General features: G+C 65.9%; 47 protein-coding genes (1 of these 47 cut by a window edge). 22 read left to right on the plus strand and 25 right to left on the minus strand.

Features of this window, described 5'->3' with window-relative positions; genetic code table 11:
• The first annotated feature begins 14 nt into the window (after positions 1-14).
• Together phnE and ACT89O_RS02930 are read left to right on the plus strand one after the other, a co-directional pair.
• Positions 15-821: a phosphonate ABC transporter, permease protein PhnE gene (gene phnE, locus ACT89O_RS02925; RefSeq protein WP_146870132.1), complete on the plus strand. Its 807-nt coding sequence runs from the start codon at positions 15-17 to the stop codon at positions 819-821.
• Between the two features lie 12 nt (positions 822-833).
• The gene (locus ACT89O_RS02930) at positions 834-1,418 is read left to right on the plus strand and encodes a phosphonate degradation HD-domain oxygenase (RefSeq protein WP_487261765.1); all 585 of its coding nucleotides are present in this window, start codon (positions 834-836) and stop codon (positions 1,416-1,418) included.
• Between the two features lie 36 nt (positions 1,419-1,454).
• Here the strand turns inward: ACT89O_RS02930 and ACT89O_RS02935 are convergent, their stop codons facing one another.
• Positions 1,455-1,916, minus strand: a complete 462-nt coding sequence (locus ACT89O_RS02935) for an Lrp/AsnC family transcriptional regulator (protein WP_056059735.1) — start codon at positions 1,914-1,916, stop codon at positions 1,455-1,457.
• Between the two features lie 97 nt (positions 1,917-2,013).
• On the opposite strand from ACT89O_RS02935, the gene ACT89O_RS02940 reads away from it, so the two are divergent.
• Positions 2,014-2,982, plus strand: coding sequence for an EamA family transporter (locus tag ACT89O_RS02940; protein WP_487261766.1), 969 nt, complete (start codon positions 2,014-2,016; stop codon positions 2,980-2,982).
• Here ACT89O_RS02940 and ACT89O_RS02945 read toward each other — a convergent pair.
• From ACT89O_RS02945 to ACT89O_RS02970, 6 genes are read right to left on the minus strand one after another with little or no spacing between them, the layout of a single operon-like run.
• Entirely contained in the window at positions 2,927-3,325 is a 399-nt protein-coding gene (locus ACT89O_RS02945; protein WP_055400021.1) for a RidA family protein, read from the minus strand. The genes ACT89O_RS02940 and ACT89O_RS02945 overlap by 56 nt on opposite strands.
• On the minus strand, positions 3,325-4,980 hold the full coding sequence (locus tag ACT89O_RS02950; RefSeq protein ID WP_487261767.1) for an AMP-binding protein: 1,656 nt from the start codon (positions 4,978-4,980) through the stop codon (positions 3,325-3,327). Before ACT89O_RS02950 ends, ACT89O_RS02945 begins: the two co-directional genes overlap by 1 nt.
• Positions 4,981-4,984: 4 nt before the next feature.
• Positions 4,985-6,202 (minus strand): acyl-CoA dehydrogenase family protein, encoded by a 1,218-nt coding sequence (locus ACT89O_RS02955; RefSeq protein ID WP_487261768.1) that lies wholly within the window; start codon positions 6,200-6,202, stop codon positions 4,985-4,987.
• Between the two features lie 4 nt (positions 6,203-6,206).
• A complete protein-coding gene (locus tag ACT89O_RS02960; RefSeq protein ID WP_192420975.1) occupies positions 6,207-7,061 on the minus strand; it encodes an enoyl-CoA hydratase family protein in 855 nt (284 codons plus the stop codon).
• Positions 7,058-7,549, minus strand: a complete 492-nt coding sequence (locus tag ACT89O_RS02965) for a MarR family winged helix-turn-helix transcriptional regulator (protein ID WP_121507724.1) — start codon at positions 7,547-7,549, stop codon at positions 7,058-7,060. Before ACT89O_RS02965 ends, ACT89O_RS02960 begins: the two co-directional genes overlap by 4 nt.
• Positions 7,550-7,551: 2 nt before the next feature.
• On the minus strand, positions 7,552-9,912 hold the full coding sequence (locus tag ACT89O_RS02970) for a bifunctional salicylyl-CoA 5-hydroxylase/oxidoreductase (RefSeq protein ID WP_487261769.1): 2,361 nt from the start codon (positions 9,910-9,912) through the stop codon (positions 7,552-7,554).
• A gap of 113 nt (positions 9,913-10,025) precedes the next feature.
• Between ACT89O_RS02970 and ACT89O_RS02975 the strand changes: the two genes are divergently transcribed.
• From ACT89O_RS02975 to ACT89O_RS02985, 3 genes are all read left to right on the plus strand, one after another.
• On the plus strand, positions 10,026-11,294 hold the full coding sequence (locus ACT89O_RS02975) for a class I SAM-dependent methyltransferase (protein ID WP_487261770.1): 1,269 nt from the start codon (positions 10,026-10,028) through the stop codon (positions 11,292-11,294).
• 29 nt (positions 11,295-11,323) lie between these two features.
• On the plus strand, positions 11,324-11,647 hold the full coding sequence (locus tag ACT89O_RS02980; RefSeq protein ID WP_121422116.1) for a DUF1840 domain-containing protein: 324 nt from the start codon (positions 11,324-11,326) through the stop codon (positions 11,645-11,647).
• Positions 11,648-11,746: 99 nt separating this feature from the next.
• Entirely contained in the window at positions 11,747-12,136 is a 390-nt protein-coding gene (locus ACT89O_RS02985; RefSeq protein ID WP_426306218.1) for a nuclear transport factor 2 family protein, read from the plus strand.
• A gap of 28 nt (positions 12,137-12,164) precedes the next feature.
• Here ACT89O_RS02985 and ACT89O_RS02990 read toward each other — a convergent pair whose 3' ends face one another.
• The 9 genes from ACT89O_RS02990 to ACT89O_RS03030 all read right to left on the minus strand — a co-directional run bounded on the left by ACT89O_RS02990 (position 12,165) and on the right by ACT89O_RS03030 (position 23,481).
• Positions 12,165-13,193, minus strand: coding sequence for a Bug family tripartite tricarboxylate transporter substrate binding protein (locus ACT89O_RS02990; RefSeq protein WP_487261771.1), 1,029 nt, complete (start codon positions 13,191-13,193; stop codon positions 12,165-12,167).
• 181 nt (positions 13,194-13,374) lie between these two features.
• Positions 13,375-14,361, minus strand: a complete 987-nt coding sequence (locus ACT89O_RS02995; protein ID WP_121422117.1) for a tripartite tricarboxylate transporter substrate-binding protein — start codon at positions 14,359-14,361, stop codon at positions 13,375-13,377.
• 412 nt (positions 14,362-14,773) lie between these two features.
• Complete coding sequence (locus tag ACT89O_RS03000) at positions 14,774-16,021, minus strand: phenylacetate--CoA ligase family protein (protein WP_431151701.1); 1,248 nt, start codon at positions 16,019-16,021, stop codon at positions 14,774-14,776.
• Positions 16,022-16,245: 224 nt separating this feature from the next.
• Positions 16,246-17,058: an ABC transporter ATP-binding protein gene (locus tag ACT89O_RS03005; RefSeq protein ID WP_055400025.1), complete on the minus strand. Its 813-nt coding sequence runs from the start codon at positions 17,056-17,058 to the stop codon at positions 16,246-16,248.
• Between the two features lie 221 nt (positions 17,059-17,279).
• Complete coding sequence (locus ACT89O_RS03010; RefSeq protein WP_121422119.1) at positions 17,280-18,608, minus strand: ABC transporter substrate-binding protein; 1,329 nt, start codon at positions 18,606-18,608, stop codon at positions 17,280-17,282.
• Between the two features lie 52 nt (positions 18,609-18,660).
• The gene (locus ACT89O_RS03015; RefSeq protein ID WP_055400013.1) at positions 18,661-19,737 is read right to left on the minus strand and encodes a branched-chain amino acid ABC transporter permease; all 1,077 of its coding nucleotides are present in this window, start codon (positions 19,735-19,737) and stop codon (positions 18,661-18,663) included.
• 28 nt (positions 19,738-19,765) lie between these two features.
• On the minus strand, positions 19,766-20,695 hold the full coding sequence (locus ACT89O_RS03020; protein ID WP_055400015.1) for a branched-chain amino acid ABC transporter permease: 930 nt from the start codon (positions 20,693-20,695) through the stop codon (positions 19,766-19,768).
• A 15-nt stretch (positions 20,696-20,710) separates the two neighbouring features.
• Entirely contained in the window at positions 20,711-21,496 is a 786-nt protein-coding gene (locus tag ACT89O_RS03025) for an ABC transporter ATP-binding protein (RefSeq protein ID WP_055400027.1), read from the minus strand.
• 38 nt (positions 21,497-21,534) lie between these two features.
• Complete coding sequence (locus tag ACT89O_RS03030; protein ID WP_121507718.1) at positions 21,535-23,481, minus strand: AMP-dependent synthetase/ligase; 1,947 nt, start codon at positions 23,479-23,481, stop codon at positions 21,535-21,537.
• A gap of 243 nt (positions 23,482-23,724) precedes the next feature.
• On the opposite strand from ACT89O_RS03030, the gene ACT89O_RS03035 reads away from it, so the two are divergent.
• Genes ACT89O_RS03035 through ACT89O_RS03045 form a run of 3 tightly spaced genes read left to right on the plus strand, consistent with a single transcriptional unit; the run spans position 23,725 to position 26,998 of the window.
• A complete protein-coding gene (locus tag ACT89O_RS03035) occupies positions 23,725-25,488 on the plus strand; it encodes an ExeA family protein (protein ID WP_487261772.1) in 1,764 nt (587 codons plus the stop codon).
• Positions 25,489-25,490: 2 nt separating this feature from the next.
• A complete protein-coding gene (locus ACT89O_RS03040) occupies positions 25,491-26,321 on the plus strand; it encodes a general secretion pathway protein GspB (RefSeq protein ID WP_487261773.1) in 831 nt (276 codons plus the stop codon).
• A 56-nt stretch (positions 26,322-26,377) separates the two neighbouring features.
• Entirely contained in the window at positions 26,378-26,998 is a 621-nt protein-coding gene (locus ACT89O_RS03045; protein ID WP_487261774.1) for a LuxR C-terminal-related transcriptional regulator, read from the plus strand.
• Between the two features lie 79 nt (positions 26,999-27,077).
• Here the strand turns inward: ACT89O_RS03045 and ACT89O_RS03050 are convergent, their stop codons facing one another.
• On the minus strand, positions 27,078-28,835 hold the full coding sequence (locus tag ACT89O_RS03050; protein WP_487261775.1) for an ATP-binding response regulator: 1,758 nt from the start codon (positions 28,833-28,835) through the stop codon (positions 27,078-27,080).
• Between the two features lie 368 nt (positions 28,836-29,203).
• Here ACT89O_RS03050 and ACT89O_RS03055 point away from each other — a divergent pair, with 368 nt between their 5' ends.
• The 4 genes from ACT89O_RS03055 to ACT89O_RS03070 all read left to right on the plus strand — a co-directional run bounded on the left by ACT89O_RS03055 (position 29,204) and on the right by ACT89O_RS03070 (position 34,074).
• The gene (locus ACT89O_RS03055) at positions 29,204-29,899 is read left to right on the plus strand and encodes a hypothetical protein (RefSeq protein WP_487261776.1); all 696 of its coding nucleotides are present in this window, start codon (positions 29,204-29,206) and stop codon (positions 29,897-29,899) included.
• Complete coding sequence (locus ACT89O_RS03060) at positions 29,896-30,444, plus strand: ATP-binding protein (protein WP_487261777.1); 549 nt, start codon at positions 29,896-29,898, stop codon at positions 30,442-30,444. The genes ACT89O_RS03055 and ACT89O_RS03060 overlap by 4 nt, the downstream gene beginning before the upstream one ends.
• A gap of 482 nt (positions 30,445-30,926) precedes the next feature.
• Entirely contained in the window at positions 30,927-31,625 is a 699-nt protein-coding gene (locus ACT89O_RS03065; RefSeq protein ID WP_487261778.1) for a hypothetical protein, read from the plus strand.
• Positions 31,626-31,668: 43 nt separating this feature from the next.
• Positions 31,669-34,074 carry a glycosyl hydrolase family 18 protein gene (locus ACT89O_RS03070; RefSeq protein WP_487261779.1) on the plus strand — a complete coding sequence of 802 codons (2,406 nt, stop codon included), beginning with the start codon at positions 31,669-31,671 and terminating at the stop codon, positions 34,072-34,074.
• Positions 34,075-34,112: 38 nt separating this feature from the next.
• Here ACT89O_RS03070 and ACT89O_RS03075 read toward each other — a convergent pair whose 3' ends face one another.
• On the minus strand, positions 34,113-35,291 hold the full coding sequence (locus ACT89O_RS03075; RefSeq protein ID WP_487261780.1) for an ABC transporter substrate-binding protein: 1,179 nt from the start codon (positions 35,289-35,291) through the stop codon (positions 34,113-34,115).
• Positions 35,292-35,469: 178 nt separating this feature from the next.
• Between ACT89O_RS03075 and ACT89O_RS03080 the strand changes: the two genes are divergently transcribed.
• Positions 35,470-36,183, plus strand: coding sequence for a Crp/Fnr family transcriptional regulator (locus ACT89O_RS03080; RefSeq protein ID WP_199727044.1), 714 nt, complete (start codon positions 35,470-35,472; stop codon positions 36,181-36,183).
• Between the two features lie 173 nt (positions 36,184-36,356).
• Here ACT89O_RS03080 and ACT89O_RS03085 read toward each other — a convergent pair whose 3' ends face one another.
• Positions 36,357-38,069, minus strand: coding sequence for a methyl-accepting chemotaxis protein (locus tag ACT89O_RS03085; protein ID WP_487261781.1), 1,713 nt, complete (start codon positions 38,067-38,069; stop codon positions 36,357-36,359).
• Between the two features lie 397 nt (positions 38,070-38,466).
• On the opposite strand from ACT89O_RS03085, the gene ACT89O_RS03090 reads away from it, so the two are divergent.
• The 6 genes from ACT89O_RS03090 to ACT89O_RS03115 all read left to right on the plus strand — a co-directional run bounded on the left by ACT89O_RS03090 (position 38,467) and on the right by ACT89O_RS03115 (position 45,921).
• Positions 38,467-39,363: a DUF4394 domain-containing protein gene (locus ACT89O_RS03090; protein ID WP_431151706.1), complete on the plus strand. Its 897-nt coding sequence runs from the start codon at positions 38,467-38,469 to the stop codon at positions 39,361-39,363.
• Positions 39,360-40,016, plus strand: a complete 657-nt coding sequence (locus ACT89O_RS03095; protein WP_199727043.1) for a methylamine utilization protein — start codon at positions 39,360-39,362, stop codon at positions 40,014-40,016. The genes ACT89O_RS03090 and ACT89O_RS03095 overlap by 4 nt, the downstream gene beginning before the upstream one ends.
• Complete coding sequence (locus ACT89O_RS03100) at positions 40,013-42,382, plus strand: putative bifunctional diguanylate cyclase/phosphodiesterase (RefSeq protein WP_487261782.1); 2,370 nt, start codon at positions 40,013-40,015, stop codon at positions 42,380-42,382. The genes ACT89O_RS03095 and ACT89O_RS03100 overlap by 4 nt, the downstream gene beginning before the upstream one ends.
• A 319-nt stretch (positions 42,383-42,701) precedes the next feature.
• Positions 42,702-43,529, plus strand: coding sequence for a pseudouridine synthase (locus ACT89O_RS03105; protein WP_121508843.1), 828 nt, complete (start codon positions 42,702-42,704; stop codon positions 43,527-43,529).
• Between the two features lie 55 nt (positions 43,530-43,584).
• Positions 43,585-44,850, plus strand: a complete 1,266-nt coding sequence (locus ACT89O_RS03110; protein ID WP_487261783.1) for an esterase/lipase family protein — start codon at positions 43,585-43,587, stop codon at positions 44,848-44,850.
• Positions 44,851-44,985: 135 nt separating this feature from the next.
• On the plus strand, positions 44,986-45,921 hold the full coding sequence (locus tag ACT89O_RS03115) for a hypothetical protein (protein WP_055400141.1): 936 nt from the start codon (positions 44,986-44,988) through the stop codon (positions 45,919-45,921).
• A 266-nt stretch (positions 45,922-46,187) separates the two neighbouring features.
• On the opposite strand, the gene aqpZ is transcribed toward ACT89O_RS03115, so the two are convergent.
• Positions 46,188-46,883 (minus strand): aquaporin Z, encoded by a 696-nt coding sequence (gene aqpZ, locus ACT89O_RS03120; RefSeq protein ID WP_487261784.1) that lies wholly within the window; start codon positions 46,881-46,883, stop codon positions 46,188-46,190.
• 321 nt (positions 46,884-47,204) lie between these two features.
• Between aqpZ and htpG the strand changes: the two genes are divergently transcribed.
• Positions 47,205-49,181 carry a molecular chaperone HtpG gene (gene htpG / locus ACT89O_RS03125; RefSeq protein ID WP_487261785.1) on the plus strand — a complete coding sequence of 659 codons (1,977 nt, stop codon included), beginning with the start codon at positions 47,205-47,207 and terminating at the stop codon, positions 49,179-49,181.
• Between the two features lie 120 nt (positions 49,182-49,301).
• Here htpG and ACT89O_RS03130 read toward each other — a convergent pair whose 3' ends face one another.
• On the minus strand, positions 49,302-49,610 hold the full coding sequence (locus ACT89O_RS03130; protein ID WP_055400148.1) for a hypothetical protein: 309 nt from the start codon (positions 49,608-49,610) through the stop codon (positions 49,302-49,304).
• A 471-nt stretch (positions 49,611-50,081) separates the two neighbouring features.
• Between ACT89O_RS03130 and ACT89O_RS03135 the strand changes: the two genes are divergently transcribed.
• Positions 50,082-53,363 (plus strand): IPTL-CTERM sorting domain-containing protein, encoded by a 3,282-nt coding sequence (locus ACT89O_RS03135; RefSeq protein ID WP_487261786.1) that lies wholly within the window; start codon positions 50,082-50,084, stop codon positions 53,361-53,363.
• A gap of 143 nt (positions 53,364-53,506) precedes the next feature.
• Here ACT89O_RS03135 and ACT89O_RS03140 read toward each other — a convergent pair whose 3' ends face one another.
• The 4 genes from ACT89O_RS03140 to ACT89O_RS03155 form a co-directional block, all read right to left on the minus strand.
• Positions 53,507-54,220, minus strand: coding sequence for a response regulator transcription factor (locus tag ACT89O_RS03140; RefSeq protein ID WP_487261787.1), 714 nt, complete (start codon positions 54,218-54,220; stop codon positions 53,507-53,509).
• Between the two features lie 206 nt (positions 54,221-54,426).
• Complete coding sequence (locus ACT89O_RS03145; protein WP_487261788.1) at positions 54,427-55,485, minus strand: serine/threonine protein kinase; 1,059 nt, start codon at positions 55,483-55,485, stop codon at positions 54,427-54,429.
• Positions 55,486-55,529: 44 nt separating this feature from the next.
• Positions 55,530-56,624, minus strand: coding sequence for a DUF2855 family protein (locus ACT89O_RS03150; protein ID WP_487261789.1), 1,095 nt, complete (start codon positions 56,622-56,624; stop codon positions 55,530-55,532).
• A gap of 85 nt (positions 56,625-56,709) precedes the next feature.
• On the minus strand, positions 56,710-57,058 hold the 3' end of the coding sequence (locus ACT89O_RS03155; RefSeq protein WP_487261790.1) for a serine/threonine protein kinase. The gene runs 1,091 nt beyond the window's last position; the window shows 349 of its 1,440 coding nt (coding positions 1,092-1,440); the start codon falls outside the window, past its right edge; it ends in the stop codon at positions 56,710-56,712.

The following is a 57,058-nucleotide window of genomic DNA, read 5'->3' on the forward strand; positions in this document are numbered from 1 at the left end:
GCCCGGGTGTCTCCATGTCCTCTGCTTTGAATCCCTCGCTGGCCACACTGGCCAGCACCTCGTCGCCCAAGCGCAGCCTGGCCTGGTACCTGTCGTGGGGCATCCTGCTGGTGTTGCTGGCGGCGTCCTGGAAGGGCGCCGACATGCGCCCGCTCGACCTATGGAACGATTCGGGCAACATGGTCAGCTATGCGGCGGAGTTCTTTCCGCCCAATTTTGCACAATGGCAGATCTATGTGCAGGAGATGCTGGTCACGCTGCAGATTGCGCTGTGGGGCACGGCGCTGGCGGTGGTCACCGCCGTGCCGCTGGCACTGCTGGCCTCGTCCAACATCGTGCCCTGGTGGGTGTACCAACCAGTGCGCCGCGTGCTGGACGCCTGCCGCGCCATCAACGAAATGGTGTTTGCCATGCTGTTTGTGGTGGCCGTGGGCCTGGGGCCTTTTGCGGGCGTGCTGGCGCTGTGGATCCACACCTCGGGCACCTTGGCCAAGCTGTTCTCCGAAGCCGTGGAGGCGATTGACCCACAGCCGGTGGAAGGCATCCGTTCCACCGGTGCGAGCGCACTGCACGAAATCATCTACGGCGTGATTCCGCAGGTCATGCCGCTGTGGATCTCGTACACGCTGTACCGCTTCGAGGCCAACGTGCGCTCGGCCTCGGTGGTGGGCATGGTGGGCGCCGGAGGCATTGGGGTGGTGCTGTGGGAAATCATCCGGGGCTTCCAGTACGCCGAGACCTGCGCCGTGATGCTCATCATTGTGGTCACGGTGAGCGTGATCGACCTGGTGTCGGCCCGCATCCGCAAGGCATTGGTCTAGTAAGGAAAGACGATGGCATTGAGCCTTGAAGACATTGCCCACCTGCTCTCCACTCGGGGCGTGAACCAGTACGGCCGCGAGGCGGTCAGCCAGCTGGAGCATGCGCTGCAGTGTGCGCAGTGGGCCGAAAAATCGGGTGAAACCCCGGCCACTGTCGTCGCTGCCCTGCTGCACGACCTGGGCCACCTGCTGGCGCCCGGGGGCGACACGGCCGAGCAGGACGACCTGCACCAGTACATGGCCATCCCGTTCTTGCGGGGCCTGATGCCCGACGCGGTGCTGGAGCCCATCCGCCTGCATGTGGATGCCAAGCGCTACCTGTGCACCATGGAGCCGGGGTACTGGGAGACACTGTCGCCCGCATCGCAGCACAGCCTGGTGCTGCAGGGCGGGCCCTTCACGCCCAAAGAGGCGATGCAGTTTGCGGCCCAGCCCTTTGCGCAGGAGGCCATCCGCCTGCGCCGCTATGACGACCATGCCAAGGTGCCGGGGTTGGTCACGCCCCCGCTGGGCTACTACATGGCGCTGGTGCAGCGGCTGGCGCCAGTTCCAGCGGCGGTTGCCGCTGCGGCTGAACTCGCCACGGTGGCTGCGTAAAAAGCCGCGCGACCAAGCCGAGGCCGCCCCTACGCATCAACCTCCCTTGTCGCCATTCACCCAGCCCAGGTCCAGCGGCCGGTCCTCGAATTCGGTATTCAGGACCACGGTGCTCGTGGTGCGCGCCACGCCGGGAATCGCCTTGATCTGGTAGAGCACGTCCTCCAGCCCGCGCGCGTGCGTGGTGCGGATCTTGGCCAGGAAGTCGTGCTCGCCAGCCACGCTGTGCAACTCCTCCACCTGGGGGATACCGCGCAGGCGCGGCGCAATGTCGCGGCAGTGCGCGCCGCCATCGTTGCGGATCGCCACAAACGCGGTGAAGTTCAGCCCCACGCGTTCCGGGTCCACGCTGATCGAAAACCGGCGAATCACGCCCTTGTCCAGCAGCTTCTTCACGCGCTCGTGCACGGCGGCGGTGGACAGTCCCACTTCGGCCCCCACATCGGCATAGGAACGTCGGCCATCGGCGCCTAGCGCCGAAATAATTCTGGCGTCCATGTCATCTGTCTGAATATTTGCTTGCATAGCCGCTCGATTTTGGTAAAAATTCCGAAAACCTCGCGGTTTCCATAAATTATTCGGTCAGGTGAAGAATATGCCGGCAATTTTCAATGCGCAAGCCCGCACACAGCGCAAAGGGGCGGTGGCCATGGCACTGCTGTTGGTCTACATCGTCTGGGGCACTACCTATTTCGCCATTGGTATTGCGCTGCAGAGCATGCCGCCGCTGCTGATGAATGCGATCCGCTTTCTGTGTGCAGGGGGGGTGATGCTGCTGATTGCGTTGTGGCAAGGCCATGCATTGCCCACGTGGGTGCAATGGCGCAACTCGGCGGTGGTGGGCGGCTGCATGGTGTTTCTGGCCATGAACCTGATGGGTTTTGCACAAAAGCTGGGCATTGGCTCGGGCCTGATGGCCACGGTGGTCACCACCATGCCGATGTGGCTGGCGCTGTGGTCGCGCTGGGGCGGTGAGCGCGTGCCGTTCACCAGCTGGATCGGTCTGGCCCTGGGCGTGGTGGGTGCGCTGCTGCTGGCGCTGGAGGGCGACTTTTCAGCCACCTGGCTCGGTGCGCTGCTGGCCTTTGGTGCACCTCTGTGCTGGAGTGTGGGCTCGTATGCATCGCGCAAGCTGTCGCTACCTGCGCCCGCCATGGCATCGGCCGCGCAGTGGTTTGCGGGGGGCGCCATGGGGCTGGTGGTGGCGTTGTGGTTTGAGCCGCTGTCGGCCCTGGGCCAGGTGAGTGCCAAGTCGTGGGCGGCGTGGGTCTATCTGCTGGTGTTTGGCACGCTGGTGGCGCTCAATGCGTATCTGTGGCTGCTGCAGAACACGTCGGCGGCGCTGGCGGGCAGCTATTCGTTTGTGAACCCTGCGGTGGCGCTGCTGGTGGGCGTGGCGCTGGGCGGCGAGCTGCTCACGGGCTGGGTGTTTGCCGCGCTGCCGTTGATTGGGGCGGCGCTGGCGTTCATTCTGTACGGGCAAGCGCTGCAGCGGTGGCTGGAAAAGCTCAGTCCGGGATTACAGCGGTTGCTTCAATCTCGATCTTCGCGCGCTCTTCCATGAGCCCCGCCACCTGCACGCAGGCCATCGCCGGGAAGTTCTTGCCCAGCACCTCACGGTAGACCGCCCCCAGCTCCTTCAAGCGGCTGTTGTATTCGTTGCGGTCGGTCACGTACCAGGTCAGGCGCACCAGGTGCTCGGGGCCCGCGCCGCCAGCCTCCAGCACCGCCCGCACGTTCAGCAGCGTCTGCCTCGTCTGGTCGATGAAGTCATCGCTCTCAAACTGCTGCTGCGCATTCCAGCCGATCTGGCCGCCGGTAAAGACCATGGTGCCGCGCGCGGCCACGCCGTTGGCGTAGCCCTTGGGGGTGACCCAGCCTTCGGGCTGCAAAAGGGTGTTTTTCATCATGTTGTTTTTGTTGAAGAAGAAGGTGCCGGCACCGCGCCCTGGCGCAGCTTGAAGCGCTGCAGCTTGCCGGTTTCGGTGCGCGGCAGGGCGGTCACAAACTCCACCACGCGCGGGTATTTGAACGGGGCGATGGTGGCTTTCACATGGTCCTGCAGCGTCTTGACCATGGCGGCATCGCCTGTGTGGCCGGGCTTCAAGACGCAGATGGCTTTGACCACCATGCCGCGCTCCTCGTCGGGCACGCCGATCACGCCGCACTCGGCCACGGCCGGGTGGCGCAGCAGGGCGTCTTCCACCTCAGGGCCGCCCACGTTGTAGCCGGCGGTGATGATCATGTCGTCATCGCGTGCCTGGTAGAAAAAGTAGCCGTCAGCGTCTTGCGTGAACGCATCGCCCGGGTAGTTCCAGCCGTCCTTCACGTACTTGGCCTGGCGCGGGTCGTCGAGGTACTTGCAGCCCGTGGGGCCGATCACCGCGAGCTTGCCCACGGTGCCGCGTGGCACTTCACGGCCGTCGTCGTCCACCACCTTGGCGGTGTAGCCGGGCACCACCTTGCCGATGGCGCCGCGCCGGCTCTCACCGCCGGGCGAGGAAATGAAGATGTGGAACATTTCGGTGGCGCCAATGCCGTCCGTCATGTCGAGGCCGGTCGCCTCCTTCCACAGCTGGCGCGTCGCGTCCGGCAGGCCTTCGCCCGCGCTCACGCTGGTGCGCAGCTGGGGCAGGCCGATCTGCTTGGCAAAGGGGGCCATCTGCCGGTAGAAGGTGGGGGCGGTGTAGCAGATGGTCACGCCCGCATCGCGCATCAGCCGCACCATGGTTTCGGGCGTGTAGGGCTGGTCGGGGAAGTACACGCTGGCCCCGGCCCACATCGGAAACACCAGCAAGCCGCCCAGGCCAAAGGTGAACGCCAGGGGGGGCGAGCCCGCCACGATGTCATCGGGCGTGGCCTTGAGTACATGGCGCGGCCAGGCCTCGCAGCCTGCCAGCACGTCGCGGTGGGTGTGCACGGCAGCTTTGGGCGCGCCGGTGGTGCCCGAGGTGAAGGCCATTAGCGCGATGTCGTCCGCCGACGTGGGGCAGGGCGGCGTTGTGCCGGGTTTGCCCTGCGCGCGCTGCAGCAGGTCGGCCGCATCGGGCGCTGTGTGGAAGGGCACGATGGTGGCGAGCACGGGGTGCTGCGTCTGCGCGGCTTGCAGCTCGGCCAGCAGGCGGCCGTCACACAGCGCCAGCGTGGGCTGGGCACGGTCGATGATGCTGCCCAGCTCCACCGCGCGCAGCAGCGGCATGGTGGCCACCGCCACCAGCCCCGCGTAGACGGTACCCAGCCAGGCCAGCGCCATCTCCACCGTGTTGCCGCCGCGCAGCAGCACGCGGTTGCCGGGCACGAGGCCGTGGTCCTGCGTCAGTACCTCGGCAATGCGCGCGGCCTCGGTGCGGGTGTCGCGGTAGGTATATGTTCGGTGCGGGCCGCGCAACAGGGGGCGGTCGATGTGGCCCGCACGTTCGGCCTGGTCGAACAGCGCCTGCACCAGGTTGGCCTGGTTGGCGATCTGCAGTTCGGGCAGGTCGTAGCGCAGTGTGGGCCAGGCCTCGGGTGCAGGCAGGCGGTCGTGCACGAAATGGTCGGGCTGGGCGGAGGGGGCTTTCATGCGATTACTCCTGCAAAACGGCCTTGCCGATGATGAGCTGCTGCACTTCGGTGGCGCCTTCGTAAATGCGCAGCGAGCGGATGTCGCGGTACAGCGATTCGACCTTGCTGCCCACCTCCACGCCGCGCCCGCCGTGCAGCTGCAGCGCCATGTCGATCACCCGCTGGGCGTTTTCGGTGGCGGTCATCTTGGCCATGGCCGCTTCAGCCGTGACGCGCGTGCCGCCGCGCTTCTCGCCTTCATCGCGCAGCCAGGCCGCACGGTAGGTGAGCAGCGCGGCGCTGTCCACCAGCGCGGCCATCTCGCCGATCTTGGCCTGCGTGAGCTGAAAGTCCGCCAGCGTCTGGCCGAACATGCGGCGCTGGCGGGCGTGGTGCACGGCCTCGGCCAGTGCGCGGCGCGCCATGCCCAGTGCGGCGGCGGCGACGGATGCGCGGAAGATGTCGAGCGTGCGCATGGCCAGCTTGAAGCCGCCGTTCTCGTCGCCCAGCAGCGCGGTGGCAGGCACGGCGCATTGGTCGAACTGCAGCGTGGCCAGCGGGTGCGGCGCCATCACGTGGATGTGGCGTGAGGTATCGAGCCCCGGCGTGTTTGCATCCACGATGAACGCGCTGATGCCGCGCGTGCCCCCGGCCGGGTCGGTCTTTGCGAACACGCAGTAGAAGTCGGCAATGCCGCCGTTGCTGATCCAGGTCTTGGTGCCGGTCAGAGAATATGAGACTTTTTGGCCACTAACGCTTGATGGATAAGCGCCAGTAGCTATTGTTTGCATAGCGCCCACGTCAGAACCCGCTTCGGGTTCGCTCAATGCGAATGCCGCAATCAGCTCACCGCGCGCCACGCCCTGCAGGTAGTGCGCCTGCTGCGCCGGGCTGCCCGCCAGCGTGATGGCCCCGCTGCCCAGGCCCTGCATTGCAAACGCAAAGTCCGCCAGCGGCGAGTGGTAGGCCAGTGTCTCGCGCAGCAGCACCAGCGCGCGCGAGTCGAGCGCGGGCAGGGCGCCGCCGTGTGCGGCGGGCACGCAGTAGCGCAGCCAGCCGCCTGCTCCTAGGCGCTGCACCCAGTCGCGGCAGGCGGCGCGGTCATCGGTTTCATCGACCTGCTGTGCGGCCGCCCAGGGCACCAGGCCCTCGGCCAGCGCGCGGTGGGCGTCGTCAAAAAAGGGCAGGGCCAGGTGCGCAGTGGAGGGCGGGCAGGGGGCGGGGGGCGTTGCGACGTGCATGGGTTCAATCTCCCTGGAACACGGGCTTTTGCTTGGCGGCAAACGCCTCGTACGCACGCCGGAAGTCTTCGGTCTGCATGCAGATCGCTTGCGCCTGCGCCTCGGCCTCGATGGCCTGCTCGATGGTCATGCTCCACTCCTGGCTCAGCATGGTCTTGGTCATGCCGTGGGCGAAGGTGGGGCCATCGGCCAGCGCGCGCGCGGTGGCCTGCACGTTGGCCAGCAGGTCAGCGCTCTCATACAAATCGTTGAAGAAGCCCCAGGCGAGACCCTCGTGCGCTGTCATCGCTCGGCCGGTGAACAGCAGCTCGCTGGCGCGGCCCTGGCCGATCATGCGCGGCAGCAGTGCGCAGGCGCCCATGTCGGCGCCGGCCAGGCCCACGCGGGTGAACAAGAACGCGGTCTTGGTGGCCTCGGTGCCGTAGCGCATGTCGCAGGCCAGCGCCATCATCGCACCCGCACCGGCACAGATGCCGTCGATGGCGCCCAGCACGGGCTGCGGGCAGGCGCGCATGGCTTTCACCAGGTCACCCGTCATGCGCGTGAACTCCAGCAGCTCGGGCATGGTCATGGTGGTGAGCGGGCCGATGATCTCGTGCACGTCGCCGCCTGAGCAGAAGTTGCCGCCCGCACCCGTGACAACGATGGCTTTCACATCGGTGGCAAAGCGCAGCGCGTAGAAGAAGTCGCGCAGCTCGGCATAGCTCTGGAAGGTGAGAGGGTTCTTGCGGTCCGGGCGGTTGAGCGTGACGGTGCCCACACCATCGGCAAAGGTCCAGGCAAAGTGCTCGGCCACATAGCTGGCTTGCGGGTTGAACTGCTCGCGCATGGGGTTGCTCGCCCCGATGAAGTGTTTCATTCGGCTGTCTCCAAAGAATTGTTTTGTGTGTGTTCTTTCACCTTGCCCAGCAGGCGGTACAAGGTGCTGATGTCGCGCTCGCCCAACGAGGCGAAGGCTTCGACGATCCATTGCTCGTGCTGGCGCGCCATGGTGTTGAACTGCTCGCGGCCTTGCGGCGTGAGGCGCACCAGGTACGCACGGCGGTCGCCTTCCACGTCCATGCGCTCGACCAGCCCCTCGGCCACGAGCTGGTCGGTGATGCCGGTGATGTTGCCGCTCGTCACCATCATGCGGCGCGAGAGTTCCTTCATCTTCATGCCGTCCGGCGCGCGCTCCAGCTGCGCCATCAGGTCAAAACGCGGCAGCGTGGTGTCGAACTGCGCGCGCAGGTGGCTGCGCACCTGTTTTTCGATGAGCTGGGTGCAGGTGAGCAGGCGCAGCCACAGGCGCAGGGCCTCGGGATGTTCGCTGGGGGCGGCGCCGTGCAGGCGGGCTTCGAGGTCCATGGCTAGCCTTCTTCCTCGGATGCTCTGTTTTTGGTAGCTGCTTGCGCTTGATTGGCCTGCGCAAGGAGCTGCTTTTGCTTGGATATCTCGCGCAGCATCTGGTCGCGGCCGCTGGTGTACTGCACAGGCCAGTCGGTGTGCGCTGCGGCCACGGGGCTCAGCTGTGCGGCGGCATGCAGCGTCCAGGCCGGGTCGGCCAGGTGGGGGCGCGCGATGGCACACAGGTCGGCGCGGCCGGCCGCGATGATGCTGTTGGCGTGGTCGGCCTCGGTGATCGCGCCCACCGCCATGGTGGCAATGCCCACCTCGTTGCGGATGCGGTCGGCAAACGGCGTTTGGTACATGCGGCCATACACCGGGCGCGAGTTGCGCGTGGTCTGGCCGGAGGAGACGTCGATCAGGTCGGCGCCGGCGGCCTTGAACAAGCGCGCGATGGCGATGGCGTCGTCGGCGGTATTTCCATCGGGGAGCCAGTCGTGCGCGGAGATACGCACGCTCATCGGCTTGTCGGCGGGCCACACGGCGCGCAAAGCAGTGAACACTTCCAGCGGGTAGCGGCAGCGGTTCTCCAGGCTGCCGCCATAGTCGTCCGTGCGCTGGTTGGTGGCGGGACTGATAAAGCTGGCCAGCAGGTAGCCGTGCGCGCAGTGCAGTTCCAGCCAGTCAAAGCCGCAGGCCACGGCGCGGCGGGCGCTGTCCACAAAGGCGGCGGTCACGCGGTCCATGTCGGCGCGGGTCATGGCGGCAGGCGTCTGGTTCTGCGCGCCGTAGGCGAGGGGGCTCGCGGCCAGCAGGGGCCAGTTGCCCGCGTCCAGCGGCTCATCCGTGCCTTCCCAGCCGACGCGGGTCGAGCCCTTGGGGCCGCTGTGGCCCAGCTGCAGGCCGATCTTGGCCGTGCTGCTGCCGTGCACAAAGTTCACGATGCGCGCAAAGGCGGCTTGCTGTGCGTCGTTCCACAGGCCGGGGCAGGCGGGGGTGATGCGGCCCTCGGGCGTGGGGCTGGTCATCTCCACCATCACCAGCGCGGCGCCGCCCAGGGCCCTAGCGCCCAGGTGCACCAGGTGGAAGTCCTGCGGCACGCCCTCGACCGCGCTGTAGGTGGCCATGGGCGAGACGACGATGCGGTTCTTGAGCGTGAGGCCTTTGAGCGTGAAGGGCGTGAGCATGGGCGGAATCGCGGCCTTGCCACCCGCGAGCCAGGCCTCATAGCCCTCCAGCCACGCGGCATCGCGCAGCCGCAGGTTCTCGTGGCTGATGCGCTGGCTGCGCGTGAGCAGCGAGTACGTGAACTGCTCCACGGGCATGCCGGCGTAGCGCGCCACGTTCTCAAACCACTCGGTGCTGTTGCGCGCGGCGTTCTGGATCTTCAGCACCTCCACGCTGCGGCGCGCTTCATAGTGCTGCAGCACCTCGTCAATCGGCAAGCCCGTGGCGAATTCGTTGGCCAGGTCAATGGCGTCTTCGAGCGCGAGCTTGGTGCCGCTGCCAATCGAGAAATGTGCGGTGTGCGCCGCGTCACCCATCAGCACGATGGGCACCTGCTTCCCGCCGATGGTCTCGCGGTGCACCCAGGTGTTGCAGATCACGCGCGGGAAGCGGATCCAGTTGGCCGAGCCGCGCAGGTGCGTGGCGTTGCTGATGAGCGCGTTGCCGTCCAGGTATTTGGCAAACAGCTTTTCGCAGAATGCAATGGCCTCGGGCTGCTGCATCTGGTCGAGACCGTGCGCCTTCCACACCGCTTCGGGTGTCTCGATGATGAAGGTGGAGGTATCGGCATCGAACTGGTAGGCATGCGCCTGGAACCAGCCATGCTCAGTCTGCTCGAAAGCAAACGTAAAAGCATCCAGCTTTTTGTGTGTACCCAGCCAGACAAAACGGCACTCGCGCAGGTCGATATCGGGCTGGTAGGTGGTAGCGTAGCGGGTGCGGATGCGGCTGTTGAGGCCGTCGCTCGCAATCACCAGGTCGGCGTTGTACTCGGCGGCCAGCGCCTGGTCGTCGGCCACATCGGTCTCGAACACCAGCTCCACGCCCACCGCCAAGCACCGGTCCTGCAGGATGTTGAGCAGCCGCTTGCGGCCGATGCCACAGAAGCCGTGGCCCGTGGAGCGCACGCTGCGGCCCTTGAAAAACACCTCGATGTCGTCCCAGTGGTTGAACGCATCGCCGATCAGGGCTGCCGTGGGCGCATCGGCCGCCTGCAGGTTGGCCAGCGTCTGGTCCGACAGCACCACCCCCCATCCGAAGGTGTCGAACGGCCGGTTGCGTTCGACCACCGTGACGCGGTGCGCGGGGTTTTGCTGCTTCATGAGCAGGGCGAAGTAGAGACCGGCGGGCCCACCGCCAATGCAGAGGATGTTCATGCCAAAATAGTTTAGGCTTAAACAAAATGCTGTCAATGGGGCCTTCCCGGCGAAACCCCTGATGCCATTGCGGGGTGTTGACGCAGTGCAGCAAATTTCTCAAGATGCGCCGCATGAAGCACTTGCTGCACACCTTGGAGGGGCGGCTCGCGGCCTTGCCGGTGCCGATGGCCGTCCAGTTGCCTGCGGGCCAGCAACTGGGCGCGCCCGAGCCTGCTGTAACGCTGCGCTTTCGTGACCGCATGGCACTGTTGGCGCTGGCCACGGGCGAGATCGGCAATGTGGGGGCTGCCATCGTCGAGGGGCGCGTGGCGCTGGAAGGCGGCATGCGCGACCTGATGGCCGCCGCTGCGGGCCTGTTGACCCGCGACCCGGCCCGCGACCAGCACCACGGCTGGTGGCAGCGGGTGCTGGCACGCGCGCGGTCGATGGCGGTGCACACGCTGGCGCATGACGCGCGCCATGTGCAGTTCCATTACGACCTGTCGGACGACTTCTACGCGCTGTGGCTGGACCCGCGCCGCGTGTATTCGTGTGCATACTACCGGTCCCCAGACCTGACGCTGGCCCAGGCGCAGGAGGCCAAGCTCGACCACATTTGCCGCAAGCTGCAGCTGCAACCGGGGGACCGGTTTCTGGACATTGGCGCGGGCTGGGGTGGCCTGCTGCTGTGGGCGGCCGAGCACTACGGTGTGGATGCCACAGGCATCACGCTGTCGCGCAACCAGCACGCCCATGTGCAGCGGCGCATTGAAGAGCGTGGGCTGCAGGGGCGCGTGTGCATGCAACTGGTGGATTACCGCGAGCTGCAGGTGGAGCAGCCCTTCGACAAGATCGCCTCGGTGGGCATGTTCGAGCATGTAGGCCGCGCGCAGATGCAGCGCTACTTTGAGACGGTGGCGGGCCTGCTGCGGCCCGGAGGGCTGGTGCTGAACCACGGCATCACAGCGGGGGGCGCAGACAACGCGCAACTGGGCGCGGGCATGGGTGACTTTATCGAGCAGTACATCTTCCCGGGCGGCGAGCTGTTGCATGTGAGCACGGTGCTGCACGACATGGCCCGCGCAGGCCTGGAGATGGTGGACACCGAGAACCTGCGCCCACACTACGCGCGTACGCTGTGGGCGTGGTCCGACGGGCTCGAAGCCCAATTGCCTGCGGCCCGTGAGGTGCTGGCCGCACAGGGTGGGGCGCAGCAGGGTGATAAGGTCTTGCGTGCATACCGCCTGTATCTTGCGGGCAGTGCCCTGGGGTTTGAGCGCGGCTGGATGGCACTGCACCAGATGCTGGCCATCAAGCCTGACGGAGATGTGGCCACCGGGGCCATGCCCGGCGCACAATCAGGCTATCCGTTCATTCGCGATTACATCTACCGCAGCTGAGTCTGCTTCTTCCACGAAAACGCTTCTCCATGCTCTACAAATTCAAATCCCGCGCCGCAGCCGATCTGATCATGCTGGAGCCGCAGGGCCGCCAGGTGGTGACCATCATGGGCAAGACACCCGGTGCCAGCGGCATCGTGACGGCCGCCCAGATCCCTGCCGCCATCGCTGCGCTGGAGTCCGCCGTGGCGTCCGAAGAGGCTCAGCAGGCGTCCGCAGACGCGGGTGGAGAGGACGAGGCCAGTGCGGAAGACCGCGCTGAGGCCGTGCGCCTGCGGCAGCGGGTGGCACCGCTGATCGACATGCTCAAGCGCAGTGCGGCGGCGGATGTGGACGTGGTCTGGGGCGTGTAGCGCCTCGTCTTTTGAGCCAGTGGGCTGCGGGCAGCTTCGTTCGCGGCGCATCTTCACGGCAGCCCCCTGCAGGTTTCTTCTTTCTCGTGCAACCCTCCAATGACCCGCGACCTTTCTCCGCTGGCCGTCGTCCAGGCTCAGCTGGACGCCTACAACGCCAAGAACATCGACGCCCTGTTGGCGACCTACGCCGAAGACGCGCAGCAGTTTGTCCTCCACGGAGAACGGCTTGCGCAAGGGCATGCCGAGATGCGCCCGCGCTTTCTGGCGCGCTTTGCCGAGCCCGACCTGCATGCACGGCTGCTGTCGCGCACGGTGGTGGCGAATGTGGTGGTGGACTGCGAATTGATCACGCGCAATTTTCCCGAGGGCCTGGGGACGCTGGAGATGCTGTGCGTGTATGAAGTCTTGAACGGGCGCATCCAGCGCGCCTCGTTTGCCACGGGTGAAAAGCGCCTGCAGCCCGCGCAGGCAGCCATCACGGGCTGACCCGCAGGCCCGCCACCACGGCAAGAGGTCAGTCCACCTTCGCCCCCGACGCCTTCACCACCTGCGCCCACTTCTTGTGTTCGTTGTCGATGTGTTTGGCAAACTCGGCGGGTGTGTTCCCACCCGGAATAGCGCCTTGCGCCACCAGCCGTTCTTTCATCGCCGGGGTGGCCAGTGATTTGGCCACTTCCTGCTGGATGCGGTTCACGATGTCCTGGGGCGTACCCGCCGGGGCAAGCAGGCCGAACCAGGAGCTGGCCTCGTAGCCCTTGAGGGCCGGGCCTCCGGCCTGCTCCACTGTGGGAACGTCGGGCAGGGCGCTGGAGCGCTCTGAACTAGTTACGGCCAGAGCCGTGAGCTTGCCCGCTTTGATCTGCGCCATCGACGAAGGCAGGTTGTCAAACATCACGTCGGCGTTGCCCGCCACCATGTCCATGAGCGCGGGGCCGGAACCCCGATAGGGCAAGTGCAGCATGAAGGTGCCCGTCATGCTCTTGAACAGCTCGCCTGCCAGATGGATCGATGTGCCGTTGCCGCTGGAGGCCATGTTCATCTTGCCGGGGCTGGCCTTGGCGACGCGGATGAAATCCTGCACGTTGGCGATGCCCTGGGCCTTGGCCTTGTCGGCATTCATCACCATCACATTGGGCACCGCAGCCACCAGCGTGACGGGGACAAAGTCCTTGATGGGGTCGTAGGGCAGCTTGGCGTACAGCGCGCGGTTGATGCCGTGCGTGCCCACGGTGCCCATCAGCAGCGTGTAGCCGTCCCCCGGTGACTTGGCGACGATGTCGGCGCCCACATTGCCGCCAGCACCGGCGCGGTTGTCCACAATGAACTGCTGGCCAAACGCGCGCGAGAGTTCGGGCGCCATAGCGCGTGCCAGGATGTCGGTGGTGCCACCGGGGGCAAAGGGCACGACGATGCGTACGGGCTTGGTGGGCCAGGTGCTGGCTTGTTGTTGGCCGTGCGCAAGGGGCAGCAGGGCGGCGCAACCCAGGGCGGCGCAGGCCAGTGCTGCAACGGTGCGGCGGCGTGGATGGGGGCGTGTTGTCATGGCGGGGGCGTCCTTTCGCAGGTGTTTCGTATGCATGCAAAGCTTTTTACGCGGCGCGGCGCGATCCGTGCAGATGGATTACCCCAAGGTGGTGGCGCCGAGCTCGATGGCAGGCACAAAAAAGCCGCCTCGGCCAAGGCCGAGGCGGCTTTTCCATCAATGGCTGGAAGGGAAAAACTGATCAGTCTGCGTAGGTGCCTGCAGCCTTGATCACAGCGCCCCATTTGTCGATCTCGGCCTGTACAAACTTCTTGTGTTCAGCGGGTTCCATGCGCTTGTCGGTGACGACCACCGCGCCCAGGCCTTCTTGTTTCTTGATGAACTCGGGGTCCTTCAGTGCAAGCTTGAGGGCTTCGTTGATCTTGGTCACGACGGGAGCTGGCGTGCCCTTGGGCGCGTACAGGCCGTGCCAGATGCTGACGTTGAAGTCCTTCAGGCCCGACTCCGCCAGGGTGGGCAGGTCCTTCAGAGCCGGGGTGGTCAGGCGCTTGGGCGTGGTCACGGCGTAGGCCTTGACCTTCTTGCCTTCGATCTGTGGCGTGGTGTTGGTGGTCTGGTCGCACAGCAGGTCGATCTGGCCGCCAATCAGGTCGGTGATGGCGGGGGCCGTGCCCTTGTACGGCACGGGGGTCATGTCCACCTGCATGGCGCTCTGGAACATCAGGCCACACAGGTGCGACGCAGCGCCCAGGCCGGCATTGCCCAGGTTGATCTTGCCCTTGTTCTGCTGAATCCAGGCGGTGAGCTCCTTGAAGTTGTTCGCGGGCATGGTGGGCCGAGCGATCAGCGTCATGGGCACATCGTTGACCATGCCCAGGTATTCAAAGTCGTTGGGCACGCTGAACGACAGCTTGCGGTACAGCGCGGGCATGGTGGACATGCCAATGTGGTTGAGCAGCAGCGTGTAGCCGTCCGGTGCAGCGCGGGCTACGCGGGCTGCACCGATGGAGCTGCCGGCGCCGGCCGTGTTGTCCACCACCACAGTAGCACCCAGGGGCTTGCGCAGTGCTTCGGCCAGGTCGCGCGCCACGCGGTCGGTGGGGCCGCCCGCAGCAAAGGGAACCACGATGGTGATGGTCTTGTCCTTGGCGGGATAGTCTTGGGCGCTGGCGCCAAAAGCGGTGGCTGCGGCCGCAGCGATCAATGCAAGTTTCAGCGTTGTTTTCATGGGTCTCTCCTGTGAATGACGGGCCATGATAGCGAGGGGGGTTTGCGGGAACATTGCGGATATTACGTAGCACACAGGGGGCATGGTCTTTAACAAAAAGACGTCTGTAGCGCTTGTCTATAAAGCGCTGAATGCTACTGAATTGTGAGCAATGCTAGGGTAAACACTGCGCTATGACACCGCGCAAAGCGGGCACTTTTTGCGCTGACGCAAACCTTTGGGCGGAGCGGGAAGGGCCCACGTTTGCGCATTGACAGCACGCCCATGCCGCTCATCACCGAGACAGGCATGACCCGATGCCAGCGCCACCGTGGAACGCTTTGCCAAGCCACGGGCGGCGTTTCCGTTGGGGATAGAGGAGCTGCAGCCCCTGGCAGCTGCGGCTAGGCGCCGCAGGGCGCCATGGCGGAGGCTACTTATAGCTCCGCGCGTCCTCGATCACCTTGCCATCGTTGGGCAGCGTGCCAGGGGCCACCATCTGCACGTCGCCCCGCAGCTTGGTCACTTCGCGGATCGCGTCCGAGAGCTGGTGTGCCAGGCCCTCGGCGGTCTCCACGGTTTCCACCTGCAGCACCATCTGGTCGTTGGCCATCTCGCCGCTGACCACCAGGCGTGCGCGCAGCACCTGCGGAAAACGCTGTGCAATCGTGGCCACCTGGCCGGGGTGCACGAACATGCCGCGGACCTTGGTGGTCTGGTCGGCCCGGCCCATCCAGCCCTTGATGCGGGTATTGGTGCGGCCCGTGGGGCACTGCCCTGGCAGCACGGCCGACAGATCACCCGTGCCAAAGCGGATCAGCGGGTAGTCGGGGTTGAGCGTGGTCACCACCAGCTCGCCCACCTCGCCCTCGGGCACCGGGTCGCCGGTGCCGGGGCGCACGATCTCGACGATCACACCTTCATCGAGCACCAGGCCTTCGCGGGCCGAGGTTTCATAAGCAATCAGCCCCAGGTCGGCCGTGGCGTAGCACTGGTAGCCCGCGATGCCGCGCTCGGCAAACCACTCGCGCAGCGATGGCGGAAAGGCCTCGCCCGACACCAGCGCCTTGGTCACCGTGGGCAGCGTTACACCCATCTCGGCGGCTTTTTCGACAATGATCTTGAGAAAGCTGGGCGTGCCGATGTAGCCCGCAGGTTGCAGTTCGGCCATGGCCTGCACCTGCTGCTCGGTCTGCCCCGTGCCGCCTGCAAACACCGTGCAGCCCAGAGCGTGTGCGCCGGTTTCCATCATCGAGCCCGCGGGCACGAAGTGGTAACTGAAGCTGTTGTGGATCAGCTCACCGGGCCGAAAGCCTGCGGAGTGGATGGCGCGCGCCATGCGCCAGTAGTCGCGCCGCGTGCCTTCGGGTTCGTAGATGGTGCCGGGGCTGGCAAACACACGCGGCATGGCCGCGCCAAAACCCAGCGCGCTGAAGCCGCCAAACACGTTGGTCGCGCGGCCTGCCTGCTGGCGCTCCAGCAACTCGTACTTGCGCGTGACGGGCAGCTTTGCCAGGGCTGCGCGGCCGGTGATGGTGGTTGCATCCACGCCAGCCAGGATGCCGGCAAATGCGGGCGATGCCTTCTGGGCATGGGCGATCTGCTGCGGCAGCGCCGCCATCAGCGCCGCTTCGCGCTCTGCGGGGCTGCGCGTTTCCAGGGCGTCATAAAACGTGCTCATGCCTGGGGTTCCTTGTGAGGTGGTTTGAAGTGAAATTGGCCTCTGGCGCTCATCCATAAAGCGCAAGCAGCTATGAAATTGAGAGTGAATTTGTCCGAGGTCCGAAAATGAGCACTGCCCTGGCCGCCCGCGATGCCTCACCAGCGCACCCGTGGAACTGGCTCTGCCAGGCCACTGGGTGCGTCCCCCTGAGGGGGAAGGCGCGCAGCGCCACAGGGGGCTCCTCAAGCCAACCAGCGCTTGCGCCGCTTGTAGCTTTTGACATCCTTGAAACTCTTGCGCTCGCCGCCGCCCACGCCCAGGTAGAACTCCTTGACGTCCTCGTTGTTGGCCAGGTCGCTCGCTGCGCCGTCCATCACCACGCGGCCGCTTTCCATGATGTAGCCGTAGTCGGAATACTTGAGCGCCATGTTGGTGTTCTGCTCGGCCAGCAGGAAGGTGACCTTTTCTTTGGTGTTCAGGTCCTTCACGATGTTGAACACCTCCTCCACGATCTGCGGCGCCAGGCCCATCGAGGGCTCGTCCAGCAGCACCATGCTGGGGTTGGCCATGAGCGCGCGGCCGATGGCGCACATCTGCTGCTCGCCACCCGAGGTGTAGGCGGCCTGCGAGGTGCGGCGCGTCTTGAGGCGCGGAAAGTAGTTGTAGACCTTCTCCAGGTTGGCTGCGATCTCGGCCTTGCTGGTGCGGGTGTAGCTGCCCGTCATCAGGTTCTCTTCAATGGTCAGGTGGGCAAAACAGTGGCGCCCCTCCATCACCTGCACCACGCCACGCTGCACCAGGTCCGCGGGCGAGAGGTTTTCGATGCGCTCGCCGCGCAGCTCGATGGAACCCTTGGTGACCTCGCCCCGCTCGCCCTGCAGCAGGTTGGAGATGGCGCGCAGCGTGGTCGTCTTGCCCGCCCCGTTCCCCCCCAGGATGGCCACGATGGAGCCCTGCGGCACCTGCAGTGACACGCCCTTGAGCACCAGGATCACGTGGTTGTAGATGACCTCGATGCCGTTGACGTTGAGAACGATATTGCTGTTGGAGTCCATGGTGTTGCCTTCCTGTACCAATCCAAAGAGCTGTTGCACAACCCTTTGGATTGGCGGCTGCCAAAGAGGCAACCGCTGTTCACTGGCCCTTGAACCGGTCGCTGCCCAGGCCAGGGCCACCGCGCAAGTGCCGCCCCGCCGCGCTGGTGGCGTCCCCCTTCCCGCAGCGCGAAGCGCTAAGAGAGAAGGGGGAAGCGGCAAAGCCGCTCAGGGGGATGTGCTTAGCTCTGGCAGTCCGCAGCGTCGCGTCGCGTCATCTTCTTGTCGGCCAGGTACTTGTCCGCACCGGCCTTGACCATGGGCTTCAAGATCTGCTCATCGGCCTGGTACCAGTCGGACGAGAAGTTGAACTTCTTGCCGTCCCAGGTGTGCACGCGCGCCCAGGTGGAGCCCATGTGGTCGGCGCAGCTGGTGGACAGGGGACGCATCACGTCCTTGAAGCCCAGCGCATCGAGCTTCTTCTGGTCCAGGGCCAGGTTTTCCATGCCCCAGCGCACTTGTTCGCCGGTCATGACCTTGCCCTTGCCAAAACGCTCCTGTGCGCGGCGCACCGATTCGACGGCCAGCATCTGGATGATCACGCCGCGCGTGTACAGCACCGAGCCCACTTCGTCCTTGGGCCCTGTGCCCTGGCCCTTGTCGTGAACGTTCTTCAGGATGTCCTGGATCACCTTGGGCTGCTGGCCCGAGGTGTTCAGTGCCAGCGCGTTGTAGCCCTTCGCGCCTTCGCCCACGTCACGCACATCGGGCTCGGCACCCGCCCACCACACGCCATACATCTTTTCGCGGGGGTAGCCTGTGGCCTGGGCTTCCTTGAGGGCGGTGGAGTTCATCACACCCCAGCCCCACAGCAGCACGTAGTCAGGGCGGCTCTGGCGCACTTGCAGCCAGGTGGCTTTTTGTTCCACGCCGGGCGCGGTCACGGGCAGCATCTGCAGCTCAAAGCCGTGCATCTTGGCGCGCTCTTGCAGCAGCGGGATGGGTTCCTTGCCAAACGGGCTGTCGTGGTACACCAGCGCAATCTTCTTGCCCTTGAGCTTGTCCAGGCCGCCATTGGCCTTGCCGATGTGCTGGATCAGGATGTCGGCGCCGGTCCAGTAGCTGCCCATGAACGGAAAATTCCACTTGAACGCCTGGCCGTCCTGCGCCACCGACAGGCCGTAGCCCAGCGTCATCAGCGGGATCTTGTCCACGGGCGCTTTTTCGGTCAGCGCAAAGGTGATGCCGGTGGCCTGGGGGTCGAACAGAGACACGCCAGGGCGGCTCTTGAGGCGTTCGTAGCATTCCACGCCACGGTCGGTGGCATAGCCGGTTTCGCATTCTTCAAAGGTCAGCTTCACACCGTTGATGCCGCCGTCGCGGGCGTTGATCATCTTGATGTAGTCCTGCTTTCCGTTGGCCCATGGCACACCGTTGGGTGCGTAGGGGCCTGTGCGGTAGGACAGCAGCGGGAAGAACTGCTCCTTGGCTTGTGCGAGGGCGCTCGTCGCAATGGACGAGGCACCGGCAGCAACCACCGCAGCGGCGATCACGATTTTCGAAAGCTTCATGGATGTCTCCTTTGGATGAATGTGTTGAAGCACGGGAAAAACTGGCAGGGGATCAGTGGGGGAAAGGCCAGAGGCGGAGTTTTTGTTTGGCGGTGGACCACAGCTTGGCCAGACCATGGGGCTCCACGATGAGGAACCACACGATCAGTGCGCCGAAGATCATCAGCTCGGCATGCGAGACACCGGCGGTGGACACCTCGATGCCAAAGATCCCCATGAAGGCCGGCAGGAACTGGTTGAGCACGATGGGAAGCACCACGATGAAGGCCGCACCAAAGAAGCCACCCATGATCGAGCCGAGCCCGCCGATGATCACCATGAACAGCAGGCGGAACGAAATTTCCACCGAGAAGGCCGCAGGCTCCCAAGCGCCCAGGTGCACAAAGGCCCACAGTGCGCCGGCCATGCCCACAATGAACGAGCTGACCGCAAACGCGCTGAGCTTGGCGTACATGGGGCGGATGCCGATCACCGCCGCAGCCACGTCCATGTCACGGATGGCCATCCACTCACGCCCGATGGCGCCGCGCACCAGGTTCTTGGCCAGCAGGGCCACCACCACCAGGATGGCCAGGCAGAAGATGTACTTGCTGGTGGCGCTTTCGATCGGCATGCCCAGCACCTGCAGGTTGGTGACCGACACCGAGCCCGAGTCGGAGTTGTTGGTAAACCACTTGATGCGCAGGAACATCCAGTCGCTGAAGAACTGCGCGGCCAGCGTCGCCACGGCCAGGTACAGCCCCTTGACGCGCAGGCTGGGCAGCCCGAACAGGATGCCGAAGAACGTGGCGCACAGCCCGCCCAGGATGAGCGCGGGAATGAGCGGCATGCCGGGGAAACGCACGAAGAAGTTGTAGGCCCCGTAGGCGCCCACCGCCATGAAGGCGCCCGAGCCCAGCGAGATCTGTCCGCAGTAGCCCACCAGGATGTTCACCCCCAGGGCCGCCAGCGCCATGATGACGAAGGGGATCAGGATGGCACGGAAGATGTAGTCGCTGGCCAGCATGGGCACGGCGATGAAGGCGATGGCCAGGATGATGCCGATGGCAATGCGGTCCTGCGCGATCGGAAAGATCTGCTGGTCAGCGCGGTAGCTCGTCTTGAACTGGCCGTTTTCGCGGTAGAGCATGGAAGTCTCCTGTTCTTGTTGTTATGGGTTACACGCGGTCGATGATCTTTTCTCCGAACAAACCTTGCGGTCTGAACAGGAGGAACACCAGCGCCAGCACATACGCAAACCAGATCTCGATGCCCCCGCCCACGAACGGGCCCAGGTACACCTCGGAGAGCTTTTCGCCCACGCCGATGATCAGGCCGCCGATGATGGCGCCGGGTACCGAAGTCAGGCCGCCCAGGATCACCACCGGCAGCGCACGCAGGGCCACCGTGGTGAGCGAGAACTGCACCCCGAGCTTGCTGCCCCAGATCATCCCGGCCACCAGGGCCACCACACCTGCCACGCACCACACGATCACCCAGATGCGGTTCAAAGGGATGCCGATGGATTGGGCCGCCTGGTGGTCGTCGGCCACGGCGCGCAGTGCGCGGCCGGTAGAGGTTTTCTGAAAGAACACCGACAGCAGGGCCACCAGCGCAGCGGCAATGGCGGCAGCAATCACGTCTTCCTTGTTGATCAGGATGCCGCCCTGGAACACCGTGTCAAAAGCAAAAATGGGCTCCTTGGGCATGCCCACGTCGATCTTGTAGATGTCGCTACCAAACAGCGTCTGGCCCAGGCCTTCAAGAAAGTACGTGATGCCCAATGTGGCCATCAGCAGCGTGGCACCTTCCTGGTTGACCAGGTGGCGCAGCACCAGCTTTTCAATCAGCCAGGCCACCACGAACATGATGGCGCCCGCAATCACGAAGGCGGCCAGGTTGGCCACGATGGGGTTGTCGATGCCGGTCCACTTGGGGATCCATTCGGCAAAGCGGGCCATGGCCAGCGCTGCAAACAGCACCATCGCGCCCTGCGCGAAGTTGAACACGCCCGAAGCCTTGTAGATCAGCACAAAGCCCAGCGCCACCAGCGAATACAGCATGCCGGCCATGAGGCCGCCGATGAGGGTTTCCAAAAAGAATGCCATGAGTTGTTCTCCCGATCAGTGGCTTGTGCCCAGATAGGCACTGATCACGTCTTCGTTGTTGCGCACTTCGTCGGGGCTGCCGTCGCCGATCTTCTTGCCGTAGTCGAGCACCACCACGCGGTCGCTGATGTCCATCACCACGCCCATGTCGTGCTCGATGAGCACGATGGTGGTACCGAATTCGTCGTTCACATCGAGGATGAAGCGGCACATGTCCTGCTTTTCTTCCACGTTCATGCCGGCCATGGGCTCGTCCAGCAGCAGCACCTGCGGCTCCATGGCCAGGGCGCGGCCCAGGTCCACGCGCTTTTGCAGGCCATAGGGGAGCTGGCCCACGGGCGTCTTGCGAAACGCCTGGATTTCCAGGAAGTCGATGATGTGCTCGACGTACTCGCGGTGGCGGATCTCCTCGCGCTCGGCCGGGCCGATACGCAGCGCCTGCATCAGCAGGTTGCTTTTGATCTTGAGGTTGCGGCCGGTCATGATGTTGTCGATCACGCTCATGCCCTTGAACAGTGCCAGGTTCTGGAAGGTGCGCGCCACGCCCATCTCGGCCACCTGGCGCGAGTTCATGTGCGAGAACGTCTTGCCCCGGAAGGTGATCGAGCCGTCCTGCGGCGTGTACACGCCGTTGATGCAGTTGAGCATGGAGCTTTTGCCCGCGCCGTTGGGGCCGATGATGGCGCGGATCTCGTGCTCTTTCACGTTGAACGAGATGTCGGTCAGCGCCTTCACGCCGCCAAACCGCAGGCTGATGTTCTTGACGTCCAGGATGACGTCGCCGATCTTCTTTTTGGTCATGGTGGGGTGTTGCTGCTCGGGCGGGTAGAGAGCGGGTTTCATGCTGCAGCCTTGACGGGCGCGAAGGTCTTGGTGTCCGACAGCTTCAGGGTGGCGCTCACGCTGCCTGTGCGGCCGTCCTCGAACTTGACCTGGGTCTCGATGTACTGCTCGGTGCGGCCTGCGTACAGCGCATCCACCAGCACCGCGTACTTTTCGGCAATGAATCCCCTGCGGACCTTATTGGTGCGCGTGAGTTCGCCGTCGTCCGCGTCCAGCTCCTTGTGCAGCACCAGGAAGCGGCTGACCTGGCTGCCCGCCAGCATGGTGTCGGTGGCGAGGTCGGCGTTGACCTTCTCGATGCACTCGCGGATCAGCTCGTACACCTCGGGCTTTTGCGCCAGGTCGGTGTAGCCCGCGTAGGGCAGGTTGCGGCGTTCGGCCCAGTTGCCCACGGCGTCGAAATCGATGTTGACCATCACACACACCTTCTCGCGGCCGTCGCCCAGCGCGACCACTTCCTTGATGTGCGGGAAGAACTTGAGCTTGTTCTCCACATACTTGGGCGCAAACATGGCGCCATCGTTGGCGCCGCCCTTGATGCGGCCCACGTCCTTCACGCGGTCAATGATCTTGAGGTGGCCGTGTGCGTCGAGGAATCCTGCATCGCTGGTGTGGTACCAGCCATCGGCGGTGAGCACCTCGGCTGTGGCCTTGGGGTTCTTGTAGTACTCCTTGAGCAGGCCGGCGGACTTGACGAGGATCTCGCCGTTGTCGGCCACCTTGATCTCCACACCGCGAATCGGCACGCCCACCGTGTCGGCGCGCGCCTGGTTGTCGGGCTGCAGGCACACGAACACGGCGGTCTCGGTGGAGCCATACAGCTGCTTGAGGTTGATGCCGATGGAGCGGTAGAACGTGAACAGATCCGGGCCAATGGCCTCGCCTGCCGTGTACGCCACGCGCACGCGGCTAAAGCCCAGGTTGTTGCGCAGCGGGCCGTACACCAGCAGGTTGCCCAGCGCGTACTTGATGCGGTCCAGGGTGCCCACGGGTTCGCCGTCCATGAGGGCGGGGCCCACCCGCTTGGCCACGCTCATGCAGGCGTGGAACATGGCGCGCTTGATGGTGCCTGCGTCTTCCATGCGGATCATCACGCTGGTCAGCAGGCCTTCAAAAATGCGCGGCGGCGCAAAGTAGTAGGTGGGGCCGACTTCCTTCAGGTCGATGGTCACCGTGCTGGCCGACTCGGGGCAGTTGACCACGTAGCCGCAGGCCAGCCACTGGGCGTAGCTGAAGATGTTCTGGCCGATCCAGGCCGGGGGCAGGTAGGCCAGCACTTCTTCGCTGCTGGTGAGCTTGTCGAACTCGGCACCTGCGCTGGCGCGGTCCAGCAGGGTGCTGTGGGTGTGTACCACGCCCTTGGGGTTGCCCGTGGTGCCCGAGGTGAAGAACATCGCCGCCACATCGTCGGGCTGGGCCTTGGCGACCTCGCTCTGGAACCACTGGGGGTTCTTGGCGACGTGCGCCTTGCCTGCTTCGATCAGCGAGTCCAGCGACGCCAGGCCCTGTTCCTCGTAGTTGCGCAGGCCGCGCGGGTCGTCAAAGTAGATGTTCGAAATCTGGGGGCACTGCTCGCGGATCTCCAGCAGCTTGTCCACCTGCTCCTGGTCTTCCACCAGGCAAAAGCGCACTTCGGCGTTGTTGAGCGGGAACACGCATTCGGCCCCTACGGCGTCCTGGTACAGCGGAACAGGAATCGCGCCCAGTGACTGCGCGGCCAGCATGGTGGCGTAGAGGCGGGGGCGGTTGGCGCCGATCACCACCATGTGTTCATGGCGCTGCAGCCCGGCCAGGTGCAGGCCAGCGGCCACCTGCTCCACCAGCCGCACCAGGTCAGCCCAGCTGTGGGTTTGCCAGATGCCATATTCTTTTTCGCGCAGGGCCGGGGCCGTGGGGCGCTCGGCGGCATGCTTGAGCAGCAATTGCGGGAACGTGGTCAACATTGCAGGTTCCTGAAAGTAAGAGGTGTCCGTCCGGTGACTGCCGGGAGCGCGGCCTTGTGGCTGCGTATCTGTGTATGGGATGGATGCTAGGACTGACTTTGACGTCATCTTGTCTTGCCGACGACAATTTACGGGAAACTACTCCTCGGGTAAAACCCTGACGCACGGCGAATGGCCGATTGGCGAGGGTGGCGGACGGGGTATCGCGGAACGCTTCACAGGGGGGCGGTATCCTCACGGGCTATGTACGCCCCGTTCTTCGGCCTTCAGCACCCGCCGTTCTCCATCGCCCCCGACCCCCGCTACCTGTTCATGAGCGAGCGGCACCGCGAGGCGCTGGCCCACCTGCTCTATGGACTGGATGCAGGGGGGGGCTTCGTGCTGCTCACGGGCGAGGTGGGGGCGGGCAAGACCACCGTGTGCCGCTGCTTTCTGGAGCAGATCCCGTCGCACTGCAACGTGGCCTACATCTTCAATCCCAAGCTCACGGTGCGTGAGCTGCTGCGTTCCATCTGCGACGAGTTCGGGGTGCCGCACAAGCCCACCGTGCCGGGTGGTGTGGAAACGGTCAAGGATTACATTGACCCGCTCAACGCCTCGCTGCTGGCGGCGCACGCCGCCGGGCGCAACACCGTGCTCATCATCGACGAGGCACAGAACCTCTCGGCCGACGTGCTGGAGCAGCTGCGGCTTTTGACCAACCTGGAGACCAGCGAGCGCAAGCTGCTGCAGATCATCCTCATCGGCCAGCCCGAGCTGCGCGCCATGGTGGCCAAGCCGTCGATGGAGCAATTGGCCCAGCGCGTGATTGCACGTTTTCACCTGGGCGCACTGAGCCCGCAGGAGACACAGCAGTACATCGCACACCGCCTGGCCGTGGCCGGGCTCACCGGGCCGCTGCCGTTTGACCGGGGTGCCCTGCGGCGTGTGCATGCGCTCTCGCACGGCGTGCCCCGGCGCATCAACCTGCTGTGCGACCGGGCGCTGCTCGGTGCCTATGCGGCTGGCGCGCGGCAGGTGAACCGGGCCATCGTCAACCGCGCTGCGCGCGAGGTCTTCGATGCGCCGGCCTCGGCCGCTGCAGCGCGCAGCGCCCGGCAGGCGGGACTGCCGCGCTGGGCTCTGGCGGGCCTGGGTGCCGTGGCGGGTGCTGCAGCGGTGGCGGCGGCGGGCTGGGGCATGGGGGTGTGGCCTGCGCACCGTGGCGGCCCGCAGGTGGCCACCACAGGCCCTGGTGCCGCCGTGGCGCAGGGTGCGGCGTCCAGCCCGGGCGCCAAACCCCCGGCGGCTGCGGCGCCTGCGGCAGTGCTGCCCGCATCCGCTGCGGCTGCCTCCGCCCCGGTAGCTGCCGCGCCCGCTGTACCGGCGTCATCGGCGGCACCGTCTTCTGCGCTGGACCAATTTATGCAGGCCCAGCCTGCCACCGATGCGCCGGCCTGGCAGGCGCTGGCCTCGGCCTGGGGGGCGGCTTTGCCTGCGGGCGCGGATGCCTGCGCTACCCTGCCGCGCGAGGGCCTGCGCTGCTACCGCAACCGCCGTGCGGGCCTGAACCTGGTGCGCCAGATCGACCGGCCTGTCCTGCTGGCTCTGTACCCGTCGGAAGAGGCCGAGGCCCCTGTCTCGGTCTTGCTGCGTGGACTGGATGGCGACAACGCCACGCTCGAAGGCGGCGGCCGCAGCTTGCGCGTCCCCGTGGCCGAACTGGCCCAAGTCTGGCGCGGCGAGATTGCCACGTTGTGGCGCGCCCCGGTGGGCATGCCCGACCGGGGCGAGATCACCGATTCACCGGCGGGCGCGGCCTGGCTGGACCAACGGCTGGCGAGCAAGGCCGCCGGTGGCTCGGGCCCCGGCAGCAAGCCGGTGACACCCGCTCAGCGCCAGTCGCGCATCCACCGGTTCCAGCTGGCCCAGGGCGTGACGCCCGACGGCCGCGCCGGCCCCCTGACCCTCATGCTGCTCAACCGCGCCACCGGCGTGAACGAGCCACGTCTGCGGAACACGCCTTAACCATGTCCTACATCCTTGATGCCCTGCGGCGTGCCGATGCCGAACGCGGCCGGGGCGCCGTGCCGGGCCTGCACACGCAGGCTGCGCCCACTTCTGGCGCTTCCTCCATGCCGGGTCAGGCCGGGCCGATCAACCTGTGGTTTGTCGCAGCGGGCGTGGTCGGAGCCGCTGCGCTGGCGGCCGGCGGCACCTGGTGGGCCCTGCGGCCCCAGGCCCCGGCTGTGGTGGTGGCAGCGGCCCCGGCTGTGCCAACGCCCGCTGCCGTGGCGCCCCCCGTGGCAGCGCCAACCCCGCCGCCGCCCCCTGTGCCCGCGCCGGAGCCTGCCCCGGCACCCGCACCCGCACCGATGGCACCTCTTGAGCCCCGCAGCACCGACAAGCGCCCGGCAGACAAACGCAGTGCAGCACCTCAGCCACCCCCGCGTGAACGTGAGCGGCCCGTGGCCTCCGTGGTGGTGGCGGCTCCTGCGGCGGCCCGCGCCCCCGCAGCCGAGCAGCCCGCGCGCCCGCGCAGCCCGGCAGCTGCGCCCGCCCCCCAGGCCCCCTCAGCGCCTGCGCCACGGCCGTCACCAGACGCCGGAGTGGCACCACCGCCCGCCAGCCCCGTGTTTGCGCAGGGAGACCTGCCCGAGGCCTTGCGCACGCAGTTGCCTGCGCTCAAGGTGACGGGCGCCACCCATTCGAACAATCCGGCCTACCGCATGGCCATCGTCAACGGACAGGTGCTGCACGAAGGCGACCAGGCGGCACCCGGCCTGGTGCTGGAAAAGATCGAGCCTGGGCGTACTGTCTGGTCGTTCAAGGGCTACCGGTATGGGGTGGCGGCGCAGTAGGCTTGCAACCCTCGAGTTTTTCCGGCTCGCCAAATCTGCTTTACGCCCCTGTTTTCATGATGAAGATCATCCTTGCCGACGACCACACGCTGTTCCGGGAGGGCCTGCAGTACCTGCTGCATGAACTGGACCCGCACGCGGTGATGCTGGCCGCCGGGGACTATGCCGCAGCGGCAGCCCTGTTGGAGGAGCACGCCGATGCAGCGCTTGCCTTGGTGGATCTGGACATGCCGGGGCGTGAGCGCGAGGGCGGAATAGAGCGGCTGCTCGCGCTGGCGCCCACCATGCCGGTGGTTGTGCTATCCGCCTGCGAAGACGCGAGCATGGTCCGGCGTGTGCTGGATGCGGGGGCCATGGGCTTCATCCCCAAGCGGGAGCGGCCTGATGTCATGCTGGGGGCGCTGCGTCTGGTGCTGGCCGGTGGGGTTTACCTGCCGCCGATGCTGCTGGCCTCCAAGCCCACTCCAGCGCCCGCCACGCCTCTGACTCCACGGCAGGCGCAGGTGCTGCACTGTTTGGCGCATGGCCATTCCAACAAGGTCATTGCGCGCCAACTGGGCATGACCGAGGCCACGGTGAAGGCACACACAGGCTCCATCTTTCGCAGTCTGGAGGTCAGCAACCGCGCCCAGGCGGTCCTGGTGGCCAGGCGCCAGGGGCTGTTGCCACGGGAGTAAAGCGCTCCTGTTGCGTGCCGGCCTGGGGGCTGGGCTCCGGCGTTGCCGATGGGCGAGGGTTACAGATGTGGCTACCCGGTCAAGCCAGCCCGTGCTGCGGCGCGTGGACGGCGTGGCGCAGAAACGCACGCAGGCGGGCTGCTGCAACGGGCTTGTGCAGCACCGGGTGGCCGCTGGCGCTGGCTTCACGCAGCCGGTCGGGTGCGGTGTCGCCGGTCACGATCAGCGCAGGAATATTGGCTCCCCAGGTCTCGCGGACTTGCGCAATCGCCTCGGCGCCGGTGCGTTCGTCACGCAGTCGGTAGTCTGCGACGATGGCCTGCGGGGCTTCGCGCAGCAGTGAAAGGGCCTCGCCGACAGAGCTGGCCAGCGTGACGCGATAGCCCCAGTCACCGAGCAGCAGCGCCATGGCATCGCGCACTCCCGCCTCGTCATCGATGACCAAGACCCGCAGGCCGATGGCGTCCGCGGTGCCTTCTGTCGCGGTTGTCGCCAAGGTGGATTCCGCCTCCAGCGCTGGCAATGCCAGCTCGAACGTGGTTCCACGCCCCGGGGCCGAAAACAAGGTAAGCGGGTGGTCCAGAAGAATGCCCAGACGCTCCACCACCGCCAGTCCCAGGCCCAACCCCTTGCTCCGGTCCCGCTCAGGGTTGTGCAATTGGAAGAACTCCCGGAACACCGTCCTATGGTGTTCGGGCGGGATGCCAACGCCTGTGTCTTGCACGCGCACCACGGTTTGGCCTCCACTGCTGCGCCATTGCAGGGACACTTCGCCCGCTGGGGTGTAGCGCACGGCGTTCGACAGCAGGTTGCGCAACATGGTTTCCAGCAGGGCCGGGTCTGAATCCACCATGGCCTCTGGCCCCTCGCTGCGCCATGCCAGCCCCTTGGCCTGCGCGAGGGGTGCGAACTCGGCCCCCAATCGGCCCAGCAGGTCGTGCAGGGCCACAGGGCTGCGCTGCGGCTGCATCACACCTGCGTCCAGCCGCGAGACATCCAGCAGTGCATTGAGCAAACCTTCCAGGGCTGCCACGCTGCTGGCAATGCGGTCGGCCAAGGGCTCGTGGGCAGAACCCCTGAGGCGCTGCCGCATCGCCGTGACAAACAGTCCCAGCGCATGCAGCGGCTGGCGCAGGTCGTGGCTGGCGGCCGCCAGGAAGTGGGTCTTGGCCAGGCTGGCCTGTTCGGCCACTTCCTTTTGCTGCTGCAGGCTTTCCGCCAGCGCGGTCTTCTCGAACTGCAGGCTGATGGTCTCCATGGTCATGCCATGGGCCTGGCCCATGATGCCGTACAGGATGCCCAGGAAAAAAACCAGCCCGATGGCCATGCCCACGCCGCCTTCGCTGCCCTGCAGAGCAAGGCCCACGGCCGTCAGGCCCACGGAGGGGACGGCAAAGGCGTATTCCGAGCGCGGCCAGAACGAGGTGACGAAGACCGAGCCTGCTGAGGTCCCGACGATCATCGTGATCAGCAGCATTTGCAGCGCGGGTGAGTCGGGCACCAGGAAGAGCATGCCGGCAACGCCCCACGCCAATCCGTCCAGAAGTGCCGAGACCGTCACCTCGTTGGCCCAGCGCACAGCGCCTGCTGCATCTGCGACAGCAGCGTGGTATCTGCGCACCAGCAGATAGCGCAGGCCTGGCGCGAGCAGCGCCGCCAGCAGCCAAGCCCCCAATTGCCAACCGCCGCACCGGCTCCACAGCGCCGCTGCTGCGACCAGTGGCAACGTCGGCATGAGCGGTACCGCCCCGGCCAAGACGGCCTGCATGCGGCGTATCGCCTCCTGCTCGATCTGCGCCTGCGTGTGTTGCGGCTGTGGCTTGTCTTCCTCGGCCATGGCTTCTCCCTGACTTTTTGTAGTGAACCGATCCCACCGGCCTGGCATTTTGCGGGCTCTGGGGTCGTACGACCTGTGGTGTGAGGTCGTAGTCCTTCAGTCGAATGGATCAACTGCAGCGCTCTCAACACAATCAAAAGCTGACTGATCTGGCTCGGCCCATAACCCGCAAGACCCTCCCTGCGGGGGCTGTTTCACCATGAATGCCAGGTTTTCATCTCACTGGCCTGAGGTGCTGGTGCAGGGCCTGGCTACGCACCAGCAACTCTGTTCAGGCGCTTTGAGTCAATGCGATAAATGCTCGTAAATTCATAGCTGCTAGTGCTTATTGGTAAAGCGCTAGATCCACTTTTAGATCAATATCAAACATGAAAAATCTGCTCCGCACCACTGTTGCCTCGGTGCTCTTGTACGCGTGTGCAGCAGCCTGCGCAGCCCCGTACGCCATCACTTACACCGGTGTGGTCAGCAATTCCACGATTCCTGGGGTCGTGGATGGTGACAACTACCGCGTCACGTTTGTGATGGATAACGGAGGCAGCACGGCCCTGGGCCAGACCTGGATTCCTACCGAACTGCAGTGCACCATCTGGCGGCTGAACAGTGCAGGCACAGCCATCTTCCGGCACAACCTGCGCGCGGTTCCACTCCAGGTGCTCAACGGAAGTATCGCCACCGATGTCACGGGAGCGCTCACGCAGATGATGACGGCGCTTTCCATCACCAGCATGCAATCGAGCCAGTACGACACCAGCGGCATCGCGCTGGCTCCGCGAGTGTCGTGGAGGGCCAATGGCAACAACTGGGTGCTGTCTGACCGGAACAACGGCAGTGGAGGGACGCGCAGCTTCAGTGACGCGGCAGGTGGCGTGCAAATGGCCCCTGGCCAGTGGAGTGCCCCCCGCGCGGTCATGGGGCCCTGCGACGACACACCGGTGAACCCGGGGCCCCAGGCCACCCCTGTGCCCGCAGCGGGTGCGCCTGCCCTGGTGCTGATGGGGCTGACTGTGGCTGGCGTGGGTGTATTGCGGTTGCGTAGGCGCGGATGGCGGGGGTTTTTGTGACGGCATCTTCGCTTCCTCTATCTCCGATTCAAAAAATGCCAAAGGTGCATTTGATCGAAGGCCCTGCCGGGGCTGGCAAATCGACCTATGCCTATTCCTATGCCATGAACAACCAGGGCGTGCACATTGCGCTGGATACCTGGTTTTCGGTGCTCTTCAACGCAGATCGCATGGACGCCGGGCTTGACCCCGAGTGGTATGTGGCTCGCAAAGAACGGCTGACCCAGCTGATCTGGGACCACAGCCGTCAGCTTCTTGCCAACGGGGTGGACGTCATCCTGGAACTGGGGCTCGTCCAACGCAGCGCCCGGGAGGTGTTCTTCAGGCAGGTGGAGTCAGACGGGTTTGAAATCCAGATGCACGTCTTGGACGCCCCTTGTGAAGTACGGCGTGCCAGGGTCTGGCGACGGAACCGGGAAATGGGGAGAGCACTGTCTCCCACGGCGTGGGAAGAGATTTTTGAGATGGACAGCAAGCTTTGGGAGCCTTTGGACGCTGCGGAGTGTGAGCAGTACCAGGCAGTTTTTGTATCGGGTGCGAAATAGTTGGTTGGGAATTTTGGAATGCAGTGGCTCAAAGTAAGCAGAGGTCCCTTGGGGGCGCTCCAAAGCTGGTATCGCGCTGTACTGGCGTGGCGTTTCAGGTGTTGGGGGCATCGCTGGTACTCATGGGCATCAGCGGCACTACGCCCACCCGCACGGCCTGCGAGCGCGCTAGCGTTGTCGTCTGCGGTGTGGCCTCTGCGGCCATGGCGCCTGGCTCGTTTGCGCGGTGCGGTGATCGGTTCTGCGAGCCTTGCATCGTGCAGGTGCCCTGGTCGTACGACCCGGGTTTCGAAGTCGTAGTCCATCAGGCGAATGGACCCGCGCCGGGGCGCTTTCCACAATCGCATGCAGTTGGGTGGCGAAGCCGCCAGGCGTTGCCAAGCACTGCCAGCGCTGCTGGATGTGCCGTTCGCTTGCTCTCTATTTGATAGCTGTTTGCGCTTGCTGAATAAGCGCTGGAACTGTTTTTCTATTCAAATTTTATGGCCGCATCTTTTCGCACTGTCCTTGTCGCGTTCGTTCTGTCGACCGCCGTTGCCACGGTGGGCGCCGCGCCCTATGCCACCACATACGCGGGCACGGTCGCTGATTCGACGATACCCGGGGCGCTGGACGGCGACCGCTACAGCCTCACTTTGGTGATGGACAACGGGGGCACCACGTCCCGCGCGCAGACCTGGACTCCGGGCGATCTGCAGTGCGCCATCTGGCGGCTCGACAGCCAGGGCACGGCCGTCTTTCGGCACAGCATGCGCGCGTTCCCGCTGGAGACGCTGGACGGCAACATCGCCACGGACGCGGGCGGCGCGCTCGCGCAGATGGCCAGTGCGTTGGTGTCCGACGGCTTGCGCAGCGGCCAGTTCAGCGCCACCGGCATCACGCTGGTGCCCCCCGTGACCTGGGAGGCCGACGCCACGAACCAGGTGTTCTTTGACCGCGGCGGCCCTGGCGGCCTACCGCGTGGCTTTGGCGACGCCGCTGGGGGCGTGCAGATGGACCCGGCCCGCTGGAGCGCGCCCCGCGCGGTGATGGGGCCTTGCGACGACACCCCGGTGGTGGTGGCGCCTGCGGCCGTTCCCACCGCCAGCGGACCCGCGCTGGGCATGGCGGCACTGGCGCTGGCCGGCCTGGGCGGGCTGCGGCTGCGTCGGCGTGCGGGACCGCGGGGCCCGCGGTTTTGAGGGGAACGAAGACATGGACATTTTTTTCAAGGGAGGTTTTCTGATGCACCTATCACACGCACATGGCGGCTTCGGCCGCAGCAGCGGCGCTGCGGGGCCTGCCCCACGGCGCCCGCGCACGGGGCTGCGCGCCTGGGCGCTGCCACTGGTGGCTGCGCTGGCATGGACCAGCGGCAGCGCCATGGCCCAGGTTTGCGCGCCCGGCCAGTGGCTGGCCGAGTATTTCCCCAACACGGCGCTGTCCGGGCCGGCGGTGCTGACCCGCTGTGAAAACGGCCCCATCGACCGCTACTGGATGACGGACAGCCCCGACCCCCGGCTGCCCGTGGACAGCTTCTCGGCGCGCTGGACGGCGACCCTGACGTTTACGGGCGGCTCCGCAACCTTCACCACCTTCACCGATGACGGCGTGCGCGTGTTGGTCGACGGGCAGCCGGTTATCAACAACTGGACGCCGCATGGCATCACCATGGACACCGCTTCCGTGCCACTGGCGGCCGGCGATCACACCGTGCGCATGGAGTATTTCGAAGCCGGCGGCGAGGGGCTGGCGCAGTTGGTGGTGGAGGGCACCGGCCAGGCGCCCACCCCCGCGCCGCGCATCGTGTCGTTCATGGCGGAGCCGGGCACCATCGACGCGGGCGGCGCCAGCACGCTGGGCTGGTCCACCGAGGGCGCCGTGGGGTGCGTGGCCTCGGGTGGGTGGACGGGCAACCGCCCCGCCAGCGGCACGGCCAGCGTCACGCCGGCCGCTACCACTACCTACAGCCTGGACTGCCAGAACGCGCAGGGCGACAGCGCCAGCGCATCGACCCTGGTGATGGTGCGCGGTACTCCACCGGGAGCGCCGACCATCGCTAGTTTCGGCGCCACGCCCAGCCGCATCCGGCGCGGCGAAAGCGCCAGCCTGAACTGGCAGGCAAGCAACGCGACAGGCTGCACGGCATCGGGCGGCTGGAGCGGTGCGCGCCCCACCCAGGGCAGCGAGCCGGTGAGCCCGTCCGCCACGACGGCGTATGAGCTGGTGTGTACCAACAGTGCGGGCCAGTCCGTCAGCGGGACGGTCACGCTCGCGGTGGACAGCACCAATTCGCTGCCGCAGGTGGGCGGTGTCACGGCCAGCCCCACGTCCCAGGGCGTGCGCCTGGGCTGGAACCCCATTGCCCAGAGCGGCAAGTGGGTCTACGGCTACTACGCTGGCTGGTTCTGGACCATGTACCCACCCGAGGCGGTGGACATGACCACCATGACCCATTTCGTCTTCGGGCGCTACGCGCCGGGCACGGGCCCGCTGGGCGGGCAGGCTGGCGACCTGGTGGAGGGGGCGGGCGGCGCGCACACCGAGGTCGAGGAGCCACTGATCACCAAGGCCCACGGCAGCGGCGCCAAGGCGGTGATGATGGTGGGCGGCGAAGGGGATGGCCCCGGCTTCCGCGCCGCCACGGCCGACCCGCAGACCCGCGCACGGTTCATCAAGAACATTCTGGACAAGGCCGAGCAGAAGAACTACGACGGCGTGGACATCGACTGGGAAGAGGGTCTGGACACCGCGCAAAGCCGCGCCCAGGCGCTGGCCCTGCTGCGCGAACTGCGCGCCGCGTCGCAGCAGCGTGCCCGCTACCAGGCCACGCCGCTGGAGATCAGCTGGCCTGGCTTCTGGGTGAACGTGAACCACAAGGATGTGACCGCCTGGCATGCCGAGGTGGCCTCGGTGGTGGACCGCTTCAACCTCATGACCTACAGCATGACCGGCGACTGGGGCTGGCTGTCTTGGCACCACTCGCCGCTGTTCGGCGAAGGGCCACAGCACCCGACCTCCGTGGCGTCCACTGTGCAGACCTACCTGGACGCCGGTGTGCCACGGGCCAAGCTGGGCATCGGCATCGGCCTGTACGGCGCCTATTTCAACAACCCGGTGACGGGGCCGCGCCAGAGCACGGCCGGCATGCAGGGCTGGATGAACAACGGCGACTGGATGAACAACTACCAGCGCCTGGTGGAGGACAACGCCTTTGGCCAGATTGGTGCCACCTACCATTGGGACAGCGTGGCCAAGCAAAGCTACATCACCTATAGCAACCCTTGGTGGCGCGCTGCAGACACGCCCGTGACCTATCTGAGCTACGAGGATGAGCGTTCCATTGCGGAAAAAGGCCAGTGGGTCCGCGACCAGGGCCTGGGCGGCACGCTGGTGTGGACGGTGAACTACGGCTACCTGCCATCGGCCGGCACCAACCCGCAGATGCAGGCGGTCAAGCAGTCGTTCATCGCAGGGGCTGCGGCCGGCTACCGGGTGTACCGGGACGGTGTGGCGATCGCCACCACCACGAGCCCGAACTACACCGACGCAGCGGCGGCATCTGGCAGCCACAGCTACCAGATCGCCATGCTGGACGCATCCGGCAACGAAGGTCCGCTGTCCAATCCGGTGGTTGTCCAGGTGCCGTGATGCCGGGGCCCTGCGGATGCAGGGTCCGGTGATGAGATTCAGCGCAAAAACCTGCCGTCGCGCCCCACCAGCGTCAGCTCCACAAACCGCGATGCATTGCGGTCGGGGGTGCTGGCGTTGATCTCGAAGCCACCCAGGTCCCACTTCTTGAGGTTCCAGGTGGCGTCGATGAAGGCGGCTCGTGTGGGGTTGCGGCCCGCGCGCTGCAGGGCCTCGGCAAAGACGCGGGCGTTGATGTAGCCCTCCAGCGCCAGGTGCGAGGGCTCGGCCGCGGCGCCCGAGGCCTTCCAGGCGGCCTGGAAGTCGCGCACTACCGGCATGACCACGTTGGAGGGCAGGGGCACGACCTGCGAGATGGCCATGCCCGTGGCATCTGCGCCCAGGGCCTTCACGGTAGCGGGGGTGCCCATCACCGACAGTGCATACAGCGTCACGCCGCGCTTGATGGCGCGAAACGCCTTCACGAATTCCAGCGTGGGCTTGCCTGCCAGGCCGATCACGATGGCTTCGAGGTTGCCGCTTGCCAGTTTGGTGGCTGCGGCGCCGGCATCCGACGCGTTGTTTTCGACCGTCACCGTCAGCGCCTCGGGCAGCTTGAGGCGGTCCATCGACTGTTTGGCGGCGGTAAAGATCTCTTTGCCGAACGCGTTGTTCTGGTAGACGATGCCGATGCGCTGGATGCCGATGGTAGACAGGTGTTGCACCAGCTTTTCGGCCTCGTCGGCGTAGCTGGCGCGGATGTTGAAAACACTGCGGGCCTTGGTGCGGCTCAGTTGCGCGCCGGTGAAGGGGGCGAAAAACGGAATGCCACTCTCGATCACCTTGGGCAGCATGGCGTCGATCATGGGGGTGCCCATGCAGTTGAACAGCGCAAAGTACCCAGGGTCTGCCAGGAACAGCTCCACATTGGCCAGCGCCTTGGGCACATCGTAGGTGTCGTCCTGTGTGACCAGTTCAATGGTCTTGCCGTGGATGCCACCCCGTGCATTGATGCCGGCAAATGCCGCCTTGGCACCCTGGTGCATGGCCGACCCGAGATCGCCCAGTGGGCCGGTGAGGGCGGTGGACTGTGCAATACGGATGGTCCCTTCCTGTGCGCGGGCGCTGCCCAGCCCCAGCCAGGGCAGGCTGATGGTGGCGGTCGCGGCAGCCAGCAACTGGCGCCGGGCGATGTGGGACGGTGGGCGGGCGGTGGTCGGGGGCAGGTCGGCGGGCATGTGTGTCTCCTCAAAAGGCCCGGGCCTGCGCAGCGGCAGCCGGGGGAGGCGACATCATCCAATCACGATTGGCATTTTTTTGTCGGTCTGGCGACAATTGGGATCGTGGTATTCCCGCACTTCCCCATCGCGGCAGACTGCCCTTTTTCATGAGAACCTTCGCGCCATGGACTCACGCATGAACCAGGATCTGTCTTTGCACCAGCGTCGTCGGCCGCCCACGGCGGATGAGCTGGACGGCATTCCCTGGCTGCGACTGCTGCTGCCCGCCGAGCGCGAGCGCGCTGTGGCCTCGTTGCTGGTGGGGGATGCCAAGGCGGGCGACTATGTGTGCCGCGTGGGGCGCCCGGTGACCTACTGGTTTGGTGTGGTCGAGGGGCTGCTCAAGATGAGCACGGACAACGCCCAGGGCCAGACCATGACGTACGCGGGCCTGCCGCCGGGCGGCTGGTTTGGCGAAGGCACCACCATCAAGCGCGAGCCCTACCGCTACAACATCCAGGCGCTGCGCAAGAGTGTGGTGGCGGGGTTGCCGATTGACAGCTTTCACTGGCTGCTGGACCACTCCATCGGCTTCAACCGCTTTGTGATGAACCAGCTCAACGAGCGCCTGGGCCAGTTCATCGCCGCGCGCGAGATCGACCGTCTGAACAACCCCGATGTGCGTGTGGCCCGCAGCCTGGCGTCGCTGTTCAACCCGGTGCTGTACCCGGGCGTGGGCGAGGTGCTGCGCATCACGCAGCAGGAGCTGGCCTATCTGGTGGGTCTGTCGCGCCAGCGCGTGAACGAGGCGCTGGCTGCGCTGGAAGCGCAGGGCGCCATCCGTGTGGAGTATGGCGGCCTGCGTGTGCTGGACCTTGCTGCGCTGCGGTCGAGCGTGTTTCCCCCCTGAGGCGATCGGCGCCTCGGTGCCACCGCCAGAGGCGGCGGCCCTTCGGAGCAGTCCAAGCCTGCGCAGGCAGGCTTGGAGCCGCTGCACCTCAGCCCCCAAGGGGGCGCGCCCTTGCTGCGGGGCGGCCCTTGCTGGGCGTCCCTGGCGTGGGGAGCGCCAGTTTCAAAGTCCGGTTAGCTGCGTGGCAGGGCGCGGGGGCGGGAAGGTGGCGAGGACAGGGGGCGGCTGCCGGTGGTGCGGGCAGGGGCGGGCACAGCCATTGGCGATGCAGAGGGGCTGCCTGCCCCCCAGCTGTTGTCATCACCGCCGTCGCGCGTGAGGCGGAAAGTGCCCACCATTTGTGTGAGGCGCCCGGCCTGGTCCTTGAGGCTGTCGGCGGCGGCGGCGCCTTCTTCCACCAGCGCCGCGTTCTGCTGGGTCATTTCTTCCAGCGCACCCACCGAGTGGCTCACGTGGCCAATACGCTGGCTTTGCTCCTGTGTGGCGGCGGTGATCTCGCCCATGATGTCCGACACGCGGCGCACCGAAAGCACCAGTTCTTCAATGGTCTTGCCGGCGTGGTTTACCAGGGTGCTGCCTTCCTGCACCTGGTCGACGCTGGTACCGATCAGCGCCTTGATCTCGCGCGCGGCATTGGCCGAGCGGCCTGCCAGGTTGCGCACCTCGCCGGCCACCACGGCAAAGCCCCGGCCTTGTTCGCCTGCACGGGCTGCTTCTACTGCCGCATTCAGCGCGAGGATGTTGGTCTGGAACGCAATGCCGTCGATCACGCTGATGATGTCGGCGATCTTGCGCGAACTGGCGCTGATGGTGTCCATGGTGCGCACCACCTGCGACACCACCTCGCCGCCGCGCGTGGCGGCATCCGATGCGGTGGAGGCCAGCTGGTTGGCCTGGCGGGCCGAGTCGGCGCTCTGCGACACCGTACCGGTCAGGTCCACCAGCGAGCTGGCCGCGCTTTGCAGGTTGTGCGAGGTTTGTTCGGTGCGCTGGCTCAGGTCCAGGTTGCCCGAGGCCACTTCCGAGCTGGCGACCAGGATGGAATCTGCCGTCTGGCCAATCTCACCCACCAGGGTGCGCAGGCGTTCCTGCATGGCGGCGATGGCTTCGAGCAGGCGGCCGGTTTCGTCGTGGATGCGCACTTCGACCTGCGAGGTGAGGTCGCCGCGCGCAATGCGTTCGGCCACCACCACGGCGCGGCCAATGGGGGCCGTGATGCTGGTGGTGATGCGCCAGGCAATCAGCGCGCCCAACCCAATGGCCAGCAGCACCAGCAGCCCGCCCACCACGCGGGCCTGGCTCTGCGTGTGCTCGGCCGATGCAGTGGCTTCGGCATTCAGCGTGTTTTGCAGGTCGATGAGTTCGCCCAGTTTGGTGCGCCAGGCGGTTTCGGCGGGGGCCACGCGGGTCATCAGCGCCAGGGTGGCGCTCACGGTATCGCCGTCGTCGGCGGCCTTGATGGCTGTGTCCAGTTCGGGGCGGGTCTTCTTGCCCAGGGCCTGCACTTCGCCCAGCAGTTTGATCTCGGTGGGGGTGGCGTTGGCGGGGGTCAGCAACTCCGCCAGCGCGGCTTCCTGGGTCGCATACAGCTTGAGCGTCTTGGCCACAGCATCAATCTGTTCGCGGGCCCGTTTGGGGTCGATGTCGTTGAGCATGGCCGCCGACCGGCTCTGAATGCCTATGGCGCTCACACTCTCCAGCATGCCATTGACCAGCTTGGCCTTGTTGGCGCCGATGCCCGTGATCTGGCGCATCTGCTCGTGCACCTTGCCCACCGAGAGCTGGCCCACGGCGGCCACCGCCACCAGCAGCACCAGCATGCAGCCAAAGCCCAGGCTCAGCCGGCTGGAAATCGACAGGGATTTGAGTGACGTTGCGGCCTGCATGGTGTTCCTTGGAGTCTCTGGGGACAATGAATCGTGTGGGGGAGAACGAAGCAATAAGGGTGCCCGTGTCAGCCACCTGCTGAATGGCCTTGGTCTGCGTCCTGGTTCAAGGCAGTGTAGGCACAAATTACAAAATGTGTCATGACGCTTGCGGATAGTGGTATGCCCAATGTGCATGGGCTCGTTGTTACAAATTTGCGGGCAATTTTTTGCCATTTGTGAAAGCGTATGGCGGTATTGTTGCTTCGCAAGATTGCAGATAGAACTGGTGTTTACGCCTGTATTTAAAGCATCAAACGCTATACAAAATATAGCAATTCACTTTCCCTGGATTGCTCTGTACCCACGCGGGAGTAGTCCATCAGGTATAAATCCGTTACAGATGCAAGGCCCCACGATGAAAGCTCTTTCCTTCCCCTTGGTGCGCCATATGGCTGCCGCAGCGCTGGTAGGCGCCGCGCTGGCGGGTTGTGCCACCGCACCCGCACCAGAAACCAGCCAGCGCGAACTGGTCGTTGCGATCACGGCCTCGCACGAACTCATCACCTTCCACGCCGGCCAGCCAGACCGCATCCTGGAGCGGCGCCCCGTCACGGGCCTGCCCGCAGGTGAGCGGCTGGTGGGTATCGACTTTCGGGTGGCGCGTGGCGTGCTCTATGCGCTCTCTCAGGCGGGCCGCCTGTACACGCTCGACATTCCCACTGGCGCGCTGCGCCCCGTGGGGCCAGCACCAGCGGTCCTGGGCCTGCGGGGCACGGCCTTCGGCTTCGATTTCAACCCTGCGGCCGACCGGATCCGTGTGGTGTCGAACACGGGCCAGAACCTGCGCCTGCACCCCGACACCGGGGCTGCCGTGGATGGCGACCCGGCCGTCGAGGGTGTGCAACCCGACCCGGCCCTGCGCTATGCGTGGAGCGACACCCACGCCGGCCGCAATCCCGACATCGCAGGCGCCGCCTATACCTACAACGCCCAGGACAGCAAGATCACCACCAACTACGCCATCGACCGCACCCTCGGCGTGCTGGTGATGCAGGGCTCACGCGAAGGCACCACGCCTGTGGTGTCGCCCAACACCGGTCAGTTGCGCACCGTGGGGTCGCTGGGGCTGCCACGGCTCACCGACGTGGCGTTCGATATTTCGGACGTCGGCAATACCGCGCTGATTGCGGTGCGCACTTCGGTAGACAGCCACACGCGGCTGCACCTCGTGGACCTGCGCACAGGGGCCACCCGGCCGCTGGGCACCGTGGGTGAAGGCGCCCCCCTGCTGGGCATGGCCATCGAACCATGACCACCAGCTGCCATGCCCAGCGCACCAGGGCTTTGTCTGCGCTGACCGGCGTGGTTGTGGTGTTTGTGGCGTGTCTGGCAGGCCTGCCCACCGCTGCCCAGGCTGCCACAGTGCAGGTGGAGGTGCTGGATGCGGCGGGCAGGCCGCTGCCAGACGCCGTGGTGTTTCTCGAATCCGCCGATGCCCGCAAGGCGGTCAGGCCGCTGTCCGGTGCGGAGATGGCGCAGGAAAAGCGGCAGTTTGTGCCCGGCGTCCTCGTGGTGCCCGTAGGCACCGAGGTGCGGTTCCCCAACCATGATTCGGTGCGCCACCACGTCTATTCGTTCTCTCCGGCCAAGAAGTTCGAACTCAAGCTCTATACAGGCACGCCTTCCAACCCTGTGCTGTTCGACCGCCCTGGGGTGGCCGTGCTGGGCTGCAATATCCACGACCAGATGGTCGGCTGGATTGTGGTGGTGGACACCCCGTACTACGCCCGCACACCTGCCGCACCGGGCCGGGCGCAGATCGACAACGTGCCGCCCGGCACCTACACCTTGCGCACCTGGCACACGCGGTTGCCCGTGGGCGCGCCCGCGCAGGAGCAGGCGCTCACGGTGCCCGCCACGGGTGCTGCGGCGGCATCGGTGCGTTTGGCAGGGCTGCAGCCTTGAACCGGAAGAAGCTGTGCGAACTGGGGCGCAGCCTGATCTTGCGGCTGATTGGGCTCACGTTGCTGCTGCTGCTCATCGTGCAGGCTGCAGGTTTTGCCGTGGTGCGCGCCACCATCGAGCGCAATGCCCGCGCGCAGATTGCCCAGGCCCTGGACCTGGATGAAAACGTCTGGCGCCGTCTGTTGGAGCAGAACGCCGACAAGCTGCGCCAGGGTTCGGCCTTGCTGGCCGCCGACTACGGTTTTCGCTCGGCCGTGAATTCGGGCGACGAGGAGACCATCCAGTCGGTGCTAGAAAACCACGGCAACCGCATTGGCGCGGCGGTCACCGCGCTGCTGGGCACCGACCTGGAACTGCGCGCGGTCAGCCTGGCGGGCAACATGGAGGCGTTTCCAGCCACCTTGCGCGCGCTGGTGCCGCCGCTGGCCGCACAGCCGCAGGGCAGCCAGATCGCAGTGATGGGCGGCGTGCCCTACCAGTTCGTGATGGTGCCGCTGCGCGCACCGGTGGTCATTGGCTGGGTGCTGATGGGGTTCCCGGTCAACCAGCCGCTGGCCGATGAGATGCGGCAGCTGCTGGCGGTGCACGTGGCGCTGGTCGTGAAGGGCGAGGACGGCAGGGCCAGGGTGCCCGTCAGCACGCTGCCGCCAAGCTCGCTGGCGCTGCTGCAGCGCGAGGGTGTGCCCTCGGGCGAGCTGCAGACGCCCGAGGGCATCCTGCTGGCGAGGGCCATTCGCCTGGACAGCGTGGGGGGCGAGGTGCAGGCGCTGCTGCTGCGGTCGGTGGACGAAGTGCTCGCTCCCTACCGGCAGCTGCAGGTGCTGCTGGCCATCATCACCGTGGCGGGGGTGATGCTGTTTGCGGTGGGCACGGGGCTGGTCGCACAACGCCTGACCACGCCGCTGCGCTCGCTGCTGGCCGCCACGCAGCGGCTGTCGCGCGGTGAATACGATGTGCCGCTGGAACACACCGACCGCAGCGACGAGATTGGCAACCTCGCACGTTCGTTCGATCACATGCGCAGGGACATTGCTGCGCAGCAAACCGAGGTTCGCCGCCTGGCGTACTGGGATCGCCTCACCGGCCTGCCCAACCGGGAGCGCTTTCGCGAGGCTGTGGTGCTGGCCATTGCGCGCAGCACCGACGGCGCGGTGCCCCCGAACCCGCTGGCCGTGCTCACGCTCGACCTGGACCGCTTCAAACACGTGAACGACGTGCTCGGCTATTCCTTTGGTGACCGCCTGCTGCAGGCGGTGGCCGAGCGGCTGCGCCAGCAGGTGCCATCGCCCGACAACATGGTCGCCCGCCTGGGCGGCAACGAATTCGCCGTGCTGCTGCGGGGCGCCGATGCGGCCACCGCCCATGCCACGGCGCTGCGCATCACCCAATCGTTCGAAGAGCCGCTGGCCTTCGAGGACCAGACGGTGGACCTGAGCGCTGGCATTGGCATTGCCTGCTGGCCTGGCGATGCCGACGATGCCGACACGCTGCTGAGCCGCTCCGAGATCGCCATGTATGCCGCCAAGCGCAGGCTCAGCGGGGCGCAGCAGTACGACGCCTCATTTGATTCGGCCAGCGCGCAGACCCTGTCGCTGCTGACCGAGCTGCGCCACGCGGTGGAGCACCACGAGCTGCGCCTGTACCTGCAGCCCAAGGTGCCGCTGCACGGGCAGCCCGGCCGGGCTGCCGAGGCCCTGGTGCGCTGGCAGCACCCGCAGCGCGGCCTGGTGCCGCCCATGCAGTTCATTCCGTTTGCCGAACAGACGGGGTTCGTGCGGCAGCTCACGCTGTGGATGTTCGAAGAGGTGGCGCGCCTGCTGGCCGACCCGCGCACCCAGGGCCTGGCGCTGCGGGTGTCGGTCAACCTGTCCACGCGCGATCTGCTCGACCCGGAACTCAGCACCCGCCTTGCCGACATTCTGGTGCGCCATGGCGTGCCGGCCAGTGCCTTCTGCCTGGAGATCACCGAAAGCGCCATCATGGACGACCCCCAGCGCGCCGAGGCCATGCTCAACCGGCTGTCGGAGCAGGGCTTCAAGCTGTCGATTGACGACTTCGGCACCGGCTATTCCTCGCTGGCCTACCTCAAGCGCCTGCCGGTCCATGAGCTCAAGATCGACAAGTCGTTTGTGATGGGCATGGAGACGGGCGAGGACGACGCGATGATCGTGCGCTCGACCATCGATCTGGCGCACAACCTGGGGCTCACCGTGGTGGCCGAGGGGGTGGAAACCGCCGCCATTCTGGAGCGCTTGCGCACCTTGGCGTGCGATGAGGCGCAGGGCTATCACATTGCACGACCACTGCCGGTCGATGATTTCCTGGCTTGGCAAGAGGGGCAGGCGCATCAGGTGCGCCAGGGATAAGTTTCTTTAGTTCTTGGTCTGCCAGGCCCCGCAGGCGAAAATACGCGCAATGTCTCCTCCTTCCAGTTCCCGCCCGCCTGCCGGCCCCGCTGCTGCCCCTGCGCCTGCTGCAAGTGCCAGCGCACCAGCGGCACCCGCAACCCGTCCTGTTCTCCGCCGTCCCGCCGCGGCCGCCAAAGCCGCTCCCGTCCGGCCTGCGCCGCCGCCGCGCGCTGCCAGGGCGCCCGCGCCCCCCAACTACCGCACGGCGTCGGGCTCTTTTGTTGCGCCCATCAAGCAAGCGCCCGAACGGGCGTCCGCGACGATCACCGTGAACGGCATGGTCAGCTCCCGCCTGAACAAGCGCATGGCCGAGCTGGGCCTGTGCTCGCGGCGCGAGGCGGACGACTGGATCGCCCAGGGCTGGGTCAAGGTCAATGGCCAGGTGGCCGAAATGGGCGTGCAGGTGTTGCCTACCGACCGCATCGACGTGGACAAGGTTGCCCAGGGTTTCCAGGAGCAGCGCGTCACCATCCTGCTGAACAAGCCCATCGGCTATGTGAGCGGCCAGGCCGAGGATGGCCACACGCCCGCGGTGGCATTGATCAACCCCCGCACGCACTGGCGTGACGACCCCAGCCGCAACCGATTTTCTCCGCCGCAGTTGCGTGGCCTGGCGCCTGCGGGGCGGCTCGATATCGACTCGGTGGGCCTCTTGGTGCTGACCCAGGATGGTCGGGTGGCCCGGCAGATCATTGGTGAGGACTCCGAGATGGAAAAGGAGTACCTGGTGCGCGTCGTTTACCAGGCACCGGGTCAGGTGGTGCCACGCCATCCCAGTGAGCGCTCCGCGCCGCTGCAGGAGATTGACGAGCGCGATCCTGTCAGCACCAATGTGCAGGCGGTGTTTCCCCCCGCGTTGCTGGCCCGGCTGCGCCATGGCCTGAGCCTGGACGGCGAGCCGCTCAAGCCCGCCAAGGTCGATTGGCAGAACCCCGAGCAACTGCGGTTTGTGCTGACGGAGGGCAAGAAGCGCCAGATCCGCCGCATGTGCGAGCTGGTGGGTCTCAAGGTGGTGGGGCTCAAGCGCATTCGCATCGGCCGCGTCACCCTGGGCAATCTGCCGGTGGGGCAGTGGCGCTACCTGTCTCCCAGCGAGCGGTTCTGAGTACCACCAGGCTCCCCGCGTCACCGCACTGCATCCCTTGAACGGAGCCTTCTCCATGCCTACCCCACCGCGACTGCGCGCTGATGCTGCCAACGCCGCCAAACCCCATCCGCTGCGCCAGTTGCGTGCGTCCGACTTGCGGGGAGTGGCGCGGTTGGCCACACAGGCCACCACAGGCATCAGCCGCGTGGCCGAGGGGGTGCACCAGTCGGTGCTGGGCACGCTGGGACTGCCTGGAGGGGCGCAGCCGGGCCAGGCGCGCGGCCTGACCGGGCTGGTCTACCAGAGCATTCGGGGCGTGACACGCTTGGTGGACGCGGGCCTGCAGGCAGGCCTGGCGCGGCTGGAGCCGTTTTTTGAACCCGATGCGCCGCCCACCGCAGTGCAGTGGGAGCGCGAGGCCGTGCTCGCCGCCCTCAACGGCGTGATGGGCGACCGCCTGCAGCGCGACGACAACCCACTGTGCACCCGCATGGGGTTCTACCGGGATGGGCTGCCTTTGGACCTGCCCGCCCTGGCCGCCAGCGGCGGGGCCACGGGCAAGCTCTTGGTGCTGGTCCATGGCCTGTGCATGAACGATCTGCAGTGGCTGCACCAGGGCCATGACCATGGCGCCCACCTCGCGCAGGCGCTGGGCTATACGCCGGTCTACCTGCGCTACAACACGGGCCTGCACACGTCCGCCAATGGTGCCGAGCTGGCCGCCCAGCTGGAATCCCTGGTGGCGGCCTGGCCCGTGCCCGTGAAGGAGGTGGCGGTGCTGGCCCACAGCATGGGCGGCCTGGTGGCCCGCAGTACCTGCCACCAAGCGGCGGCTGCGGGGCAGGGCTGGCTGGCGCTGCTGCGCCATCTCGTATTTTTGGGAACGCCCCACCATGGCGCACCGCTGGAGCGCGCAGGGCACTGGGTGGACACCCTGCTGGGCAGCACGCCGTATTCCCGGCCGTTTGCCCGGCTGGCGCAGCTGCGCAGCGCGGGCATTACCGACTTGCGCCATGGCCATGTGCTGGAGGCCGACTGGCAGGGGCGTGACCGCTTCGTGCGGCACCCTGACCGGCGCACCCCCGTGCCCCTGCCCGATGGGGTGGCCTGCCATGCTGTTGCCGCCACGCTGGCGGCGCGGCGCAGTCCGGCGGCCGAGCGGCTGGTGGGGGACGGGTTGGTGCCATTGCACAGTGCCCTGGGCATCCATGATGATGCGAAACGAACCCTGGGTTTTGCCAAGAGTCGGCAAGCCGTGTTCCACCGGATGGGCCACCTGGCGTTGCTGGGAGATGCGGGTGTGGCGCAGCAGCTGGAGCAATGGCTGCAGCCTGCGTGAAGACAAGCAAAAAACAGGCAACATGGCAGAACCGGAAAAGCGGTTCGGATGGCCTGTTTTTCCCCGCCAGCGGTCTTGCCGGGTGTGAGGCCACCGCTACCATGTGGCCACGAGATATGTAACAAGGAGAAGCTAGTGAGTGACGTGAAATACCGCCTGGTAACCCGCAGCGACTTTGACGGCTTGGTGTGCGCCGTGCTGCTCAATGAGCTCAACCTCATCGACGAGATCACCTTCGTCCACCCCAAGGACATGCAGGACGGCAAGATTGCCATCACCAGCCGTGACATCACCACCAACCTGCCCTATGTGCCCGGGGCCCATTTGGTGTTCGACCACCACGAGTCCGAAACCGTGCGCAATTCGGGGCGGCGCTCCGAAAACCACATCATCGAAGCCCATGCCCCCTCGGCAGCCCGTGTGGTCTACAACCACTACGGCGGCAAGGCGGCCTTTCCGCGCATCACCGACGAGATGATGGCGGCGGTGGACCAGGCCGACTCGGCCCAGTATTCGCGCGAAGACATCCTCGACCCCCAGGGCTGGGTGCTGCTGAACTACATGATGGATTCGCGCACGGGTCTCGGGCGCTTTCGCGAATTCCGCATCAGCAACTACGCACTGATGATGGATCTCATCCAGTACTGCCGCGACCACACCATTGAAGAGATCCTGGCCCTGCCCGATGTGCAGGAGCGCGTGCAGCTTTACCGCGAACACGCCCCCAAGGCCCAGGAGCAGTTGCAGCGCTGCGCCATCCGCATCGGCAAGCTGGTCGTGCTCGATCTGCGCGAGGAGGACACCATCTGGGCCACCAACCGTTTCATGATCTACGCGCTGTTCCCTGACTGCAACATCTCCATCCACGTGATGTGGGGGTTGCAAAAACAGAACACGGTGCTGGCCACCGGCAAGTCCATCCTGGACCGCAGCAGCCAGGTTCACATCGGCAACCTCATGCTGGAGTTCGGGGGCGGTGGGCATGCCGCAGCGGGCACCTGCCAGGTGGCCAATGACAAGGCCGACCAGATCCTGCAGTCGCTGGTGCAGCGCATCACGCTGGAAGGCTGACGGGGCAGGCCGCCACAAGGCCCGCATGGTTTGCATTCAACCGGAATGCCAGGCTGGAAGCTGCAGACAGTGCTGTAGCGCGGCAGGCACGTCGCACCAGTGATACCTTGCGCTTCGCGCCACCCACGGGCGCACGAAGCTGGCGCGGTCCAGGCCAGTGCTCCCGCGCAAGGGCCGCCCCGCCGCGCTGGGAGCGTCCCCCTCCCGGCTCGCGCAGCGAGGCGAGAGAGGGGGAAGGCGCGAAGCGACTCAGGGGGTGTTTCACTTCAGTCGTCGCTCAGCAGCGCGCGGTAGATGGCGGCGCCCAGCAGTGCGCCTGCAATGGGCGCGGCCCAGAAGACCCACAGTTCCGACAGCGCATAGGCTGGGCCAAACAGCGCCGGACCGGTGCTGCGGGCCGGGTTGACCGAGGTGTTGGTCACCGGGATGGAGATCAGGTGGATGAGCGTGAGGCACATGCCGATGGCCAGGCCGCCAAAGCCGCTCGCCGCACGTTTGGCCGTGGCGCCCAGGATCACGATGAGGAAGATGGCTGTCAGCACGACCTCCGTCACCACGGCGGCCATCAGCCCATAGCCGCCTGGGGAGTGTTCGCCGTAACCATTGGTGGCAAAGCCCCAGATGTCTGCGCCTGGCTTGCCCGTGGCAATGAGGTACAGCACGGCCGCTGCAGCAATGGCGCCCAGCACCTGGGCCACCACGTAGCCCGGCAGCTCGGACGCCTTGAACCGGCCCCCCAACGCCAACCCTACCGACACGGCAGGGTTGAAATGCCCGCCCGAGATCGGCCCCAGCGCATAGGCCCCGGTCAGCACTGTGAGGCCAAAGGCCAGGGACACGCCGACAAAACCGATACCCAGCTGCGGGAAGGCGGCAGCCAGTACGGCGCTGCCGCAACCGCCAAATGTCAGCCAGAACGTGCCGAGGAACTCGGCGGACCATTTTTTCAGGGATGTGGGCATGGCAAGAGGGCTCCGGAGGAAAGGGGCAGAGGATGGGAAGGCGGCCTCGCACCGAGCGCCTTCGGTGGCGTGCATCTTATGGGGTCTAAATGACAGAAATTGCTGCCAAATGCCTGCAAATTGTCAACAATCTTCAGCGCCGAAATGGCTGTGCGGGATGGCTTCGGTGCGGGCCGCGGGTGGTGAGGGGTGTGCGCCGCACAGTGCAACCCTTGAAATCACCGAGTCCGCCCCGAGGTGAACACGCGCGAATGCCTTTCCTGGCCTCCTGGGCGTGAAACGCGTTCTTTTTGCACCTTACACAGCAACCTCCAAGACACCATGAGCACAAAACAAACCCTGTCTTTCCAGGCCGAAGTAGCGCAACTGCTGCACCTGGTCACCCATTCGCTGTATTCCAACCAGGAGATCTTCCTGCGCGAGCTGATCTCCAACGCGTCGGACGCCTGTGACAAGCTGCGTTTTGAAGGCCTGAACAACTCCGCGCTGTTTGAAGACGCGCCCAACCTCGAAGTGCGCGTGACCTTCGACAAGGCCGCCAAGACGCTGACCATCACCGACAACGGCATCGGCATGAGCCAGCAAGAAGCCATCGACCACCTGGGCACCATCGCCAAGAGCGGCACCAAGGACTTCATGGGCCGTCTCTCAGGCGACCAGAAGGAAGATGCTCAGCTCATCGGCCAGTTCGGCGTGGGCTTCTACTCCGGCTTCATCGTGGCCGACAAGATCACTGTGGAATCGCGCCGTGCGGGCCTTTCGGCCGAAGAAGGGGTGCGCTGGATCAGTGGCGGCACAGGCGACTTCGAGGTGGAAACCATCACCCGCGCTCAGCGCGGCACCAGCATCATCCTGCACCTGCGCGACGATGCCGAGGAATACCTCAACGCCTGGAAGCTCAAGCAGGTCATCGCCAAATACTCCGACCACATCAGCCTGCCCATCCTGATGGAAAAGGAAGAGTGGAAAGACGGCGAGCTGATCAACCCCAATGACGAAAACGGCGGCCGCCAGCCCGGCAGCATGGTCAAGACCGGCGAGTGGGAAACCATCAACAAGGCCAGCGCCCTGTGGACGCGCCCCAAGAAGGACATCACCGAAGAGCAGTACGCCGAGTTCTACAAAACCATCAGCCACGACCACGAGGCCCCGCTGACATGGGCGCACAACCGCGTGGAAGGCAACACCGAGTACACGCAGCTGCTGTACATCCCCGCCAAGGCGCCATTCGATTTGTGGAACCGCGACAAGAAGGCTGGCGTGAAGCTGTATGTGAAGCGTGTGTTCATCATGGACGACGCCGAAGCGCTGATGCCCACCTACCTGCGCTTCGTCAAGGGTGTGATCGACTCGGCCGACCTGCCGCTGAACGTGAGCCGCGAGCTGCTGCAGGAAAGCCGCGACGTGCGTGCCATCCGCGAAGGCTCGACCAAGCGCGTGCTCTCGATGCTGGAAGACCTGGCCAAACACGACAAGCACGACACCGCCGCCAATGCCGACGGCGTGACCGATGTGGTGGATGCCGACGACAAGGCCAAGGAAGGCAAGTACACGCAGTTCTACAGCGAGTTTGGCGCCGTACTCAAGGAAGGCCTGGGCGAGGACTTTGGCAACCGCGAGCGCCTGGCCAAGCTGCTGCGTTTTGCCAGCACCACCAGCGACGCCGTGACGGTCGGCTTTGCCGACTACAAGGCCCGCATGAAGGAAGGCCAGGAGGCGATCTACTACATCACCGCCGACACCCTGGCCGCCGCCAAGAACAGCCCACAGCTCGAAGTCTTCAAGAAGAAGGGCATCGAAGTGCTGCTGATGACCGACCGCGTGGACGAGTGGGCGTTGAACTACCTGCACGAGTTTGACGGCACGCCGCTGCAAAGCGTGGCCAAGGGTGCGGTGGACCTGGGCAAGCTGCAGGACGAAGCCGAGAAGAAGGCCGCTGAAGAAGCCGCCGAAGCCTTCAAGCCTGTGCTGGCCAAGCTGAAAGAAGCGCTCAAGGACAAAGCCGAAGACGTGCGCGTGACCACGCGCCTGGTCGATTCACCCGCCTGCCTGGTGGTGCAGGACGATGGCATGAGCACCCAGCTGGCGCGCATGCTCAAGCAGGCTGGCCAGCAGGCGCCCGAGACCAAACCTGTGCTGGAGGTGAATGCCGAGCACGCGCTGGTCAAGAAGCTCGATGGCAGTGTGCACTTCCACGACCTGGCGCACATCCTGTTCGACCAGGCCCTGCTGGCCGAGGGCGGCTTGCCTGAAGACCCCGCCGCGTATGTGAAGCGCGTGAACGCCTTGCTGGTGTAAAAATTTAGGCCAAATCGGCCTCTGGCGCTTGTCCATCAAGCGCTAGATGCTATAAAAATAGTAGTAAATACCGGTGGTGCCTGGCACCACCGGTATTTTTTATGGGCATTCCAAAGCCGCTCAATCTTCGGGCTGGGCCTGCTCCAGGATGCGGCTGTGTGCCTGGTTGCGTTCCTGCGAGGGGGTGTCGATCAGCTCCTTGAGCGCTCCCTCTGGCAAACGCAGTCCCTTGCGCCGGTCGTTCTTGACCGGCAGGTTGCGCCAGCCCGACAGCACCAGCCAGTCCCACAGTTCCCTGGGCAGCGGATGGGTGACGGCCATCTTGACCTGCCCCCGCAGGATCACGGTGCCCACGGCGGGCAAAGGCCCCACGGGAGCGGGCTTGCGCTTCTGGCGAATGGAGAGGAGCGTGCGAAACATGTCCTTCATGGGTGGGCCAACTCGCGGTAGATCGAAGATGGCGCAGCATAGCCCAGGGGCCCCCAGCCGGTCCACCACCCGTGCTGCCCACCGGGGTGGCGTGCACCCGTGGTGCAAACAATACGCAATACCGTTCGCAACCGTTAACGATTGTTGCCGGGCGGATTGCGCCCCCGTCCGTCGATAAATTCCAACCCAGCCTTGGTCCGTGGCGGCCACGGTACATCCACGCACTCCCTGCATTTTTTGCCAGCCCCTCGGGGCCTGGTGAGGTTGCGGCGTGGCCGGAAGTCGGAGCCATTCACCTCAGGAGTATTTTTGATGCTTTATCAATTGACGCGATCTTGGGAGGGCGCATGCGCCTTCTGGCGCGCGCGCACATCCAGTGGGCCCGCGCAGCCTGCTACAAGCCCTGCGCACAGCGCGGTACGCCGCTTCCGCTGGCTCTTGCTGGCGGGTGGCCTGTTTGCGGGTGCAGCCATGGCGCAGTCTGCCGACCTGGTGGTCAACCATGCGGATTCGCCGGACCCCGGGCCCGCAGGCGGCATCTTCACGTACACGCTGCGCATCGACAACAACGGCCCCAACGGCGCCACCGGCGTCACGCTGACGGACACACTCCCGGTGGGCTCCACGTTCGTGGATGTGGCCACCACCGCAGGCACCTGCAGCCAGGCGGCGGGTGTCGTCGATTGCACGTTGGGCAATATCCCGTTCAACAGCAACCAGACCGTGACCATCCGGGTGCGGCTGCCTTCCGCCGGGGTCTGGACCAACACCGCCACGGCTGGCAGCGCCACGTCCGACCCGAACACCAGCAACAACGTCAACAGCGTGCAGGACACCACCGCCACGCAGGCGGCCGACCTTGCGCTGGTGGCTACGCCCTCCACGGCCAACGTTGTGGCCGGCCAGGCCTACAGCTACGCGCTGCAGGCTGCCAACAACGGCCCGAACGCGGCCGATGGCAGCCAGCGCATTACCTTCACAGTGCCAGCCGGCGCGTCGATTACCTCTGTTCCGACAGGCACGGGCTGGTCCTGCACGCCGTCGGGCGGCTATCCGCTGAGCAGCGGCAATGTGACCTGCACGCGCACGGGCACCCTGGCCAGTGGAGCGTCCGCCTCGGTGCTGACGGTTCCCGCCGTGTCCAACGTCAATGGCACGGTGACGGCAGCTTTTGCCATCGATGGCATCAAGCCCGACAACTCCGCCATGCCCGATGGCAACACCGCCAACAACACCACGTCGGCGGACGTGACGTCCACCTCGGGTGCCGACGTGTCCATCACCAAGACAGCCGCCAGCTCCAACGTGGCCCAGGGTGCCAACGTGGTGTACACGCTCACGCCGCGCCTCAACGGCGGGGTGTCGCTGGCGGGTCAGCCGGTCACCGTGACCGATACGCTGGGCGCCGGACTCAGCTTCGTATCTGCCGTCGGCACGGGCTGGGTCTGTGACGCCACGATCACCTGCACGCGCACCGAATACACCGGTGCCAACTTCAGCAACATGCCCACGATCACCGTGACCGCCACGGCCAACAGCGCAGGCACGCTAGGCAACACGGCCGGTATCAGCACGGCGCTGCCAGACCCGGTGCCCGCCAACAATTCGGCTTCGGTCAACGTGACGGCCAGCAACGACGCCGACATGCAGCTGACCAAGACGGCCAGCATCAACCCCGTGGTGCCGAACCAGGCGTTCAATTACACGCTGACCGCGCGCAATACCGGGCCGCTGGCCGTGCCCAATGGCCAGACCATCACCATCACCGACCAGGTGCCGGCGGGCGTGAGGCTCGACAGCCTGGTCAGCGCGACGGGCTGGACTTGCGACGCTTTGCCGTTCACCGGCCCCGGCAACTGGGCCTGCTCGCGCTCTACCGGCCTGAACGCCAATACCAATGCCCCTGCCGTCACGGTGTCGGCCGTGCTGACGGGCACTGGCACCGCCACCAACAACGCCTGCGTGGCGCTGGGGGCGGGTGTGCGCGTGGACAGCAACGGTGCGAACAACTGCGTGGGTGTGGGCGTGACCTCCACGGCCACCGAGGCCGACCTGCGTGTCGTGTCCAAGACCGCTGCGCCCGACCCTGTGGTCGCGGGCCAGAACCTGACCTATGTCATCACCGTGGACAACGTCGGCCCGGCCGCTGCCACGAACGTGGTGGTGTCGGATACGCTGGGCAGTCTTGTGAACACCGGGGGGTTTCAATCTGCCGTGGCCTCGCAAGGTAGCTGCACGCCCAACGCTGTCACCAACGGCACCTCGCAGAACCTGAGCTGTAACCTGGGCACGCTGAACTCCGGCGCGCAGGCCACCGTGACCGTGGTGGTGCGCCCCAGCATTGCCGTCAGTGGCCCGCGCACCAACACCGCGACCGTGCGCTCTACCGACGTGGGCGACCCCAACCAGGCCAACAACAGTGGCAGCGTGACCAGCCAGGTCACGGCCATCGTGGATGTGACGGCTGCCAAGACGGCCACTCCGTCCACCGTTGCGGCCGGGGCTCCCATCACCTTCGTGGCGACGATTGGCAACACAGGGCCTTCCACGGCACAGACCGTGCAGATGGTGGACACCCTGCCGTCCAATGCCGCCTTTATCGACGTGGTGAGCGTGAGCGGGGGCGGCAGCTGCGCGCCCATCGCCGCGGGCACGGTGGGCGGAACGCTCACCTGTAATTGGGCCAGCATCAATTCCGGATCGCAGCAGACGGTGAACTACCGCATGCGCCCCCTGGGCAGTGCAACGGGCAGCACGGTGGTCAACAGTGTGGCTGCGACCACGGCAACCGCCGAGTCGAACACCGCCAACAACAGCGCCACCACCAGCACCCCGGTCACTGCCGCGCAGCTGGACATCCTGGTGAACAAGGTGGACAGCGCTGATCCGGTCGACCTCGGACAAAACACGACCTACACGATCACGGTGAATAACAGCGGCCCGTCGTTTGGCACCAACGTGGTGATGACCGACATCTTCCCCGCACCGGGCTCCTCGCCCACGGCCACCTTCAGCTACCAGGGCGCGCTCACGGTGAATGCAGGCGGCGCGTGTACCGAACCCACGATGGGGGCGACCAGCGGCACGCTGACCTGTAGCTTTCCGGGGCTGAGCAGCGGCCAGAGCGCCACCATCACCTACGTCATGCGCGCGGAGACCCTTACCGTCAATGGCGCCACCAGCGGCACGGCCTTCAACCAGGCGAGTGTGGTGGTGGACGAAACCGAGACCACGCTGGCCAACAACGTGGTGACCCATGACACCACCGCGCGCCGCTTTACCGTGGCCACGGATCTGGCACTGAACAAGACAGCGCCGGCAGGTCCTCTTACGCCCGGCGCTGCGCTCGCCTACACCTTGGTGGTCACCAACAATGGCCCGCTGGCCAGTGATGGAGCGCAGGTCGTGGACGTGCTGCCAGCCGGGGTGAACTTTGTTTCAGCGCCAGGTTGCGTCAACGCGGCCGGGACTGTCAGCTGCGGCGTCGGAGCGTTGGCGGTGGGGGCATCGCGCACCTTCACGATCAACACCACCCTGGCCACCCCTTACAGCGGTGCGCGTCCTCTGGTGAACTCTGCCACGGTGGATGCGCCGGGCGACACCAACCCTAGCAACAACACGTCCAGCGCCTCGACGACGGTGACGGGCAACGCCAGCAACATTCCGACGCTGTCGGAATGGGGCCTGATCCTGCTGGCTGCATTGCTGGGTCTGATGGCCTGGCAGCACCCTGCCATGGGCCGCCGCCGGTAGCCCGGCAGCCACCACCGCCGCGATCACTTCGCGGCGGCGGGCTGAACGCCAAAAGGCCAGCACGCTGCAAAGCGTGCTGGCCTTTTTTTGTTGTTCAGGGAAGGAGCACGTGGCGGCTTGTGCGCCGCCCTGCGCGCGGCGTGTCAGCCGCGTGGGTCGGCCAGGGCCACCGTGTCTACCGTGTCCAGCCGGTACCCCATGCCATAGATGGCCGTGATCGAATAGCCGTGGGCCTGCTGCGTCAACTGCAGCTTGGTGCGCAGGCGCGAAACGTGGGTGTCGAGCGAGCGTGAAGGTGCTTCGCTGCGCTCGCCCCACACCGCTTCGCGCAGGTGCGCGCGCGACAACAGGCGGCCCGCGTTGCGGAACATGAAAAGGGCGAGTTCGTATTCCAGGTTCTTCAGCGCCAGTGGCTCGCCGTGCAGGGACAACAGCCGCTTCTCCGGATCGAACCGGTAGGGGCCGAAGACCAGCTGCTGGCCCATGGCCTGCGGATACGCCCGCCGCAGCAAGGCCGCAACGCGGGCGACCAGCTCCCCCACACGCAGGGGTTTGACCATGTAGTCGTCCGCGCCCCGGTTGAGCGCTTCGATCACGTCACGTTCTTCATTGCGGCGTGTGACCAGAAGGATGGGCAGCTGCTGGCCGACCATCTCGCGCAGGCGCTGGATGACCTCGATGCCGTCCATGTCCGGCAGGTGCCAGCCAGAGATCAGCAGGTCAAAGGTTTCGTGCCGTGTGTCCTTGAGCAGGCTCGCACCGCTGGTATAGAAATGGCAGATATGGTGGTGGCGCTCAAGGGCGCTCCGGATCATGTCGGGCAAGAGGGGGTCGTCGTGCAGGACGGCAATGCGCATGGTGTCGGTCTTCGGGCGCTAGCGCCCTTCGCAAGTCAGAAAACGCCTTTCCAGGAAGGCGTCTCTGGATGTTGCGCGACATCGCGCCCCTGTGCACACGGGTTGACAATCGTTTGCAATGCCCGGGCGCCTCTGGCGCCTCTCCGAGGCGCCGCAGCGGCATGCACCACAACACACCGCAGCGCAGGCGGCTCAGTGCGTTCATCTCACGCCACCAGGGGCTCTTCCTGCATGGCCTCAATCTGCTCGATCAGCATGTCCACCTGCCCGCGCCAGTAGTCGCTGGTGCCAAACCACGGGAAGTTGACGGGAAAGATCGGGTCCTGCCAGCGGCGCGCGAGCCACGCGCTGTAGTGGATGAGGCGCAGCGTGCGCAGCGGCTCGATGAGCGCCAGTTCGCGGCGGTCGAAGCTGCGGAACTGCTCGTAGCCGTCGATCAGGGCGCCGAGCTGGTGGGTACGCTGGCGCCGGTCGCCCGACAGCAGCATCCACAGGTCCTGCACGGCCGGGCCCATGCGCGCGTCGTCCAGGTCCACAAAATGCGGGCCGCCCCGGCCCCATTCATCCAGCGGAGTCCAGAGGATGTTGCCGGGGTGGCAGTCGCCATGCAGGCGGATTGCTGTCTCGTTATTTAAGCCAAATGAGGCTCCATCGCTTGATGGATAAGCGCTGGCAGCTATCAATTCAAGAGCTTTGTCGCATTGGGCCTTCCAGGTGGCCTGCATGTCGAGCGGAATGATCTCGTTCGTGAGCAGCCAGTCGCGCGATGCCGTGCCAAAGGTCTCCAGGTCCAGCAGCGGCCGGTGCACAAACGGTTGGGCCGCACCCACGGTGTGGATGCGCGCCAGAAAGCGGCCGATCCATTCCAGCACCTCGAAGTCGTCCAGCTCGGGCTGGCGCCCGCCGCGCCAGGGGCTGACGGAAAACGCAAAGCCATCGTGCTGGTGCAGGGTGGTGCCGTTCAGCACCAGCGGGCCCACGGCGGGCACCTCGGCGGCCATCAGCTCGGCGGCAAAGGCGTGTTCTTCGAGGATCTGCGCCTCGCTCCAGCGGCCTGGGCGGTAGAACTTGGCCACCACGCGCTCGCCGTCTTCCAGCGTGGCCTGGTACACCCGGTTTTCGTACGACGACAGGGCCATGAGGCGGCCATCGCCATACAGGCCCACGCTGGCCAGCGCGTCCAGCACCTGGTCGGGCGTGAGGCGGGCGTAGGGGTGTTGGTCGTTCGAGGCGTTGGCAGCGGTATCGGGGGGCAATGGGGTCATGCCCCATTGTCGCCGCCGCGCCCTTGACGGCCCGGCATAGCGTTTCAGCCAGGCAGCATCGTCGCGATATGCCCGGCGCGCGGGTCGCCGCTGCCCGCCAGCACGCCCGCAAACAGCGCCTGCGTGGCCTGGGGCCCTGTATGGTGCTGCACCACCAGCCAAGGCTGCGGCCCGGCCGACACGGCGGTGCTGAACTGGTTCCACGCCGCCACCAGGCGCTCGTTCAGGCCCTGGGCGCCCCAGTCGGCGTGGCGCTTCTTGACCTGGGCGGGGGCGAAGAACATCACCGGGCGCGGGCCGGGCAACTGGCCTGCGCCGCCCAGGTCCTGCACGTGGCTGGCGCCCACCGAGCAGCTGTAGGCCAGGCCCGTGAAGTGGGCGTGGATGCGCTGGCGCAGGCCCACGCTGCCCGCAAAGTCGATGTACACGCTGGGTGTGGCACTGTCGATGCTGTCCAGTGCGTCGTAGGTAACCACGCGGCTGTAGCAGCCCAGGCTTTCGCAAAACGCCACATTGCCCGGCGAGGTGAGGCCAATGACCTCGATGCCCTCCCGCTGTGCAAGCTGGAAGGCGGTGCCGTAGGCCGTTTTGCTCGACGCGCTGGACAGCAGCATGCGCCGGGCGCCAAAGAACTGCTGGTCGGCCAGAAAATCGTCGATAAGCCACGAGGTGATGAACAGCGGCCGCAGCAGTGCCTGCACGTCCTCGTTGTCGGCGCGGTACAGCCCGTCGGTGCCGGTGCGCAGGTAGTGGTTGTAGACCGCATGCAGGCCCGCGCGGTGCGCGGCGCCGTCACTGAAGCCTGTGGGGTTGACGCGCTGGGGCGACAGCACGGCCTGACTGGCCATGGGCCAGTAGCCATAGAGGCGCTCGCCCACGGCCACCTCGGGGTGCTGTGACTCTGTCACCGTGCCAAAGCCCCACACGGGCACGATGCCCCAGCCTGCCTCGCCCGTGGGGAAGAACTGCCAGTAGTTCAGCATGTCGCCCAGCGCGGCGTAGGTGATGTTGTTGGCCGTGAGGGCAAACGACTCGACCCGCACGCGGACCTGGCCGCCTTCCAGCGGGGTGTCGTCGGCGGTCAACAGGCGGGTGCTGGCCAGGTTGTCCTGGCGCACGAGGAGGGTGGTGGTGCTCATGCCGCCACGCTAAACGAAAGCCCGGCGCGGCTCAAGCGGGCCGCGCCACCTCGGCGACAGCGGGGCCCACTCTTTGAACGGGCGCTTAGCCCGGGAACGTCTGGCCCAGCTGCTCGAACGGCAGCGCCTGTTTGACCAGGATGACGGTGCAGGGCGCATCACGCGCCACGCGGATGGGCACGGTGTCGATGAAGCGCTGCATCTGCAGCCCGTGCGTGGCGGCGCCCAGGATCATCATGCTCACGTGGTTGCTGGCCGCATAGCGCACCAGCGCCTGGGCCACGTCGCCCGCTTCGAGCACGTGGTAGCTCACGGCATGTCCGGTCAGGTCCAGACCCTGGGCCCACTGGCGCAGGCGTGCCATGTGCTGGCGGTGCAGCGTGGTTTCACTGCGCTCACTGTCGCTGGTGCTGCTGGCGCCCGGCGAGATCACC

It is taken from the genome of Acidovorax sp. NN32, from assembly GCF_057597245.1.

Coding starts and splice junctions, on each gene's coding strand:
- ACT89O_RS03075 (WP_487261780.1), bottom strand. CDS start 35,291: ATGCCCGCCGACCTGCCCCCGACCACCGCCCGCCCACCGTCCCACATC.
- ACT89O_RS02935 (WP_056059735.1), bottom strand. CDS start 1,916: ATGGACGCCAGAATTATTTCGGCGCTAGGCGCCGATGGCCGACGTTCC.
- ACT89O_RS02990 (WP_487261771.1), bottom strand. CDS start 13,193: ATGACAACACGCCCCCATCCACGCCGCCGCACCGTTGCAGCACTGGCC.
- ACT89O_RS02970 (WP_487261769.1), bottom strand. CDS start 9,912: ATGAACATCCTCTGCATTGGCGGTGGGCCCGCCGGTCTCTACTTCGCC.
- ACT89O_RS03030 (WP_121507718.1), bottom strand. CDS start 23,481: ATGTTGACCACGTTCCCGCAATTGCTGCTCAAGCATGCCGCCGAGCGC.
- ACT89O_RS03095 (WP_199727043.1), top strand. CDS start 39,360: ATGACCACCAGCTGCCATGCCCAGCGCACCAGGGCTTTGTCTGCGCTG.
- ACT89O_RS03070 (WP_487261779.1), top strand. CDS start 31,669: ATGCACCTATCACACGCACATGGCGGCTTCGGCCGCAGCAGCGGCGCT.
- ACT89O_RS02945 (WP_055400021.1), bottom strand. CDS start 3,325: ATGAAAAACACCCTTTTGCAGCCCGAAGGCTGGGTCACCCCCAAGGGC.
- ACT89O_RS03150 (WP_487261789.1), bottom strand. CDS start 56,624: ATGAGCACCACCACCCTCCTCGTGCGCCAGGACAACCTGGCCAGCACC.
- ACT89O_RS03065 (WP_487261778.1), top strand. CDS start 30,927: ATGGCCGCATCTTTTCGCACTGTCCTTGTCGCGTTCGTTCTGTCGACC.
- ACT89O_RS03135 (WP_487261786.1), top strand. CDS start 50,082: ATGGCGCAGTCTGCCGACCTGGTGGTCAACCATGCGGATTCGCCGGAC.
- ACT89O_RS02995 (WP_121422117.1), bottom strand. CDS start 14,361: ATGAAAACAACGCTGAAACTTGCATTGATCGCTGCGGCCGCAGCCACC.
- ACT89O_RS02940 (WP_487261766.1), top strand. CDS start 2,014: ATGCCGGCAATTTTCAATGCGCAAGCCCGCACACAGCGCAAAGGGGCG.
- ACT89O_RS03085 (WP_487261781.1), bottom strand. CDS start 38,069: ATGCAGGCCGCAACGTCACTCAAATCCCTGTCGATTTCCAGCCGGCTG.
- htpG (WP_487261785.1), top strand. CDS start 47,205: ATGAGCACAAAACAAACCCTGTCTTTCCAGGCCGAAGTAGCGCAACTG.
- ACT89O_RS03005 (WP_055400025.1), bottom strand. CDS start 17,058: ATGGACTCCAACAGCAATATCGTTCTCAACGTCAACGGCATCGAGGTC.
- ACT89O_RS03080 (WP_199727044.1), top strand. CDS start 35,470: ATGAACCAGGATCTGTCTTTGCACCAGCGTCGTCGGCCGCCCACGGCG.
- ACT89O_RS03130 (WP_055400148.1), bottom strand. CDS start 49,610: ATGAAGGACATGTTTCGCACGCTCCTCTCCATTCGCCAGAAGCGCAAG.
- ACT89O_RS02960 (WP_192420975.1), bottom strand. CDS start 7,061: ATGAAACACTTCATCGGGGCGAGCAACCCCATGCGCGAGCAGTTCAAC.
- ACT89O_RS03140 (WP_487261787.1), bottom strand. CDS start 54,220: ATGCGCATTGCCGTCCTGCACGACGACCCCCTCTTGCCCGACATGATC.
- ACT89O_RS02950 (WP_487261767.1), bottom strand. CDS start 4,980: ATGAAAGCCCCCTCCGCCCAGCCCGACCATTTCGTGCACGACCGCCTG.
- ACT89O_RS03040 (WP_487261773.1), top strand. CDS start 25,491: ATGTCCTACATCCTTGATGCCCTGCGGCGTGCCGATGCCGAACGCGGC.
- ACT89O_RS03050 (WP_487261775.1), bottom strand. CDS start 28,835: ATGGCCGAGGAAGACAAGCCACAGCCGCAACACACGCAGGCGCAGATC.
- ACT89O_RS03020 (WP_055400015.1), bottom strand. CDS start 20,695: ATGGCATTCTTTTTGGAAACCCTCATCGGCGGCCTCATGGCCGGCATG.
- ACT89O_RS02955 (WP_487261768.1), bottom strand. CDS start 6,202: ATGCACGTCGCAACGCCCCCCGCCCCCTGCCCGCCCTCCACTGCGCAC.
- ACT89O_RS02965 (WP_121507724.1), bottom strand. CDS start 7,549: ATGGACCTCGAAGCCCGCCTGCACGGCGCCGCCCCCAGCGAACATCCC.
- ACT89O_RS03110 (WP_487261783.1), top strand. CDS start 43,585: ATGCCTACCCCACCGCGACTGCGCGCTGATGCTGCCAACGCCGCCAAA.
- ACT89O_RS02930 (WP_487261765.1), top strand. CDS start 834: ATGGCATTGAGCCTTGAAGACATTGCCCACCTGCTCTCCACTCGGGGC.
- phnE (WP_146870132.1), top strand. CDS start 15: ATGTCCTCTGCTTTGAATCCCTCGCTGGCCACACTGGCCAGCACCTCG.
- ACT89O_RS02985 (WP_426306218.1), top strand. CDS start 11,747: ATGACCCGCGACCTTTCTCCGCTGGCCGTCGTCCAGGCTCAGCTGGAC.
- ACT89O_RS03010 (WP_121422119.1), bottom strand. CDS start 18,608: ATGAAGCTTTCGAAAATCGTGATCGCCGCTGCGGTGGTTGCTGCCGGT.
- ACT89O_RS03000 (WP_431151701.1), bottom strand. CDS start 16,021: ATGAGCACGTTTTATGACGCCCTGGAAACGCGCAGCCCCGCAGAGCGC.
- ACT89O_RS03090 (WP_431151706.1), top strand. CDS start 38,467: ATGAAAGCTCTTTCCTTCCCCTTGGTGCGCCATATGGCTGCCGCAGCG.
- ACT89O_RS03025 (WP_055400027.1), bottom strand. CDS start 21,496: ATGACCAAAAAGAAGATCGGCGACGTCATCCTGGACGTCAAGAACATC.
- ACT89O_RS03145 (WP_487261788.1), bottom strand. CDS start 55,485: ATGACCCCATTGCCCCCCGATACCGCTGCCAACGCCTCGAACGACCAA.
- ACT89O_RS03055 (WP_487261776.1), top strand. CDS start 29,204: ATGAAAAATCTGCTCCGCACCACTGTTGCCTCGGTGCTCTTGTACGCG.
- ACT89O_RS03035 (WP_487261772.1), top strand. CDS start 23,725: ATGTACGCCCCGTTCTTCGGCCTTCAGCACCCGCCGTTCTCCATCGCC.
- ACT89O_RS03045 (WP_487261774.1), top strand. CDS start 26,378: ATGATGAAGATCATCCTTGCCGACGACCACACGCTGTTCCGGGAGGGC.
- ACT89O_RS03105 (WP_121508843.1), top strand. CDS start 42,702: ATGGTCAGCTCCCGCCTGAACAAGCGCATGGCCGAGCTGGGCCTGTGC.
- ACT89O_RS03015 (WP_055400013.1), bottom strand. CDS start 19,737: ATGCTCTACCGCGAAAACGGCCAGTTCAAGACGAGCTACCGCGCTGAC.
- aqpZ (WP_487261784.1), bottom strand. CDS start 46,883: ATGCCCACATCCCTGAAAAAATGGTCCGCCGAGTTCCTCGGCACGTTC.
- ACT89O_RS02975 (WP_487261770.1), top strand. CDS start 10,026: ATGAAGCACTTGCTGCACACCTTGGAGGGGCGGCTCGCGGCCTTGCCG.
- ACT89O_RS02980 (WP_121422116.1), top strand. CDS start 11,324: ATGCTCTACAAATTCAAATCCCGCGCCGCAGCCGATCTGATCATGCTG.